Below are 56,247 nucleotides of genomic sequence, written 5' to 3'. Positions count from 1 at the left end.
TCGATCTCCTCGGCGAACAGTTCCTGGATGCCGTCGGGGTCCTGCCTGCCGAGGCGCTCCACGAACTTCTCGGCCACGGTCCGCGAGGTCTGAGTATCAGTTGCCATCGTCCTTGTCCTTTGTCTTTTCGTACGCATGAGGTGTGCCGGTCGGGCCTCAGCCCTGGAACAGGAAGTGCTTGCCGCTCAGCGGCTCGCCGAGTTGCATGAGCGCCCCGCCTCCGCGCAGCACAACAAGGTCGACGGGCGCGCCCTCGGCGGCGAAGCGGCGGGCGATCGCCAGGCCGATGCCGCTGGAGGCGCCGGTGACGAGGGCGGTCTTGTCGTCCAGCTCTCCCATGAGACTCTCCAATTCCTTGATGTAACCATTTTTGTTACATCGATGAGCGTGGGATGCGATCCTCCTCGATCAGGGGTCGACGATCCGAGGTCAGGCGGCTTTCAAGACGTCCCGCAGCACGTCCTCCAGCGTGGTCTTGGCCAGCTCCCTGCGCAGGGCGGCCTCCACACCGTCGTACACGGCGGTCATTGCCGGCCCGATGCCGTGGCCCACGACGCACTCGGGGTCCGGTGTCGCGCGATGCAGGGCGAAGACCGGTCCCGGTTCGATCGCTTGGTAGACATCGAGCAGGGTGATCGCCGCCAGGTCCCGCGCGAGCATCCAGCCCGCCCCTGCCCCCCGGCGCGATTCGGCCAGGCTGGCCTTGCTCAGCTCGGCCAGCAGGCGGCGGATCACCACCGGGTTGGTGTTGACGCTCGTCGCGATCTGCTCGGAGGTGGCGACCTCGTGGCCACGGCGCTGATACAGCCCGATCCATGTCAGGGCGTGCGCCGCGATGGTCAGTCTGCTGTTGGCACTCACGTCGGACTCCACCCCCCTCGGCTCTAGTCGTAACAATAATAGTTTCAACTACATGCGGCAAGTCCTGTGGGGCTGGCCGGACCGGCCTCGTCAGCCCGCCTGGCGCGTGTACCTGGGCTTGTTCGCCCACGGCGGGACGGGCTCCCGGCTCGGTTCCTGCCCGGTGCCGTCGAGCACGCCGCTGCGGCGGAAGGCGGCCCGGTAGGTCTGCGGGGTCGTGCCGGTGACGCGCTTGAACCGTTCTCGGAAGGCGGTTGCGGATCCGAAACCGGCCTGTACGGCGATGCGTTCGATGGGATGGTCGCTGTTCTCGAGCAGGTACTGGGCGTGTCGGACGCGTGCGCGGAGCAGCCACTGCAGCGGGGTCGTGCCGGTCTGTTCACGGAAGCGGCGGCTGAAGGTGCGGGTGCTCATGGCGCAGCGGGCAGCCATGGCCTCCAGAGTGAGATCCTCACCGAGGTGGTCCTGGATCCAGGCCAGAGTCGGTTCCAGAAGTGAGCCGCGAGGCAGCGGCGGAGGCTCGTGGACGATGTACTGGGCCTGGCCGCCCTCACGTTCCAAGGGGGTGACGGCCAGTCGGGCCGCGTCCGCCGCGACGGCCGAGCCCAGGTCGCGGCGGACCAGGTGCAGGCACAGGTCCATGCCGGCGGAGGCCCCGGCAGAGGTGAGCAGTTGGCCGTTGTCCACGTAGAGCACGTCCGGGCGCACTTCGATTTTCGGGTACTGCCGGGCGAGCTGATCGGCAGCGATCCAGTGGGTGGTCGCCGCCAGGCCGTCCAGCAGGCCCGTGGCGGCCAGGGTGAAGGCGCCGCCGCAGATCGAGGCGATGCGCGCGCCATGGGCGGCGGCGTCGCGCAGCGCCTGAAGAGCCTCGGCCGGGGGCGGGCCCGCGTGCTCCTCCCGGCCGGGCACGATGATCGTGTCGGCGCCGGCAAGGCCGTCCAGCCCCCAGGGCGCACGGATGGTGAATGTTTCGGTCGGCACCTCCGGCCGGGTACCGCAGACACGCACCCGGTAGGGGCGACGCCCGTCCGGCAGGCGCACGCGCCCGAACACCTCGACCGGGATGGCCATGTCGAAGGCCACCGTCTGATCCAGCGCAAGAATCGCAACCGTGTGCATCCGCGCAGACTACGCCCACTTCCAGCCACAACACATCGCACAGGCCTGACGGTTGTGTGTCAGGAAAGCGCTGTTCAGCGAAGTGGCGAGAACTCGTTGAGTGGTGTCATTCAAGCCCATGGTTGAGGTCTGTCGTGCCGCCTAGCGTGAGTGCGGCAGTCAAGGACCGAGGGAAATGAGAGTCGCCGATGCTGGCCCAGTTCGTCCTCTTCGATGGTTTCGACCCGTTGGACGTCATCGCTCCGTTCGAGGTCTTCAGCGCCGCCCGGACCTTCACAGATCGGGTGACCGTCGAACTGGTCTGTGCGGAAGGAAGCAGGCAGGTGCCGAGCGGAATCCCCGGCGTCGCGTTGCCGGCCTCCGCCCGTCTGGCTCCGGATCGCGCGGACCTGGTCGTGGTGCCGGGCGCGGCCGGCAGGCTCCCCGGGCAGCGCGCGGACGACTCCGCCGAGGAACAGATTCCCGCGATCCTCGGCCGTGCGCTGACCACGGAGCTCCCGAAGTTGCTGGCCGACGCGCTGGCCGCAGAGGGCACCACGGTGGCCACGGTCTGCGGCGGGTCACTGGTGCTGTCGATGGCCGGGCTTCTGCAAGGCCGCCACGCCACCACCCATCACCAGGGTCTGGACCTGCTCGGCGCGGGCGGGGTGCACGTCGCCCCGGGCCGTGTCGTCGACGATGGCGACCTGGTCACCGCTGGCGGCGTCACCTCCGGCCTCGATCTGGGCCTGTATCTGCTGGACCGGGAGGTCGGGCCGAAGGTCGCGCTCGCGGTGGAGCAGCTGTTCGCCTATGAGCGCCGCGGCATTGTCTGGCGCGACCAGGGGCCCGCGCCGGTGTCCGCCGCCGGCGGCGCGGAGCAGCCGCGGTGACCAAGCTCCTGCTCATCCTGCACGTGCTCGCGGCGATCATCGCCGTCGGCCCGGTGACCGTGGCGGGCAGCATGTTTCCCGCCGCGGCCCGCCGTGCCGCCGGCACCCCCGACCGGCAGGAGGCGATCGCCACGGTACGGGTACTGCACCGCGTCTGCCGGGTCTACGCCGCACTCGGCCTGGCCGTTCCCGTCCTCGGCTTCGCCACCGCGAGCGAGCTGCACGTCCTGGGCAGCCCCTGGCTGATCACCTCGATCGCGCTGACCGGTGCCGCCGCACTGGTGCTGGCGCTACTGGTTCTGCCGACCCAGGAACGCCTCCTCGCCCACCTGGCCGCATCCGCGCCGGGGACGGCGGCCGTCGAGCGCGCGCAGACCGCGCGCCTGGCCATGCTGACCGGCGTCTTCAACCTGCTCTGGGCGACGGTCACCGTCCTGATGATCCTCCGCCCCGGCTCCACCACTGGAGTGTGACCCATGACCGCCGACTCCGCACCCGCGCCACGGCTCGCACGCAGGCCGCTGCGCGCTTCAGCCATCATCGAACTGGTCAGCCTCGCCGTGCTGTTGGTCAACATGGCCACCGGGAACGCCCAGCAGATCGCCGCGCTGTTCGGCCCCCTACACGGGGTCGCCTGGCTCTTCGGCATCCTGGCCACCTGGCGCGACCCACAGCGCAGCACCGGCGCCGCGCTGCGCGCCGTCATCCCCGGCATCGGGGGCCTGCTCGCACTCCGCGCCCTGGAGCGCGCCGGAACACAGCCCGCTCCGGACGCCGTGGCGGGGGCACGATGAGAGCCCGCCTGCCCGCGCTCGCGGCCACAGCGGCGCCCACCCTGGCGTTCGTGGCCGCCTACGGTGCCGACGGGCTGCGGACCGCCCTCGTGGCGACCACGGCGGCCGGAGTACTGGTTCTCGGCTGTGGCCGGCGAGCCCGCCGATACCTCCAGCATGCGGCGGTGGGCGCGCTGCTGGCGGTGACCTGCGCGGCCGTGGCAGTCGGTACCGGGCAGGCGCGGGGCTTCTTCCTGCTGCCCATGCTGCTGCCCGCGGCAGCGTCGGCGGCCTGCCTTCTGTCGGTGCTGGCAGGCCGCCCCCTGGCCGGCATGGTGGCGAACCGGGTCGTGGGCGGCCCACCGCACTGGCGTGCGCACCGGCCCCTGCACCGTTTCTATCGTTGGACGACGCTGCTCATCGCCCTGGTGTCCCTGGCGAGTCTGGCGGCGCAGGCCGCCCTCTACAGCCGTGCGCAGATCGCCTGGCTCGGTGTCCTTCACATCGTCATGGGAGCGCTCTGGCCCGGGATCACCGCCGCCACGCTGGCTCTGTCGCGTGTGGCCGTGGCCCGCCACCGGGAGTCTGCCGCCACGTGCAGGTCAGACCTCCAGGAAATCGCAAGCTGAACTGCTCCACAGGCCAGTTTCTGCGCAAGGCGCTCCATGGCCTGGTGGTCGTGGACCGGACCGTGCCGGCAGGGCCCGAGGAGCCGGCCTCGCCATACGGCAGGCAGGACCATGCGCAGCCACAGGAACGACGTGAGGTCGTGCCCTCGACGAGACCCCGCTACGGCCGACCCTCGTCTTCCTCCGTCGCACGCTCCTGTGCCGCAAGGAGCCGCAGGGCCCTGTCGTCCTTGCTGCCGGGCTGTGGGAAGTACACATACAGCACGTGCCCCTCGGGGCCGGCGAGTGCGAACGTCTCGAAGTCGAGGGAGAGGACGCCGACGTCCTCGACCGCGAGCCGTTTCTGGCCCGCCACGCGGTCGTACACGTCGTGCGAGTCCCACAGGGTGCGGAACGTCTCGCTGCGTTCCCGCATGCTCGCCACGAATCTATCGAGTTCTGCGGGCCGGCCTGCTGCGGTGGTGCGCAGACCGGCGACGGCCTGGATGGCGATGTCCTCCCAGTCGAGGTACACGATTCGGGCGCGCGGGTCGAGGAAGGTGAACTCGATCAGGTTGTGCCCCGGGCTCCACGCCGGGTTGACCCGGGCCGCGAGGGCGGTGCCGGCCAGTACGTCGCGACGGGGACCGACGACGAAGGCGGGCAGGTCGACCCACCGTTCCAGCAACACCATCACTCCCGGCCGCACTGCGTCGACCGTGGCCGGGCCGCTGCCACCCGCCGGCGCAAGTGACGGCGCCACCATGGACCAGAGGTAACTCCGCTCGGTGTCGTCCAGGCGCAGCACGCGGGCCAGCGCTTCGAGGATCTCGCGGGAGGGGTGCCGGTCGCGGCCCTGCTCGATGCGGGTGTAGTAGGAGGGACTCACGCCCGCGAGCAGAGCCAACTCCTCACGGCGCAGTCCCTTGACCCGGCGCCGTGTGTGGCTGACAACACCGGCGGAGGAGGCATCGATCCGCTCCCGGCGGCTGCGCAGGAAGGAGCCGAGGCGGTTGTCGTCCTGGTCATCGTCACGAGCCATCCAGCCGGATTCTACCGGCGCCGGATGCCGCCCCGTGCCGTCCCGCTCACGGCCGACGCCACCGAACCTGACCCTCCCAGAGCCACCCTCAAGGGGGCGTGGCACGCGCGCCGAAGCCCTGTTGCACTCAAGACATGACGAACGGAGCCATTGCAGTACCCAATGAACCGACCCGCGCCATCGGCGCCACCGAGGGGACGCCGGTGTGGCTGATCACCGGATGTTCGAGCGGCCTGGGACGGGCCCTGGCCGAGCACGCCCTCAAACGCGGCGACCGGGTCGCGGTCACCGCCCGCGACGCGGCGAGCGTGACCGGCCTCGCCGCCGCCTACGGGGACCGCGCGCTCGCCCTCCGGCTGGACGTCACCGACTTCGAGTCGGTGACCGCGGCCGTCGAGGCGTGCGAGAAGGAGTTCGGGCGCATCGACGTCCTGGTCAACAACGCCGGCTACGGCTACCTCGCCGCCATCGAGGAAGGCGAGGACGCCGCTGTCCGGGACCTGTACGACACCAACGTGCACGGCGTGGTCACCGTCCTGAAGGCGGTACTGCCCGGCATGCGGGCCCGTCGTTCGGGGCGGATCGTGAACATCTCCTCGTTCGGCGGTCTCGCGGCTTTCGCCGCGACCGGCTACTACCACGCCACCAAGTTCGCCCTCGAAGGGCTGTGCGAGTCGCTGGCCGCGGAAGTCGCCCCCCTCGGCATCGCGGTCACCATCGCCGAGCCTGGCGGCCTGCGCACCCAGTGGGCCGGAACCTCGATGCGACAGTCAAAGACGCGCCTGCCGGACTACGAGGAGACCGCGGGCAAGCGCCGGTCCTCCACCCTTGCGGTCTCCGGCCGCCAACCCGGCGACCCCGTCCGCGCCGCAGCCGCGATCGCCGCCGTCGTGGATGCCGAGAAGCCGCCGCTGCGACTCCTGCTCGGCTCGGACGCACTCGCCGGCGCCCGCGCTCGCCTGGACCGGATGCGAGGCGAGATCGATGCCAACGAGACACTCACCACAAGCGCGGACCTGGAGCAGGCATGAAGGCCGACAGCGAGACCAAGGGTGAGAACACCGCCGGGCCCAAGGGAGCATTCGTGGTGATCGGGGCCGGCCCCGGGCTGGGCGCCGCGGCAGCGCGCCGGTTCGGCCGCGAAGGGCATCCGGTCGGGCTGATCGCACGCGATGCCGAGCGCCTGGAGCGGATGGCGGCCGACCTGACCTCCAAGCTCCCGGCGACGGTTGCAGCCCCGGCCACCGCGACGGCGGACGTGACCGAACCTGATGAGCTGGCCGCCGCGCTCGGCATGCTACGCAAGCGGCTCGGCCCCATCGAGGTGGTGCTGTTCAGCCCCCGGCCGAGTCTGGAGTGGATCAAACCAGTACTGGACACCGGGCCGCAGGACGTCGCGAACGCGCTGGCCCTCAGCGTCGTCGCCGCCACGGCGGCGGTCCATACGGTGGCCGCGGACATGCGCCGCCGTGGCCGTGGCACGCTGTTGTTCACCACCGGCGGCGCTGCTGTCGAACCGCACCGCGACCGCGCGGTGTCCGGGATCGCCTACGCGGCCGAATCGGCCTACGTCCGCATGCTCCACGACGCGCTCGGCAACGAGGGGGTATACGCCGCACAGCTCACGGTAGTTGGACCCATCGGCCCTGGCGCCCGCCACGAACCGGACGCGGTGGCCGACAGGCTGTGGCAGCTGCACACCCGGCGCGACCAGCCGCTGCTCGTCCTGCGCTGACGAGGAGCGAACGCTGTCCGCCGTGCCGAGCGACGCCGCACGGCCCGGCATCAGCCTGACTCTGCCGAGGATCATCGAGGTAAGCAGCTGACGGCCCATCACTGGCGAAGCGCCGTTATTCGGAAGCTGCATTCCCCACCCTGGTCCACGGCCACCGAACCTTCGGTGCCAACGACGGCACCCCGCGGCGGGATATCGACCCCTGGAAGCGGATCGAGGATTGGCGGCGCGCCATCACCTACCTGGAATTGCGACCCGAAGCCGACGCCGATCAAGGGGCTGGCCGTTCGGTCGAGATGCCCGAACGGTCGCCCGGCAGGACGGTCTGGGCGCTTGCCTGCCATGGGCCGCCCAGACCGGGAGGAGCGCTGTGCTGCGCTCGGGCACTACGGGATGGTGCTCAGGCGCCGGCAGCTCGGCGGGTTGCAATGACGACAGGGTGGTCCGGCATGTCGGCCCAGGCGATCTCGAAGTAGTTGCCTTCTGGGTCGCAGAGGTAGGACGAACGTCCGGCGAAGAACTCGGCGTCGACGGGTTCCTTGGTGACGCGGGCGCCGGCGGCACGCATCTGCTCGGTGAGCCGGTCAACCTCGTCCGCGCTGTCGACCTGCACGCCGATGGTGAACCGGATGCCTCCGGCGCCCGGTTCGGGTTCGGTGTTCCCGTCGTGGGCGAGCTGTGCGAGGGGGAACAGGGCCAAGACGATGCCGCGAAGTTCGAAGGCCACGAATTCGCCGTCGTCCATGATCTGCGGCCAGCCGAGCGTGCGGTAGAAGTCCCGCAGCGCGGGGAGGTCACGCGCACCAAGAGTGATCAGGTTCGCCAGTGGTGGGGATGCGTTCATGGCGTCGAGTATTCGCTGGGGGTTCGACTCGGAGCGCGCCTCGATCCGGTTGCGGCCGAACAGAGCCCGCGATGCCGCAATTTTGAGATTGTACGGATCTGCCCGGTCGGTACCGCCGAGCCGATCGACGGCGAAGACGTGGCTTTCCCGGAGCGCCTCCTGGCCCAACGAGGCCCGACGCGCCGCCCGCGCAGAGAGCGACCGCCACATCGTGAACAACGCGGCCTTCGTCTTCCCCCCAGCCAGCGCCACCTTCAAGTCGTGGGAGTCCGCGTCGGCCTCGGCCGCCGACGGGACGTGGCAACCCGGTGGGGCTGCGGCCGCCCGTCCGTCTCTAACACTGGGGCCCGTCTTCAAACGGATGCCCGGAGCCGGCCCGGGCACGGTCGTACTCGCGCAGCAACGCGTCTATCGGGAGCATGAGTTCGCCTCGTCTGTGGTCAGGGACGCTGTCACCGCTCGCTCGGCGGCGGCGAGGGCGCCCTCGATGTGCCCGGCGTACCGGGTGGCTGTCTCGGTCGACGCCCAGTGCAGCCTGCCGTCCAGAGCGGGCTGCTGATAGAGGGGGTGCCCGAACAGGGAGTAGTCGCCCAGGCGGTGCACGGCGGGCGGAGTGGTCCACCGCTCGCCGCTCCAGTTCTGTATGTGGAGCGTGTCGGGACGGGCGGCGGCAGGACCGAAGAGCTGCGCCAGCTGGGCAGTCACCGCCTGTTCGAATCCGGGGCCCACGATCTGGGCCGCGGCGAAGCCGAACAGCGCGGGAGGCTGCCCGTCGGGACCCGACATGTCGTGCAGCTCCTGCAGTGGGCCGGTGCTGCTGGCCGCCGCCCCCGCGAGTCCCGCGTCCCGCCAGAAAGCGGCCGGGTAGCGGGCGACGACCTTGGCGACCGCCCCCATCCACACCGGGGTCGCCCGGGCGAGGCGGACCAGTTCCGGCGGCAGCCGCGAGTCGAAGTCGATGCGCGCGAGGGCGAGAGCGGGAGGCAGGGCCACCACGACCTGCTCGGCGTGCAGCACCGCGCCCGGCGTACGGACGTCGACACCGCCGGTGGCGTGAGGGCGGATCGCGGTGACGGGACTGTCCAGCCGTACGACGCCGGCGGGAAGTCCGGTCGCGAAGGCGCCGGCGAGGGCTTCGGCCCCCGGTGCGAAGCGGTGCGCGGGGGCGTCGATCAGGTTGCCGGGCAGCCGTCGTACGCCGGTGGCGTCCTGCACCAGCGTGTCTCCGGCCAGGTGCTGCTCGAAGGTGTCGATGCCGAACCGCGCTACGAGATCCTCGACGCGCCGCTCCCCGCCCCAGAACCAGGTGGCCCCCAGGTCGAGGACCCCGGGTGGAGCGTGCGTGCTGAGCAGACGCCCGCCGACGCGGCTGCGGGCTTCCAGGCACACGGTGTCGCGGCCGGCGGCGATCAGGGCGGCGGTCGCGGCAAGACCGGCGATCCCGGCACCGACCACGACGACGTCGTGATCGTCATGCTGGAGCATCTGCGGCTCCCTCTCTGCTTCTGTGGCGCCGGTCAGGCGCCGGGAACGAGGACCATCCGGAAGCGGGCCCTGCCCTCCTGCTGCGTGTCCAGCGCCTGCTGTGCCCGCTCCAGCGGGACGGTCTGCACCTGGGGGCGGATGCCGTTGGCGACCGCGAAGCGCATGGCCTGTTCGGTGTCGGCGGGGCTGCCGGTCAGATGACCGGTGACACTGCGCGCGCCCATGACGAGCTTGGCCAGGGGGAGTTGGAGGGGAGATCCGTCGAAGCCGACGACGGTGAGCCGCCCGTGCGGGGCGAGCCCGTCCACCAGCTCGGCCAGCGGCTTGCTGCTGGAGGCCGTGGACAGGATCACCCGTGCCCCGCCCAGCTTCCCGAGTTCGGCACCGGGCTCCTCCCGCTCGGTGTCGATGTAGTGTCGCGCGCCCAGCTCCTCGGCGAGCCCTCGCTTCTCCTCGCCCCGGCCGATCGCCACCGTCTCGAACCCCATGGCCGCGGCGAACTGCACCGCCAGATGTCCCAGACCGCCGATCCCCAGGACGGCGACCAGGTGGCCCGGCCCGGCGCCGGAGTGCCGCAGGGCGTTGAAGGTGGTGACGGCGGCGCAGCCGAAGGGCGCGGCCTGCGCCGCGGACAGGCCCTCGGGAATCCGGGCGAGGGCGGCGGCGGGAACCGTGAGGGTGCTCGACCAGCCACCGGGATACGACAGGCCCGGGATCCTCCGCTGCGGACAGTGGACGACATCCCCGGTACGGCAGGCGGAGCAGTGCCCGCAACTGCCGCCGAACCAGCCGACGGCCACCCGTTCCCCCACCTCCCACCCCTGCACCTGGGGGCCCATTTCGACGATCACGCCGGCGGCCTCGTGGCCCGGAGTGACGGGGAAGCCGGTCGCCGGAGCGGGATTGCGGACCGTACCGATGTCGGCGCCGCAGATACCGGTCGCCTCGACGTCGATCCGCACCTCGCCGAAACCGGGTGCCCTCTCCTGCACCGGAACGACCCGTACCGCGGCCCCGGCCCCGGCCACTTGCGCGGCCTTGTGAACATGGTTGGCGTCCAGGGACACGAAAACCTCTCCTTGGAAATCAAAACGACGCGGATATCCCACGGAATATCTCGCGCGTGGCTCCTTGTGCACCGTAGGGCGTCCCCGACGAGCCCGGTAGAGGATCATGGTGAATGGGGGTATAAAGAGCGGCTATAGCCATGAGGGGGTAGCACCATGAACATCGAGGGGCTGCGCTATGCCCGGGCCGTCTCGACGACGAAGTCGTTCAGCGCGGCCGCCCGGGCCTACGGCGTCACCCAGCCCGCCCTGTCCAACGGCATCGCGCGGCTGGAGCGGGAACTCGGCGTCACGCTGTTCGAACGCTCGCCGCGCGGGGTGCGGCCGACAGCGGACGGCACGCGGGTCCTGCCCATGATCGACCAAGCCCTCGACGCCCTGGACGCCATCGTCGCGGAGGCCCGGCGGCTGGCCCAGCCGGCGTCCGACATGATCCGCATGGGCGTCTCTCCGCTGATCGGGGCCGCCCTCGTCGCCCGGGCCTTCGACGCAGCCCGCCACCTGGACCGCCCGCGCGATCTGGTCCTGCGCGAGGCGGATCTCACCCACCTGCGTGAGGACCTCAAGGCAGGGCTCCTGGACATCCTCCTGGTGCCGGCCGTGCAGGCCATGCCCACGTTCCGGCATCGCGTCATCGCCCGCGAACCGGTCGTGGTGATCGACCCGGCCGACTCCCGGACCGAGGGCCCGGTCGAGCTGCGGGCCGCGGCCGACGCCGCCTACATCCTCGTACCGGACAGCTGCGGACTGACCACCTTCACCACGGAACTCTTCCGCAGCCACGACCTGCCCCTGCGCACCTACCCCGGCGAGGCCTCCAACTACCGTGTCCTGGACGAGTGGGCGCGCATGGGTGTGGGCGCCGCGCTGCTGCCCCAGTCCAAGATCACACACGACCACGGCGGCTCCCGTCCCCTCGTCCGAGCCGGTGCCCCCGTGGAGATCGCCTACGAGGCCGTCTGGGACAACGACACCCCGCTCGCGGCCGACCTGGAGGACTTCGTAGCGGCTCTTACCCCACATCCCGAAGAGAGCCAGGCCGATTGACGCAGATTATGGCTCCTGGGCTCTGCCGGCACCTCTACCGGGCTCGCCCGCAGGAATCCGCACCGCGTATATGACGCATCCCCAACTCATTCCGGAAACCGTCTTCGAACTGTTTCCGGTTGAGCCGACCGGCGGCGGAGACGAGTCGCAGCCGCAGGCGTTTGGGCTCCCAGCGCGGGCCCCTCCAACTACTCGATCTACTCGATCGTGAAGCCTGAGAACCCGTCGTCCCTGAGATCGTTGCCGCCGTTGGTGCGGAACGCTGGCCTCCCGTCTCCTGCGGGCTTAACCTGCGGCCATGTGGGGGCAGGGATCTTCATGGAACAAGAACAAGACGTCTCTCGCAGTGCAACGTCGCAGGCTCGACCGGCAAGTGCGTCGTTCGCGGCGACAGCTGCCGCCCTCCCCGATGGAGCCCCGGTCTGCCCGTCGCCGGATGAGGCTGGGGCTGGGGATCGTGGGCGCGGCGTGGGCGACGGTCGTCCTCGCGGATGCGGGGCTGATCCGAACCCATGTGTTGAAGGAGACGGACACCGGGATCGCCACCGGGGCCGGATTCGTCGCTGGAGTGCTGGCATACATGATCTGGTTCGGGGATGCGGGCACGCCGCACGTCTCCACCGCCGAGGGGAGACGGCTCGTGTCTGCCCGCACGCTCACCGGGGTACGCACGATTGAGCTGGACGCTCTGGCCGGTGTCCGCCGGTTCGCTGCGATCGGCCGATACGGCGGCACGATCGATGAGTTGCGCCTGCGGGACAGCCACGGGCTGCGTCTGACGATCGGCCGTGACACGCGGGCGGAGGACGCCATACGCCGCGCCGTCGTGAGGGCGGACGCGTCCGGCGCATCGGTCAAGGTGACCAGGCATGCCCGTAGCCGCCTGGGCTTGGATCCGAGCTCATCCGTTCCCCGCTTCGTGCACTTGTTCTTCGGCGTGTGGGTCATGCTTGCGGCGCTCCTGCTCCCCGCGCTGGGCAGCTACACCATCGCCTGTTTCTTGGCGGGAACCAGCGCGTGGGTTTCGCCGTCAGGTCATTGACCACAACGCACGCCGTCGTCCTCGCTGCGTGATCGTATGGTGTGCGCGACTTCAGCCGACGCTGGGGCCCGGGAGCTGTTCACGGATGGTCTCAAGATCGGACCTCGTGCGCCCGTGCGCGCGGATCCAGGAGTGGTCCTGAAGGCCAGCCCGCCGAACCAACCGGCATGGAGTCGCGTACCGGCCTCACCGCCGCCGATCCGTCAGCGGCACAGCCATCCTCCGGCTCCACCGGACGGCCCGTCCACGAGTCGGTGAACCAGCGTGCGTTCCACGGTTCGGGGCGGCAGCGGAAGCCGATGGCGGCAAGCAACCCGCCTGCGGACCTTGTCGATCACAGCGAAGAGCACCTCGATGTCCACACAGTCCATCGCGGCCGGACCCGGCACCGCGGTCCACTCGTCGGAACAAGGGCATGCCCCATCTGTCCCGTCTCAAGTGATCTGGTCCGAAGCCGTGGTTGTGACCTGGGGCGACCAGAACGGTTGAGACAGCTGGGTGGACGAGAATCTCAGTTGTTCCGGACCCTGTCGTATGAATACTGGCTGTCGTGTCAGTTGATCCGGTCTGCTTCCGGTGTTTCGAGTTGGACCAGGGGAAGGCCTGCGATCATGACCATGCACGATGACGAAGTGGACGTGACCACCGACATCGTTGCGACCTTGATCCAAGAACAGTTCCCTCAGTGGAGCGGCAAGGCGATCCGACTGCTGTCGTCGACGGGGACGGTCAACGCCATCTTCCGCATCGGCAACGACCTCGCTGCGCGTTTCCCACTGCGTCTGGCCGATGCCACCGAGGCGCTGGCGGTTCTGGAACAGGAAGCCCAGGCGAGCGCGGAGCTGGCACAGGTGTCCCGGTTCCCCGCCCCGGAACCCGTCGCCTTGGGACAGCCCGGGGCGGGTTACCCCATGCCGTGGTCGGTCCAGACATGGCTGCCGGGAACGATCGCCTCCGATGCCGACCCGAGTGGGTCGGACGCTTTTGCCGAGGACCTTGCGGCCTTCATCTCAACCCTGCGGAACGCCGAGACGCGGGGGCGGACATTCAGCGGCGAGAATCGTGGCGGCGTTCTCGCTCACCACGACAGTTGGATGGCGAAATGCTTCGAAGAGAGCAAGGGGCTGCTCGACGTGCCCCGGCTGCGCCAGGTGTGGAGCCGTTTTCGCGCGTTGCCACGCACGAGCGCCGATGTGATGAGCCATGGTGACTTGATTCCCGGCAATGTACTGGTCGTGGGAGACCGGCTCAGCGGCGTACTCGACACCGGCGGCTTCGGCCCGGCCGACCCCGCGCTGGACCTGGTCAGTGCGTGGCACCTGCTGCAGCCGGGCCCGCGGGAAGTGCTCCGGCGGACACTGGGCTGTGACGACCTGGAGTGGGAGCGGGGCAAGGCATGGGCGTTCGAACAGGCGGTGGGTCTTGTCTGGTACTACGTCGAGAGCAATCCGACGATGAGCAGAATGGGGCGCCGGACACTCGACCGCATTCTGGAGTCGACGAAGTGATGCCCCCGATCGTGGGCCGTGACAGAGATGATCGCTTGCCGCACACCGGCGGTGATCACCCGCGGCCGCACCCGTTCCCGGACCAGCCCCGACCAGCCAGATCAGGATCAGGGCCCGAGCACCGACTCTGGAGTCGAATCGACTGATGGACATGTCCTCCCGAGAGATCCGCATGCCCCTCAACGAGGTCGTCGCAGTGCTGCAGGACCTGAACGAGTTCGTCGTCTCCCTCGACCGGCTCGGATCCCGCCAGGCATCCGGAACCGCCGACGAGTACACCGTCGGCAGATTCATCGCAGACTGGGATGTCGCTCGGCGACTGGCCCGCGCCCGACGCGTCATCAGCGTCGCGCTGGATGCGCAGCTGAGCGAGGAAGACAACGCCGACATCGACACCCTGTGCGACCAGGGCCGCTTCTACGGCACGGACCGCTCCGTCAGTCCCTCCACCGACCAGATCCGCTGATCATGAAGCAGTCTGCGAGGGGTGCGGTTCGCCGTCACCAGCCGCCGCCGCGTTCCGCGTCTCGCCGGGGCCGCGATCGCCGGGTTCCGCCGCCGGGCATTCAGCATGCGTGGAGGGACATGCGGCGCAATCGTGCATGGACATGGTGGTTGCCGGTGAAAATAGAATGCTGAGCCCTGCGGGAGCGGCGGGCCGCGACCGGTCCGTGAGGGGGAGCCGACCGCAGGACAGGGGCGAGTTCGTACCAGCGTTTCGAGATCGTCAGGGCGGCATGCGCGGCGAGCCGGGGGACCGGTGGACCCATGGGTAGTTCGGGGGGCGTTCATGGATCCGGCGGAGCCCGCACCGGAGTTGATTCACACGACCCGTGATTTCGCGCGGGAATTCACCCGGTTACGTACGCGGGCCGGCCTCAGCATGCGCGCGCTGGCGCGGGCAGCGGACGTGCCCTCCAGCACCATCGGCGACTATTCGTCGGGCCGTTCGCTTCCGTTGCCCGGAGACATGGAGAAACTGCGCGCGCTCCTGGTCAAGCTGGGGGTCACGCAGGAGGCCGACCTCAAGGCATGGACGGATGCCGCCCTGCGCGCCCGGGCCCCCGTGGGCCGTCAGCGCCGCTCGGCGCCCATGCCCTACCGGGGACTGGCGAGCTTCGGCGTGGAGGACGCGCGATGGTTCCACGGCCGCGACGAGGTGACGGCGGAACTGCTGGCCGCGGTCTCCGAAGCACAGCGCGGCGACCTTCCCGTCATCCTGGTCGGCGCCTCGGGGTCGGGGAAGAGTTCACTGCTGCACGCGGGCCTTCTGGCCGCACTCGCGGGGCCGTTGCTCACCTGCTCGCCGGGCGACCGGCCGCTGGCGGGACTGGCCGACCGGATCGCGCAGGCCACCGGCCGCCCGGCGCTCGACCCGGACCTGCTGCGCGAGCGGCCGGAAGCCGTCGCCGAGGAAGTGGCCGGCCTCGGCGAGACGGCCCTGACCGTCGCGGTGGACCAGTTGGAGGAGATCTTCACCCTCTGCCCCGACGAGGAGGAGCGCAGCGCGTTTCTCCTCACCCTCGCGGCGCTGGCCGCCGCGGACACCGGCTCGGGGAGCCGGGTGCTGGTCGTCCTCGCCCTGCGGGCCGACTTCTACACCCAGGCGCTTTCCCATCCGTTCCTCGCCGCCGCCCTGCGCAGCCGGCAGGTCGTCGTACGTCCGATGACGACCGGCGAACTGCGCCAGGCGATCACCGGACCCGCCCGGGAGGCCTCCATCGAGGTCGACGACGGTCTGGTACCGCTCCTGCTGGCCGACCTCCAGCCGGGCGGTGCCGGTGCCGCCGCCCACGACCCCGGAGCGCTGCCGCTGCTCTCGCACGTCCTGCTCACCACGGCCGAGCGCTCCGGCGGCAAGCGTCTGACCGTTCCGGACTACCTGGCGAGCGGCGGCATCCAGCACGCCCTCGGGAACTCCGCGGAGAGCGTGTACCGCGCTCTGGGGGACTCACGGCAGGAAGCCGCACGCCGGCTCTTCCTGCGTCTGGTCCATCTCGGCCGGGACACGGCCGACACCCGCCGCCGTGTCCGGTGGGCGGAACTGGCCGACGCCGAGGGCACGGTGCCGACCGACATGGACGAGGCGCTCGCGTCCTTCGTGGCGGAGCGGCTGCTGACCGTCGACTCCACGTCGGTCGAGATCACGCACGAGGCGCTGCTGGGCGGCTGGCCGCGCTTGGGGCAGTGGGTGGAGGCCAACCGGGCCCGGATGCTCCAGCACCGGCGCCTGACCGACAGTGCCTTCAGCTGGCAGGAAGCGGGCCGGGACGCGGCTGCCCTGTCGCGGGGCGGCCAGCTGGCGCTCTTCCGCGAACTGGCCGGCGACGCCGGCTACGGCGCTCCGCTCAGCACGCTGGAACACGAGTTCCTCGACGCCTCGACGGCGGAGGAAGAACGGGTGCGCGCCGCGGACCGCCGTACGGTACGGCGGCTGCGGCGCCTGTCGGTGGCCCTGGTGATCGCGCTCGTGGCCACCCTCGCGCTCGGCGGTGTCGCGGTCCGGCAGCGATCACAGGCGAACAGCCAGCGCGACCAGGCGCTCTCCCGGCAGATCGCGTCCCGGGGGGAGCTGCTGCGTCGGCAGGACGTGTCGCTGGCGGCCGGACTGGGCGTGGAGGCCTATCGGATCAGCCCGACCACCGAAGCGCGCGCCCTGCTGCTGGAGACATCGGACACCCCGACGGCCGTACGCCTGGACCGCGCGCACGGTGTCATCCAGGCGGTGCCCGTCAGCTCCCGCCACGTCCTGGCCTCGGCCGCCGCCGACGGGACCGTCCGGCTGTGGGACGTCAGGGGGGTCCGGCCGCGGCTGCTGAAGCTGATCCGGCTCGCTGCCCGGACCGCCCTGTACGCGGCGGCCTTCAGCCCGGACGGCAGGCAGCTGGCCGTGGCAGGACAGGACGGTCGGGTACGGCGCTGGGACGTCACCGACGCCGCTCACCCGGTGCCGCTGGGTGCGACCTCGGGCGGCGCCGGCACGGTCTACACGCTCGCCTACAGCCCCGACGGGCGGACCCTGGCCGCCGGCGCGAGCGACGGCTACCTGCACAGGTGGCAGGTCGGCGCCGATGGCGCACTCACCGCCCTGCGCCCGCTCACCGGTGCCTCGGCGGCCGTCCAGACGGTGGCCTTCGCCTCCGACGGCCGCACAGTGGCCGCCGGGAGCGCGGACGGCCGCACCTACCTGTGGCAGCCTCGCCTGTCGACCGCTCCTGCATGGACCAGCAAGGTCACCGGCACCCCGGAGACCGTCTTCTCCGTGTGCATCAGCCCCGACGGCTCCCTCCTCGCTGCCGGGAGCAAGGACGGGTCCGTGCGGCTGTGGCACCTCGGCCGGCACGCGCTGCCGGACCGATCCCTCCCCTCGCCTCCGCCGGCGACCAGCTGGGTCAACGCCCTCGCGTTCAGCCCGGACGGGAACCTCCTCGCGGTGGGCAGCAGCGACACCTCCGCCCGGCTGTGGGACGTCAAGGCCGCCCAGGTCACTGCCGTCCTGCCGCACCCCGGCCCGGTCGCCGCGCTGGCCTGGGACGGCACGCAGACCCTGGTCACCGGTGCGGGCGACGGAGCGGCCCGGCTGTGGCGGCTGCCAGTGCCCTATCTGCCGGGCAGCGGGGTGGTCGCCAGCGTCGCCTACCGTCCGGACGGGCGAGTGCTCGCGGTCGGCAGCGGGGTGCTCCAGCTGTGGGACACGACCAGGCACCGGCCGCTCGGACCGGCGGTGAAAGGCCCCACCCCCGCCAACGCGATCGCCTTCAGCCCCGACGGCAACACCCTGGCCGCCGGGTACGACGACGGCACGATCCGGCTGTGGAACGTCCGTGACCCGCGCAGGCCGGTCCCGGTCGGCAGCCCGGTCAAGGGCGGGGGAGGGCAGGTGATCGAGTCACTGGCGTTCCGTCCGGACGGCGGCCTGCTCGCCTCCGGCGGTGACGACCACACCGTGAGGCTCTGGCGGACAGCGCCAGGGCAGACCCCGACGCTCGAAGCCGGCCTGCACGGTCCGCAGAACTACGTCTTCTCGGTGGCCTTCAGCCCCGACGGGCGCACACTGGCGGCCGGCAGCACCGACCGGACCGTACGACTGTGGGACATCGCGCCCACCGGCCGCGCGACACCACTGGGCCGACCGCTCACCGGCGCCGACGACACCGTGTACGCGGTGGCCTTCAGCCCGGACGGGCACACCCTGGCGGCCGGAAGCGCCGACCGGACGGTCCGGCTGTACGACGTACGCCATCGCTCGGCGCCGCGCCCCCGAGGCGTGCTGGAAGGCCCGGTGGGATACGTCTACACGCTCGCCTTCGGCCCGGACGGCCACACCCTGGCGGGCGGCGCCACCGGCGAGGTCTGGCTGTGGGACGTGTCCGACCCGGCGGCGGCCCGGTTGCGCGGCACCCTCGGCAATCCGTCCGGCCACGTCTACTCCGCCGCCTTCAGCCCGGACGGCGGGGAACTCGCGGCCGGCGGCGCGGACGGCTACGTCCACCTGTGGTCGACCTCCCCCGACGCGGAGGCCGCCCGGCTGTGTGCCGCACAAGCGGCAGCGGTCGACCAGGACGAATGGCGGCGCAACGTCTCCTCCACCCGCGGCTACCGCGCCCCATGCCCCGGACGGCCCTGACCGGGCCGTCCGGAGAATCCGCTCCCACCTGCCCGGACATACCGGCCCGCCCGATGGCGAAAAGTCCGGACGGATCCGGACAGCCCCGGACGCAGACAACGCGCGGAAGGCGCCGCTAGGTTCCGGCCAAGCAGGAGCAGGCGACGACAGGCGCCGCCACCGCATGCGGCATGGCGCCCGACGCCCGACGCAGGGGGAACCCATGGACCACCGCACCACCCGGCGCACCCGCGCCCGCTGCGCCGTACCCGGCCCGGGAGGCCACCGCGCGGGGACGCTCGCCGGATTCACCCGCGATCCGCTGGCCTATCTCGCGGCGCTGCGACAGACCTACGGCCCCGTGTGCCGGCTGCCCGTACCGGGCAAACGCATCGTGCTGGTCGCCGACCCGGCGGGCGTGCACGCGGCGCTGACCGACCGGACCGGGGCGTTCGTGAAGGGCAGGCCCGAGGACGGGTCCCGCTCCGCGTACGACACGCTGCCCCTGCGGCTGCTCGGGGACGGCATGCTGACCAGTTCCGGCGCGACGCACCGGGACCAACTGCGGCGCATCGCACCGGGGCTGGGCCCGCACCGGATGCCGGCGCTGGAGGGCATCTTCGTCGAGGAGGCCGAGGCACTCGCCCGGCGCTGGGCCGCGGAACCGGGCGTCCGGGACGTGCAGCAGGACCTGGCTCGGCTGGCCCTGGCGGTGATCTGCCGCACGCTGTTCGGGTGGACCATGCGCGAGGAGGAAGAACTCCTCCTGACCCGGGCCCTGGCGGCCGGGACCCGCTGGAGCATCCGCCCTTTCGTGCCGGGCGCCCGGGTGCTGGACCACCTTCCGGTGCCGCGGACCGTCGGCTGGCGACGGGTACGGAGAGACGTCCGAGGGGTCTTCGACGAACTCAGCGCACGTCCGGCCGGCTGCCCTGGCGGCACCGTGCTCTTCGACTCGATCCGGGCCGGGCGGCACTGTCCCACCCGGGGCAGTCGGGCCGAGCTGGTGGTCGACGAGACGCTGACGCTGCTCGTGGCCGGGCACGAGACGACCGCCAACGGCCTGTTCTGGTGCCTGGAGCTGCTGGCCCGGCACCCCGAGGCGCAGGCCCGGGTCCAAGCGGAGATACGCGCCGCCGCGCGCGGCGGACATCCCGTCGGGCTGCGTGACCTGCCCGAGCTGCCGTACACCGGCGCGGTCTTCCGCGAGGCCCTGCGCCTGTACCCGCCGGTGTGGCTGACGTCGAGGACACTCACCCGCGCCGCGGTCCTGGCCGGCTGTCGGCTGTCCGAAGGCACGGTCGTCCTGGTGAGCCCGTGGGTCACCCACCGCGACCCCGGTGTGTGGTCCTCGCCCGCGGCCTTCCTGCCCGAGCGCTGGCTCGACCGCACGGGACGCCTGACCGACAGGGCCGCCTATCCGGCCGACGGCACCCGCCACCGCCGCTACCTCCCCTTCGGCGCCGGTCCCAGACGCTGCGCCGGCCAGGTCTTCGCCGAGACCGAGAGCGTCATCGTCCTCGCCGCGCTCCTGCGCGACCAGGTTCTGGAGCCCGTCGCCGGACACCGCGCCACCCCCTGGCCGGCCTACACGCTGCGCCCCTGCCCGCAGGCCAGGCTGCGCGTGCGTGCCGTACCCGGCCACCGACGCCGCCCCGCACGCCTCGCACCGGAGGGCCGGTCATGAAACCGATGCCCGTCACGAGGGCGTGGAGCTGTCTGACCGTGGCCGCGCTCCTGACCACCGTGGGCGCCTGCGGCACCGTTCAGCCGTCGGACTCCGGGGCGACGACGCCCGCGACCACGCGCCCGGCCACGACAACCCCGGCCACCCCGGCCACCCACACCCCCACCCCCACGCCGGTCGCACCGACCCCGACCGACCTCCCCACGCGGATGGAGCAGGAGGGCTACCGCGGCGCGAACACCTTCACCGATCCGCACCACCCCGGCACATCCCGACGGGGGCCTCGGGTCCAGCCGATGACGTTCGCGCCGGTCATCTGCCGGGTTCTGGCGCAGGAGACCCTCACCGCCAACCCCGACGGGTACTGGTATCTGCTGGGCGGCACATGGCACGGAAAGTACTGGGCGGTGGCCAACACCTTCTGGAACGGTGACGTACCGGGGCACAAGCCCTACACCCACAACACCGACAAGTCCGTTCCACTGTGCCGGAGTTCCTCGTGAGGGCGCGGCACGACCGGAGCGTGCTCGCCGTACTGGCGGTCTTCGCGTTCCTGCTGACCGGCTGCTCGGACAGCCCCTCGCGGACGCACCCCGCCCGGTCCGCGGCGGCGCGGCCCGGCACGTCCACGGCGTCGGCCCCGTCGCCGAGGTCGGCACTGCTCACCCCGGGTGACCTCCACGGGCCGTGGTCCGGCCAGTCGACGCCGCTGCGACTCGGCTACGACGTGCGCGGGTGCCCCGCCGTCACCGAGGCGACCGAGCCGGCCATGCGGTCCGGTGAGACCTACGCCGAGACCAACCTCCAGGCCTCACCGACCGGCCCGTTCCTCGACGAGGCGCTGACCCTGGGCCCCGCGCGGGGCGCGCGCTCCGACGCCGCCCGGCTGAGCGCGAAGCTGGTCGGCTGCCGGCACCTGACGCTGGGCCACGGAGCGCGCAGCATCTCCCTCGACCTCGTCCCGGTCGCCTTCGTCCATGGCGCCGTCGCCTCGCGCATGGACGGGCAGTACTCCGGGCTGCCCGTCACCGGCTACGTCATCTACGGCCTTGTCACCGGGCGCGCCGCCATGGCGCTGCTCTACCTGGGCTTCACCGCTGTCTCGTCCGACACCGTGTACGAGATCTACCGCACCGCCTCGGCCAAGGCCCGGGCCACCCTGAAATGAGGACCACGCACTCATGGAACTGCAAGCGCGGGACGAGACACCCGGCATCGTGATCACCCTGTCGGCCGCCGCACCCGGTGAGGAACTGCGCCGCCTGCACGTGGCCCTGCTCGAAGACGAACGGCTGAGCGACGTCACACCGCTGCACAAGCCTCTTCTCCCGGGCCGCATGGGGCCCGAACTGTGGGGCCTGCACCTGTCCTCGCTGCGTCCGGACGACGTGGCGGCGCTGCTCTACGCCGTCGCCACGTGGCTGCGCCACCGAACCGGCGACATCAAGGTGACCTTCGAACAGAACAAGGACGGCAGGAAGATCACCGTGGACGCCACGCGCGTCAGGAAGGACGACCGGCGCGAACTGCGGGAGACCTTGCGGACTCTGGCCGGGGACCTCCTCGCCCCGCCCGACGGTACGGCGCCGGCCGCCGGCCCCGGCGGGCAGACCGCGGACACACCACACCACGAGCCGGCCCGCACCGCCCCGGAGCGGACGGGTGCCGAGAACGCGTCCCGGGCTCCCGGGGAAGGGTGAGGGATGCCGCCCCGGCACGGCCTGCTCTCCGACGAGGCGACCCGCGTCCTCCTGGTGGGCGCCGCCCACTACGCGTCGGAGGACTGGCCCGACCTGGAGCCGGTACGGCGCAGCACCGAAGCGCTGGCCGACCTGCTGCGGAGCCGCTGCGGCCTGGACGAGCGCCGGCTCCACGTCCTCCACGATCCCGCCGGCGCGCAGGAGTTGTCCGACGCGGTGTGGGCCGCCGCCGACGGCGCCGCCGCACTCCTGCTCATCTTCATCGGCCACGCCACGGCGACCATGGGCGGCACCTACCTCCGTGATCTGCAGCTCGGCACGAACAGTCTGGTCGCTCCGACGGCACGGCAGGCCTCGCGTGACGAGGCGCTGCCGTTCTCCGAAGCGTGCCGGGTCATCGAGAGCGTCGGCGTCAGACGGGTACTGACGATCCTGGACTGCTGCTATTCCCGCAGCGCGCGGCACCCGCTCCAGCAGTGGCCCGGTGAGGTGTCCGTCGGCCTGCTGGCGTCGGCGGACTCCGACGAGCTCGCTCTCGCCGAGAACGACGACCGGTACACCCGCTTCACGGGCGTCCTCATCGACATCCTGGAGAAGGGGATTCCCGGCCGCGGACCCAGCCTGACCGTCGCAGACGTGGCCGAAGCGCTCCAGGCCAGGCTGCATGAACCCCCGCGCGCCTACGAACTGCCCAACCGGGAACTGTGGCAGACGCCCTTCGCGGACAACGCCGCCTGGGACGCAGGACAGCACACCAGCCGGTTCGGGTCGGCGGACACATCCGCCGAGCCGAACCCGCCCTGGCCGGACCTCTTCCCCTACGCGAAGTCCCAGCGCCGGTACTTCTTCGGCCGCGACAGCGCCCTGGAGGAGTTGACCGCCGCCGTACGCGCGGCCGACGGCACGTGCCCGTTGCTCCTGACCGGCCCCTCGGGCATCGGCAAGACATCGCTGCTGCGCGCGGGCCTTCTGCCGAGTGCCGAGAGCGGCGACCTGCTCCCCGGCTCCGGCGCCTGGCCGGTGGTGGAGGTGAGGCCGGGGACGTCCCCCATGAAGGCGCTCCACAGCGCGCTGACGAGACAGACGGGCGGGCGCAACGACTGGCCCAAGGACGTGCCACGCACGGCCGACGAGGCCTTGGCGCTCATACGGAGCCTGACCGCGGATCCGCACGAGGAGGCCGGCACCGATGTTCCCGGCGGTGCCGCCTCCCCGCCCCGGCGGGTCCTTCTGATCGTCGACCCGCTGGAGGAGGTCCTGCAGCAGGGTGTCGCGGAGCCGGACCGCGATGCCTTCTTCCGGACCCTGCTGGCGGCGTCGCGACCGGACGGCACATACCCCGCCGCGGCCGTGGTGGTCGCCGGAGTCCGTGACGACTTCCGCAACGCGGTGCGGGAGGCGTTCGGGGCGGCACCGGCAGCGGAGGTGGCGCTGAAGCCGATGACCCCGAAGGACCTGCGCGAGGTCGTAGAGAAGTCCGCTCAGGCAGCGGGGGTCCGCGTCGACCCCGGGCTGACGAGCCTGGTCCTCAGGGACACCGGTGCCACCGCGGGCTCCCTCGCGGACCCGGGTGTCCTGCCCCTGCTCTCGCACGCGCTGGCCGCGAGCTGGATGCATACCGAGGGCGGCTGGCTGACCGCGCTGTCCTACGAAAAGGTCCGAGGCATCCGGGGCGCGATCTCGAAAACCGCCGACGACGCCTTCGGCGTGCTGAGCGAGACCGAACGGCGCGAGGCCCGGGCGATCCTGCTGTCCCTGGTCGCCGTCGACCGGGACCGTGAGACGTACATCAGACGCAGAGTGCCCAGCGAACTCCTGGTTCCCGACGACCCTTCCGGGGCCGACGCGAGGACCGCCCTGTCCGCACTGACCAGGGCCCGGCTCATCGTCGTGGACGGGGGCTTCTCCGAGATCAGCCACGAGTCGCTGTTCACCGCCTGGCCGGATCTGAAGCGATGGATCGAGGGCGCGCGCGGCCGCCTGCTGGAGCGGCAGGAGATCGACGAGGCCGCTCGGTACTGGGAGAACAACCACCGGTTGCCAGGGGAGTACCGGCTCACCGGCCGTTCGGCCGAGCGGCGCACGCGGTGGCCGGCCGACGGCGACGTCCGACTCGACCGGCGACAGCGAAACTTCCTGAAGGCCAGCCTCCAGGCCGCGCGCCGCCGCCGGCAGGTGCGCGTGGGAGCACTGAGCGTGATCTTCACCCTCCTGGTCACGAGCACCGTCTTCTTCGCCGTGGCCCGGCAGCAGTCGGAGCACCGGGCACAGGCCCAGAGGGCCGCACTGGCCCAGCAGTTGGTCACCGTCGCCGACTCCCTGCGTGCGGACGACCCCCGTACCGCGCTGCTGCTCGCGGTCTCCGGCGCGCGGGCCGGCGCGTCACGGCAGGCCGACACCGTCCTGCAGCGCATCTTCCAAGCGACCGCGTTCGACGGCGTCTTCACCGTACGGCCCGTCGCCGGCACCAAGGCCCCGGCCGTCGACAGCGTGAGCTACGGCGACGACGGTCACCAGCTGGCCGTCGGGACCGCCGCGGGCGGCACCGTGCTGATCGATCCCACTCGCAGGCCGATGCAGGAACTGGACTCGATCCCCTACGGGCACGGCGGAAAGGTCGAATCCGTCTCCTACGCACCGACCGCCGGACTGCTCGCCGAAGGCGGATCGGACGGCACCGTCCTGCTCGTCTCCACCACCGACCCGCGGCACCGTGTGGTGGCGACGCTCGACGCCGGCACCACGACGGTGAGTTCGGTGGCCTGGTCGCCCGACAGCCGGCTGGTTGCCGCCGCGACGCGGAACCGCGGCACACTCCTGTGGGACGTCTCCCGTCCGGCGCACCCCGTGCCGCTGGCCGCCCTGCCCTCGGCGGTCGGTGTCGACGCGGTGGCCTTCGCCCCCGCGGGAAACCTGGTGGCCACGGCCGGGGACGACGCCAGGGTGACGCTGTGGACACTGTCCCGCCCTGGCAGGCCGACACCCCGCCGTCTCTCCGCCGGCGTGACCAGTCCGCTGGACGCGCTCGCGTTCTCGCCGGACGGCACCATGGTCGCTTCGGGCGCCAAGGACGGAAGCGCCCAGCTGTGGACCGCGGGCGGTCGGGGACGCTGGCGGCGAGTGTCGCTCAACGGCCACACCGCTGCCGTCCTGGCCGTCGCCTTCTCACCCGACAGCGGGATGCTGGCCTCCGCGTCGGCCGACGGCAGCACGGCGCTGTGGCACCTGGACGGTGAGGGGGCGGCGAGTCAGTCGAGCACCCTGCTCGACGGGCCGAGCGCCGTGACGTCGGTAGCCTTCTCGCCGGACGGCCACACGCTGGCGACCGGCTCGAACGACGGGGACGTCGTCCGGTGGGACCTGTACCGCCACCAGAACGCCGTAGCACTACCTGTCCACGTCCGCTCTCCCCGCCCTGCCGAAGCCGTGACGGCCTCGGCGCCGGGCACCACGGTGGCCGTCACGCACGACGACGGCACCGTGGACCTGATCGGCCTGGGCCCCCCGACCGCGGCCGCGTCATGGCGCACGTTGAAGATCAGCCCGGGCGACCCGGTCACCGCCGCCGCCTTCGGGCCGGAGGACGCCGTGCTGGCCACCGGCGCCGCCTCCGGCCGGGTCACCGTGTCGGACCTGGATCCGCGGCATCCGCACGCGGTCTCTCACTGGCAGGCCGGGGCCGCCCCCGTCCGCGCTCTGGCCGCCACCCCACGTACCACCGGGGGCACCTCGCTGCTGGCCGTCGCGGACGCCACCTCGCTCACCGTGTGGAACATCGGCGACGCGGCTCATCCCGGTCTTCTGTCCGTTCTTCCTGCGGCGCGGTCGCCGATCTCGGCACTGGCCTTCTCCGCGGACGGACGGCAGTTGGCGGTCGGAGACGACAAGGGCGACACCACGGTGTGGAACCTCGCATCGCCCGAGCACCCCCTCTCGAAAGGCTCCTTCACCCTCCCAGGGCAGGCCGCCGTCCTGAGCACGGCGACCTCCGCGGACGGCAGACGTCTGGCGGTGGCCGCCAGCGACGGAAAGACCTATCTGCTCACCGTGGGCGCCGCCACACGCCCGCATCTGGAGGCGACCCTGCCGAACGCGACCACAGCGGTCGGGTTCGTCCCGGGCACCCACATGCTCATCTGCCTCACCAGGGACGGCGCCCCCGTCGTGTGGGACGTGTCCGTCCCGAAGGACGCCACGCCCCTGTTCACCGTCCACGGCGGTACCGGAGACACCAGATCGCTGACCGTCACCTCCGACGGCGGCACGCTCGTTTCCGTCGGCGCCCAGGGCGGCATCAGGGCCTGGCGCCTGTCGGACCTGATCCCCCACACCCGACTCGGCCTGCACGCCTGCCTCCTGACCGGCGGATCCCTCACCCGCGCCCAGTGGACCCGCTACGCCCCCGGCCTGCCCTACGACGCGGTCTGCTCGTGAACGCCACGGGCCCACCTACCCGGCGAGTCGGTCCTCCGTGACGCGGATGATCGTCTTTCCCGGGGTGCGCTTTTCGGGGGCGAAGGCGGAGGGTGCTTCGGCGAGCGGCCGCACAGCACCGACGAACGGCTTGAGCCGGCCGTCTCTCAGCCGCGTGGCGAGATCGGCGAGCCGGGCGCGGTCGGGTTCGACGACGAAGAAGACCGCCCGCCCGTCCTCCGGCTGGACCCTGGGCGGCCCGACGATGCTCACCAACGTGCCGCCGGCCCGGACCAGGGCGGCCGAGCGGTCGAGGATGTCGCCGCCGATCACGTCGAACACCACGTCGACGTCGCCGGCGTCCTCCAGCTCGTCGGTCTGCAGGTCGATGAAGGCGTCGACGCCGACGGCACGTGCCCGGTCCCGGCCGGAGGCCCGGCCGGTGCCGATGACGCGGGCGCCGGCTTCGCGGGCGAGCTGTACCGCGATCGAGCCGACGTCGCCCGCGGCACCATGGATCAGGACGGTCTGGCCTGTGGTGAGGCGGCCGTGGTCGAACAGGCCCTGCCAGGCGGTCAGCCCGGAGATCGGCAGCGCGGCGGCCATGGTGTGGTCGATGTCCGCCGGCAGCGGGGCGAGGTTGCGGGCCTCCACCGCGGTGTACTCGGCGAGCGTGCCGTTACGGGTCCAGTCGGCCAGGCCGAACACCCGCTGTCCGACGCTCAGGCCGGTGGTGCCGTACCCCAGCTCCACGACGACACCGGACAGCTCGTGCCCGGGCACGCTCGGCGTCCGGTCGCGGCCGGCACGATCGGTCCACGTGGCGGGCCAGTCCAGCTCACCGCGGGTGAACCCGGCGGCGTGCACCCGCACGATGACGTCGTTCTCGGCCGCATGAGGGTGGGGCATGTCCGTCAGGGACATCCCGGCCAGACCGGCGTCACGGTCTCGCACAGTGATGGCTTGCATGTACGTCCTTACTGCGGAGGGCGAACTGCGGAGGGGCGATCCGATCGCACAGCCCGCTCGCGCGCAGGGCTCACGGCTGCAGGTGTATGTATGCCGTGCCGCATGACCGATCTCACCTGCTCCGGCGCCTTCCTTCGTGGCCACGGCAGGCTGAACGCATGTCCGGCGACTGCCACAGCCCTGGTGGTGAGGACCAGCACGGTGCTGAGCGGAGCGATGCCCCGCAGGTTCGAACGGATCTCCCGGCTCGACGTGGTCAGGCTCCCCCAGTACAGAAGCACCGGCACCGAAGGCGATCAGGGCGAGCGGTACGACGCTCTCGGGGATGCCGGCGCGGTCGGTCAGCAGCGGGGTGAGGTGGCTGTACGTCGCCAGGACACCGCCCATGATCAGCATCGCGGCAGTCGGCGCCAGCGACAGCCGCCCCTGCCGCAGGGCGCGGACCTCGGCCCGGACGGAGACCTCGGCGCTGTCCGCGGGCGGGAAGAGAGCGGCCGATGAGGACGGTGGCGAGTCCGGAGAGGATGGCCAGGGCCCGGAACGGACAGGGCCAGCCGGTGAACTGGCCCCCGAACGAGCCGACGGGCACCCCGATGACGTTGGCGAGGGGCAGGCCGCCGATCATGACACCGATGGCGCGGGTCGCGTTCTGAGGGTCCTGCGGCGGAGGCGGCGACGACTCCACCGACGGACCAGAACGCCCCGTTGGCCAGAGCGGTGACGACGCGGGCGGCGAGGACGACCGTGAAAGACGTGCTCAGAGCAGCGACAACGTGACCGGCGCAGAAGCGGTGAGAGCCAGGATCAGCGTCTTGCGCTGGGGCAGGCGCGGGGTAGCCATGGCCATGGCCGACGAGCCGACGATCATACCGATGGCGAAGGCGGTGATCAGCAGACCGGCGTGGGAGATACCGACACCCGTCGGCGGCTGCCCGCAGGGCCGTGGGAGGGCGGCGGGGTCAGGAAGGTCGGGCGACGAAGCCACGGGGCCTGTACGCCCGCGTCGGCCGGCTCGGCCACGACGCCGTCGAATCAGCGGCCGTCCGCGGGCGGGCATCTGCTGCCCGGCCTGCAGCGATGTGGGGCCTGGACGGTCAGGGCTTGAGGAGGGTCTTGATCGCGCGGCGTTCGTCCATCGCCTGGTAGCCCTCGGCGACCTGGTCCAGGGGCAGCGTGAGGTCGAAGACCTTGCCCGGGTTGATCCGGCCGGACAGGACGCGGTCGATCAGGTCGGGCAGGTAGCGGCGGACGGGGGCGGGGCCACCGCGCAGGCCGACGTGGGAGAAGAACAGCTCCACGCCGTCGACCGCCACCTCGTGCGGGACGCCGACGAAGCCGACGTTGCCGCCGGGGCGGGCCGAGTGCAGGGCCTGCCGCATGGACTCGGCGGTGCCGACGCACTCCAGCACGCTGTCGGCGCCGATGCCGCCGGTCAGCTCCTTGATCCGGGCGACGCCGTCCTCACCGCGCTCGCTGACGATGTCGGTCGCACCGAACTCGGCGGCCAGCTTCTGCCGGGACTCGTGGCGGCTCATCGCGATGATCCGCTCGGCGCCGAGCTCCTTCGCTGCGATGACCCCGCACAGACCGACCGCCCCGTCACCGACCACGACGGCCGTCGAGCCCGGCTTGACCTCGGCGGCGAGGGCCGCGTACCAGCCGGTGCCCATCACGTCGGAGACGGCGAGCAGGCCGGGCACCGCCTCGGCGGCGGGGTGCTCGCCGGTGGCGACCAGGGTGCCGTGGGCGTTGGGGATGCGCACGTAGTCGGCCTGGCAGGTGCTCATGAACTCCCGGTGCAGACAGCTGGACTGCCAGCCGTTACGGCAGTTCGCACAGGTGTTGTCCGAGGTGGCGAAGGAGCCGACCACGAACTGGCCCGGCTTGACGTTGGTGACCTCTGCGCCGACCTCCTCGACGATGCCGACGTACTCGTGCCCCATCGGGTGCGGGTCGCCGATGGGTTCCAGGCCGCGGTAGGGCCACAGGTCCGAGCCGCACACACAGGTGGCGACCGTCCGGATGATTGCGTCGGTGGGCCGGCTGATCTCCGGGTCGTCCAGGGTCTCGAAGCGCACGTCGCCGGGGGCGTGGATGACTGCTCCGCGCATGGTGGTTCTTCCTTCACTGCGAGAGACTGCGTACCGCAGCCTGGGTCGAAGTGGCTGCTCACGGTCGAGCCTCACACGGGAGGGCGAGCGCCAACAGCGGAGGAATCCATCCGGGGAAAGGAACATCCTGGGTACAAATCCCTCCCCCGGGACGCCCTCACCGCCAATACCGACCGAGACCAGCACCTGACCGTGTGGACCGCGGCCCCCGGCTCGCCCACGCACGACCGGCTTCGGATCCTTGCCTCCTGGGCCGCAGATCACAGCCTGTCCCCATCACCGCCGTCAGCCTGACGTCATCTGCAGTGGAGACGAGGTGGCATCGCGGCGCTGTGCGACGGACTTGACCAACCGTCATGGCTGCGGCCGCCCCCTCCTGCGCTCAGCCCGACTGTCTGGCGGCGGCGCTCCATCACTGCGGTCCACCGCCCGGGACCTGTACGGTTCCACCACGCCTGGGGCCCGCCGACCTTCCGGTCGGCGGGCCCTGTTGTCAACGGTGTGGTGGGCTCTGTGCGGCTTCTGTGGTGTCAGTTGATGCGGACGATCTTCCAGAGCTGGTCGTCGACGTTGAGACTGCTCCACTGGATGACGGCTCCGCCGTCGGCGGTGGAGGACTGGGCGACGCCGGCGACGAGGCCGCTGTTCACGTTCTGGAGTTTGAAGTAGCCGTTGCCCGCGTCGGTCAGAGTCCACTTCTGGGAGGCGGCGCCGGACGAGGTGTTCTGGACGACGGCGGCGCCTGCGGTGGTGGAGGAGTTGCTGATGTCCAGGTTGAGGTTGCTGTTGACGTTCCTGATGTTCCAGGCGCCGCCCGCGGCGGACTGGAAAGTGAACAGCTGGCAGGAGCAGGCGGAGTTGTGCCACTGCTCGGTCGCGGTTCCGACGGCCGTCGAGGCGCCCGGGATGTCGAGGTACTTGCCGCTGTTCTTGTTGACGAACACGTACTGGCCGGTGGTCAGGGTCGGCAGGGCGGTCTGGGTGAGGTTCCAGCGCTGGCAGGCGCAGCCGGTGTCGCCCCACTGGTCGGCGATCGTGCCGGCGGTGGCGGAGGCGTTCGGGATCTCCAGGTGCTTGCCGGTGACGCGGTCGGTGAGGGTGTAGCCGCCGGCGGGGTGGGGGGCCACGGCCCACTCGTGGTCGAGGGTGCCGTTGTCGTCCCACTGCAGGACCTTGGCGCCGTCGGCGGTGGACTGGTTCTCGATGCCGAGGACCTTGCCGCTGGCGACGTTGAAGATCTTGAAGTAGCCGGAGGACTGCTGGACGAACCGCCACTGCTGGTCGGTGGCGTTGTCGGTGTTCTGCTGGGTGGCGTAGGTGCCGTTGGCGGTGGCGCCGCCCGCGATGGTGAGGTTCAGGCCGCTGCCCGCGTTGGAGACGGTGTAGGTGGCGCCGTCGGAGATACCGCCGCCGAGGTCGATGGTGCCGTAGGAGACGGGGTTGAGGCTGGATCCGTTGTAGCCGCCGCTGAGCACCAGCAGGCTGTGGCCGTCGGACAGGGGGAGCAGGCCGCGGCTGTACCCGCCCGGGACGGTGGACTGGATCCGGGTCCAGGCGTTCGCGGCGCCGTTCTGGGTGTTGAGGAACAGGTCGGTGCTGCTCTGGGCACTGACCACGAGGGTGCCGTTGGCGCCGCCGGTGGGCAGCCAGGTGACGAACGGGTTGCAGCAGGGCACGTTGCCGTCGGTGGTCCGCAGCGGAATGCCGGTGACACTGCCGAACGCCTCCGGGTCGGCGGAGATCTTGTAGTAGACGGCGAAGTTGCCTTCCGGGGCGCCGCCGTACTCGTAGGTCAGCACGTAGTTGCCGTTGGGCAGCTTCGCGACCGTCGCCATGCCGGGGCGGTTGCTGTAGGTGGGCATCGCCACGTCATCGACGACCGGACCCCAGTTGACGCCGTCCGTGCTGACCTGGTGCACCAGCTTCTGACCGTGGTTGGGGTCGCGTTGGTCGGAGTAGTAGACGATGAGGTGGCTGCCGTTGACGAGGAAGAAGGGCTCCCACACCGGGGTGAAGCCGTTGCTGGCGGTGGCCTGGCCGCCGGTGGCGATGTTGGTGACGAAGGTCCAGGTCAGACCGTGGTCCGTGCTGGCGTACATGTCGATCTTGGTTGCGGACCGGTCGCCGGGCACGGAGTCGCCCGCGATCAGGAGGGTTCCCGCGGGGAAGTTGCCGATCGCGGTGGGCAGTTCGAAGAGCTGGGGCTCCCAGCGCATGCCCCAGCCGTTCTGCGTGTCGGCGACATCCGAGATGTGGGTCCAGGAGTTGCCGTTGTCGGTGCTGCGGTAGACGGGAAAGACCGGGGTCCCGGAGGTGTACTGCTCGAAGGTGGCGAGGACGGTGCCGTTGGCCGAGCCGCTGTGCTGCAGTTGTATCGCCCGTGGGTAGAGCGAACCGGGGGCGGGCGCGTTCGACGGCGGGGTGTACATGGTCTGCGAGGGACGGGAGAGTGCATGCGCCCTTGCCGCGGCGGGGAGTACGACCGTGCCGATCGCTGCGATCAGGGTCAGCAGCAGGAGAAGAAGGGGGACGGGGCGTGAATGCGGAGCGGCGCCTGATCTGACGCCTGTCTGTACATGGGACATGTGCGGCTCTCGGGGGAGGGGAAGGGAAGGGCGTTTCGGTTCCCGCCGTCCCCGGGACCGGGTCCGGGAGGACGGCGGAGTTCGGTGAATGTCACGCCGGCGCGCGACCGGGCGGAAGGGCCGTTCGGCACGCGTGAACGATGCGCTCGCGGCACGACATGGCTAGGGCGGATCTGGATGCCCCGGCGGCGTACCCGGGGCACAGGTCAGGTGGTACGAGGTTGCGTCAGCCCCGCAGCGAGGGCGGAGGCGCGGTCGAGCCGCGCACCACGAGCTCGACCGGTGGGTCGCTCGCCGGCGCCGGTTCGGAGTCGGGCTGCTCGATGGCGTGGACGAGCAGACGGATGCCTTCTGCGGCCGCGGCCTCGAACGGCTGGCGCGCGGTGGTCAGGGGAGGAGAGACATACGCGAAGACGGGATTGCCGTCGAAACCCACGACGCTGATGTCCTCCGGTACCCGGCGTCCGGCCTCTCGCAGGGCGTGGATCAGACCGATGGCCATCTCGTCGCCCGCGGCGAACACCGCGGTCACGGTCCGGTCCGAGGCGAGCGCACGGCCCGCGGCGTAACCGGAGGCCGCCGACCAGTCGCCGTTCAGCAGCGGAGGTTCGTGTGCACCGCGGGCCGCCAGCGCCGCCCGCCATCCCTCGATGCGGTCCGTGGTGGCGTACCACCGCCGGGGGCCGGAGAGGTGATGGACGGTCGCGTGTCCCAGGTCCAGCAGGTGCTCGGTGGCGGCGCGCGCCAGTTCGTGGGCGCCCACGCTCACCGACAGCGTCCGGCTGGCGGTGAAGGCAGGCGCGGGGGGTGCTCCGATGAACAGGACCGGCACGTTGACGCGGACCGAGACCTCGCCCTTCACGAAGGGCTCGGAGACGATGACGCCGTCCACGCCCTGTTCGAGCAGTGACTCCAGGGCACCGGCGATGCTCTCGGGGCCGCCGTCGGGGGTGTTGACGACCCGGAGCGCGTAACCCGCGTCCCGCACTGCCTGCTCGATGTGTACGAGGAGGGAGGCGGTCCCGTAACCGGCGGTACCGAGGGCGACGACACCGATGGAGCGGGTGCGTCCGGAGGCCAGCGCCCTGGCGGCGTGATTCAGGCGGTAGCCCAGTGCTTCGGCGGCATCGAGAACGCGTCGGCGGGCCTCGTCGGACACGTACGGCTCGTTGTTGAGGACTCGTGAGACCGTCTTGCGCGAGACGCCGGCCAGTTGGGCCACATCCGCGCTGCGCGGCAGGGGCGAGTCCGTGCCGCGCTCCGCTTCTCGTGCCATGCAGTCTCCCAGGGGCCGTGCCTGTGTCGAACAAGGTCGGGCGATATGACCGCGCGGTCTGATCGCGCGGTCATATCTACGCACCCACAGGCCCGGCGTCAAGAGTTTTCGCAACGGCACATGTGCCTCGCATTGGTGTCCGGTGCCGCGATCGTCACCGCTCGACTGCTGAGCGGAGCGGGTCGCGAGGGCGGGGGAGGACGGCGTGTGTAGGGGATTCAAGCGCGCCACACATCCCTCCCTCCCTCCCTCCCTCACTCCCTCCCTCCCTCCCTCCCTCCCTCCCTCCCTCCCTCCCTCACTCCCTCCCTGCTCCTGGTGCGGTCAGTAAGCGGCGAAAATCTCGTACGTCCGCCGCCCCAGCAGCAGGGCGTCGGTCCCTTCGTACGCGGCGTCGGGCTGTGCCGGTGACTTCTGTTTCGGTCTCCGCCCGTCGGCCTGAGCCGATGCGGCCGAAGTCGATGCCCCGCGATTCGTCACGGTGTGGCCACGAGACGGCGCGCGGTCGACCGGGGCGCGGCCTACGGGGGGTAACTTGCCGCAGTGACCACACAATCGAACACTCCTGACCCGAAGGTCAGCCGCCAGGTGCGGCAGCAGGCCGGGATCGCCCCGAGCGGTCCCGGTGGCGGCACCCTCTTCACCGAACCGGTGCTGGTCGTGAACCAGAAGGCCAAACTCATAGAGCTGACCAACGAGTACAAGGTCATGGACCAGCACGGCAACCAGCTCGGGTCCGTGGTCGAGGTCGGGCAGAGCACGCTGCGCAAGGTCGTACGCTTCATCAGCGACTGGGACCAGTACTTCACTCACAGGCTGGAGATCCGGGACGCCCAGGGGCAGCCGGTGCTGCAACTGACTCGTCCCGCGAAGATATTCAAGTCGCGGGTGATCGTTGCCCGTCCAGACGGAGAACTGCTGGGCGAGTTGGTCCAGCAGAACGTCTTCGGAAAGATCAGCTTCGCCATCAACGCGGGTGGGATCCAGATCGGCGCCATCAAGGGAGAGAACTGGCGCGCCTGGAACTTCGCCGTCGTCGACCAGGCGGGCACCGAGGTTGCCCGCATCACCAAGACCTGGGAGGGCCTCGCCAAGACCATGTTCACCACGGCGGACAACTACGTTCTCCAGATCCACCACCAACTCCCCGAGCCGTTGCGGAGCCTGGTCGTCGCCACGGCGCTGACGGTGGACACGGCTCTGAAGCAGGACGCCCGCGGGCTGGGCTGACGACGAGCCGCGTGGGAGCGGCGCAAGGTGCACACGTCGGGGCAGCGGAGCCTGCCCCGACTGGATCGACACGGCATCACATTGCTCTGCCTCGTGGTCGTACCTGTCGAGCTCCGACGGACGGCCGCCCCAAGCCCTGTGGCCCTGAAGGGCGTTGACAGGGAGACGGGTCGCGCCTGACCAGATGCTCGCCCACCCCCGTCATCAGGCGATGCAGTCAGTTCTGGCCTCGCCTGTCGTCGATCACGTAATTCCCCAGGTCGTGGGTCGTTGCGTTGCGTGATGGGGAGCGAGTCCGCCGGCTCGTGGCCGGGCCATCGTGCCGCTGCTGCCTGGGACTGGCTTGAGAAACTGTCCGAGGTTGGGACCGGCTCTTCGGTGAGGGACGGGACATTCGAGATGCATCGCGACGATCAGTCAGCGAGTCTTCCGACCGCGCTGTCGCCGGAGCGCGTCGCTGAGATCAACGAGGTCATCGACCGGATCACATGCTGGTCGAGGGGCCGTGATGACATCGTCGGCCTGCTCTTGGTGGGATCTTGCGCCCGCAATGCCGCGCGACCGGACTCCGACATCGACATCGTCCTGCTCACCACGGACCAGTCCCGATATCTGCTTGAGGATGCCTGGGCCGTGGAACTGGGGCTGGGCGAAGTGATCCGCACCCAGCCGTGGGGACCGATCACTGAGCGACGCTGTTCCACGGCCTCCGGCCTGGAAGTCGAGCTGGGCATCGGCTCCCCGGCCTGGGCGAAGACAGACCCCGTTGATCCGGGGACGCATCGGGTCGTCACCGACGGCGCCCGGGTGTTGCACGACCCGGCAGGCATCCTCGGTGATCTTCTCGCCGCCTGTTAATTGCTCGGCTGGTTGCCGGTGGGGCCATTGGGCCGCTTGTCGGGTCGACAGCTGGGGCCGTTCACGATGACCTGGTGGCTGGCGTTGATCAGTCGATCCAGCAGCGACTCGGCGACAACCGGGTTGATGAGTTCGCGCATGCGTTTCTCCCAGGCGCGGTCCGCCAGGTACTTTCGGGTCGTCTTGCGGTCCACCCCGAGCGAGGCGGACACCTGGCTCTTGGCGCGGCCCGCGTACCAGCGCACGTAGATCTCGACGATCTCGACCACGGTGAACGTTCTCCTTGCCATCCGGTGTGCCCGTCGACCTCTCGCGACTGCGAGAGGTCCAGACCCTCAACTCGGCACCGGCATGCCCATGGGGAAAACGAACCGATTCGCAAGGAGCAGCTAACAGTGGCTCAAACCGCATGAAACAGGGAACATCGCATAGAGCTCGTAACAGGATCACGGGTGGGCCTTCTTGAGGCGCCGCCAGCAGATGAGGCCGCATGCCAGGGAGACGAAGGCGTCGTGGAGTTCGAGGCGTCGTTGCCATCGGATGGCGAGGCGTCTGAACTGGTGGAGGGGGCGAAGGCCTGCTCGACGACGTAGTGGAGTTTGTGAAGCTCCGCGTGCCTGTTACCGGTTGGCCACGAGGAAGTCTTCCAGGATCTCGACAAACCGCGCCGGCTGCTCCTCGGCCGGGTAATGGCCGCAGTCGTCGAGGACGACCTCCGTGACGTCGTCGGCCGCCAGCCGCATCGTCTGGGCGGCATTGGCGCCGCTCCACAGCGCGCCGCCGACGGCGAGCACCGGCAGTGTCAGCCGGGTCCTGCTGCGCTGCTCGTTCTGCGCGATCGTCTCGTCCAGCGCCCGGTAGTACGCGAAGCTCGCCCGCAGCGCGCGAGGATCCGCGGTGATCGCGTCGACGTAGACGTCCACGGCGTACGCGGGGATCGCGGTCCGCGTGGCGGCCTTGGTGGCGAACTGCCAGCCGAAGAAGAGCCGCTCCCGTCCCCGGACCAGTTCCTCGTTGAGGTCGGTGAGCCGGTTGAAGCCGAACTGCCAGAGCTTCAGGCTGACCGCGGCCGGGCCGAAGAACGGCGGGGACGGCGTGAGACCGGGGATCACTGCTTCGAGGATGGCGAGCCGGCCCACCCGCTCGGGGTGATCGGCGGCGAGGGCGTATCCGGTCCACGTACCGATGTCGTGGCCGACCACGTCGAACCGGTCGTGCCCAAGCGTGGCCATCAACGCGACCAGATCGGCGGCCAGCGTGCCGGCGTCGTACCCGTCGTCGGGCTTGTCGGAGAGCCCGGCCCCGCGCGAGTCGACGGCGACGACGGTGTGCTCACGGGCGAGCGCCGGCATCACCTCCCGCCAGGCGTACCAGGTCTGGGGCCACCCGCCGACCAGCAGCAGCGCCGGGCCGTCCCCACCGGTGACCGCGTGCAGCCGCAGCCCGTTCACCTCCACGAACCGGCTGGTGAAAACGTCCAGGAACCCGTCAGGCAGCCGCAGCGAACTCAAGCTTGTCATGCCGACGACCATACCCATCTTTGAACGATCGGTACAAGATGTGTAGGCTGACCGACCATGGCAGGCCGCAAGCAATTCGACGTGGACGAGGCGCTACGACGCGCGATGCACGTCTTCTGGCGCTGGGGTTATTCGGAGGCCTCGATCGATCGCCTGACCGAAGGCACGGGCCTGGGCCGGGGCTCGCTCTACGGCACCTTCGGCGACAAGAGTGCCCTCTTCCGGAAGAGCCTCCTACGGTACGCGCAGACCTACCACCCGCTGTACGAGCAGGCACTGTCCGGTCCTCACCCGAGCCCGAGCGCCGTTGTGGCCGCCTTCCTGCAGGTCGCCCTGAACCGTATCGCCGACCCGACGGTCCCCGATGGCTGCCTGCTCACGGTGTCGGCGACGCAGTTCCCCGCGCTTGACGCGGAGGGCCGGGCGATGGTCCGCGCCATGATGGACGGTTTGCGGGCGAGGCTGGAGGAGGCGTTGCTGGCGACGGGGGCCGGTGAGCAGGAAGCGGCAGAGCTGGCGTTGTGCACGCTGGCGACGAACAAATCCCTGGCGGTGCTGAGCCGCGCCGGCTTCTCGGGCGAGGACCTGGCAACCGTCGCGGCAGCCGCCGCCAAGAATGCCAAGGCTCTGCCGAACCGACCGGCCGAACCGTCGGGGCCGCGATAGGCGGGAACGACTCCGTCGCCAATGGATCTGCAGAGACCTTGGGGCAGCCGGCGGCTCGGCAGGACGTGACTCGGCCCAGCCCTCATGGGGGCTGAGCCTACCCGGGCGCCGAAATCGTCTCACCGGGGGAAGAGGCTGAACCTGAGCCGCCTCGGTCTTCGGTCTCTTGGAGCTCGTAACAGGATCATGGGTGGGCCTTGTTGTGGCGTCGCCAGCAGATGAGGCTGCATGCCAGGGAGACGAAGGCGTCGTGGAGGATCGGCATGATCCGGCGTGTGCGCGGTTCACGGCGGACTGTCCGGGAGTCGTACGCCCTGTCGCCCAGGTCGGACTCGGAGCGCCGGCGGGGACGGCCCGGAAGGACGGCCACCGGCGGGATGCCGTCGACTAGGGCGAGCACAACCACTGCCACAATCACGAGAGATCGCAGCGGGGCCGCCCGCGTCTCGCGGGACCTTGGTGCGGCGCTGGACCGTGGGGAACGTTGACTCGATGGGGTTCGTGGTCCGCATGTGAAGTCGGCCGGTCGTCACGGGACATCGAGGTCGAGCTCAACAACTCGCCCCACCCAGGGAAACACGATCGAGTAACTGATAGTCATCTTTTTCACCCCGCCTTCGGCTATCCTCCGAAGGATTCCCCAGGGCTGTGCAAGGCCCGCCGGAGCTGGCTTCGCCCCAGCGCCGGGCGACAACTCGCCGGGCGGAGTCCCGTGTTCTCCTCCCCGTACCCCGATCGTGCCCGACGACCTTCCCGGATTCTCGAAGGAGCATGAATTGCGTGTGAATGTGCGTGGTCGACGGCACTCGCAACTGACGGGGTTTCGCGCAGTAGCAACAATTGCGGTGTCCGCGGCCCTCGTCGTGCCCCTCGCTGCGACCCCGTCGAGTGCGAACACGGTCCACGAGAGTGCGGCGGTCCGCGAGAGCGCCGCCGCCCGCCCTCGGACGCTCTCGGCGGTCCGACAGGACGGCACTGCGGAGACACGCGCTCACCTGCGGGAGCTGGCGCGGAAGTTGGTGGAAGAAGGAGTGCCTGGGGTGATCGTGCGGGTGGACGACGGTCACGGCAGGCCCATCGAGATCTCCGAGCAGGCCGCCTGGACGAAGAAGGACCATCGGCTCAGGGCGGACGACGAGGTGCGAGAAGCGTCCAACACCAAGACGGTGATGGCCACCCTCGTCCTGCAACTGGTCGCTGAGCACAGACTCTCCCTCACCGACTCGGTCGACAAGTGGCTGCCCGGCCAGGTGCGCAACGGCAGAGCGATCACCCTGCGCATGCTGCTCAACCACACCAGTGGGTTGTTCGACTACACCGATGACCCCGCCCTCGCACCGGCCCTCACTGGCCGGGACTCCCACGTATGGACGTCGACGGAAATCCTGAGCCTGGTGAGCAGACACCCGGCACTGTTCGAGCCCGGCACCGAGTGGTCGTACAGCAACACCAACTACATCGCGATCGGCGCCGTCCTGGAGAAGGCCACCGGTAAGAACCTCGCGGCGCTGGTGCGGGACCGGATCGCCAGACCCCTGGGGCTCCGGCACACCTTCTACGCCACCGGCTCCGCCTGGCACGACCGGCACGCGCACGGCTACGAACCTGACGCCGCCCACATGCCACCGGACGTCCCCGACGAGTTCAGGACCTACGCCGGACCGCAGCACGACGACCACGTGGACGTCACCGGCGACTACGTCACGGCCGACGGAGCGGATGCCGCGATCGTGTCCACCGCCGGTGACTGGTCCCGTTTCTACGGCGCGCTGATGTCGGGCCGCCTGCTGCCCGCCGCCCAACTGGCCGAGATGCGCACCACCGTGCCGGAGAGCGGGCCGGGGGACCCGGACGAGCTCGGCTACGGGTTGGGCATCGAGACGGCGAAGACCTCCTGTGGCACGGTCTGGGACCACGTCGGCGTCGTCCCGGGCTACGCGACCTACAACGTCACCGACTCCACCGGCCATCGCACGGCCGCCTTCTTCTTTGCCACGTCCACTCTCACCAAGCAGGCGCACCAGACCGGCGCGGCCCTGATGGACGCGGTCAACTGCGCCATATTCGACTGACCTGCACGTTCGCCTGGTTGCCGGACACGTCGCGGGTGTTCAGCATGCCCCAGACCTGGTTGTCGCCGCTGTGGCTGTTGTGGCACTCGCCCTGCCGGACAGGGGTGCCACCGCCGTCGGCGCCGGTGCCGCTCACCTCGGCACACTGATCGGTGTACTGGTTGTACAGCACCCAGTGCCGGCAGACGTTGCCGCCTGCGCGCCGGACATTCATGCGAGCGGGACCAACGCGGCGATTCCCGCGAGGACGAGCAGGCGGGGGAGCTTGTGCGAAGCCATCTGATTCTCCTGGAGTGCGTCTGAACGCGGTGATCGTTCCCGTGCCTCCGAATCCTCCGTCGGCGTGCGTCCCTGGATCAGTGCCTGGCGACAGATGACGAAATCCCGGACCAAGGGGCCGCTGACCTGCGCCGTCGCCGTCCCGGGCGACGGTTCACCGGTACGGCGGCCCGGAAAGTGCCGCGTCGACGCATGACGCCTCGACGCACGGTCCTCCCCGATCTCCCTCGAACCCGAACCTTGCTCAGGCGACCGTGCGGATCAGTTTCTTGTTGGTGAACTCCTCGATGCCGAGTCGGCCGAGTTCCCGGCCGAAGCCGGAGCGCTTCACGCCCCCGAAGGGCAGTTCGGCACCCTCGGCGCCGACACCGTTGACGAAGACCATGCCGGCCTCGATGCGGTCGGCGACCCGGGCGGCCTGCTCGGGGTCGGTGGTGAAGACGTAGGAACCGAGGCCGTAGGGGGTGTCGTTGGCGATCCGTACGGCGTCGTCCTCGTCGGTGGCCGGGAAGACCATCGCGACCGGTCCGAACAGTTCCTGGCGGGCCGCCGTGTGCTCGGTGGTCAGGCCGGTGAGCACGCCCGCCGGGAAGAAGGCGCCCTGCCGCTTCGTGGAGCCGTGCAGGGTGGCGCCCTCCGCCACCGCTTCGGCGACCTGCCGCGCCAGGGTCTCCGCTGCGGCCGCCGAGGAGAGCGGTGCGCCGGTGGCGGAGTCGAGCAGCCGGGCCGTGAACTTCTCCACGAACGCGTCGTACAGGTCAGCCACGACCACGAACCGTTTGGCGGCGTTGCACGCCTGGCCGGTGTTGTCGAGGCGGGCGGCGACCGCGGCCTCGACGACCGCGTCCAGGTCGTCGGTGGACAGCAGCACGAACGGGTCCGAGCCGCCCAGTTCCAGGACGACCTTCTTCAGGTGCCGTCCGGCGATCTCGGCGACGGCGGCCCCGGCCCGCTCGGAGCCGGTGAGGGAGACGCCGTGCACCCGGGGGTCGGCGATCACGCCGGCGATCTGCTCGTTGGTGGCGTACACGTTGACGTACGCGCCCGCCGGGAAGCCCGCCTCGGCGAACAGCCGCTCCAGCAGCGCCGCCGTACCGGGACACTGCGGGGCGTGCTTGAGGACGATGGTGTTGCCGACGGCCAGGTTGGGGGCCGCGAACCTGGCGACCTGGTAGGCCGGGAAGTTCCACGGCATGATGCCGAGCAGCACGCCCACCGGACCGCGCCGTACGACCGCGGTGCCGGGGCCGGAGGTGACGTCGAGGGGTTCGTCGGCGAGGAACTCCTCGGCGTGGTCGGCGTAGTAGTGGTAGATGTCGACGCAGAACCCGATCTCGCCCTCGGCCTCGGCGAGCGGCTTGCCCATCTCCCGTACGATGCTCGCGGCGAGTTCGGCGCCGTGCTCGGCGTGCAGGTCGCCCAGGCGGCGCAGCAGCGCGGCGCGTTCGGCCACGGAGCCGGACCGGCCCCAGCCGCCGGCGGCGTGTGCGGCGTCGACGGCCGCGGCGATCTCGGCGTCGGTGGCGGTCGGGTAGGTCTCGACGACCTCGCCGGTGGTCGGGTCGGTGACGGCGTACATGGTGCCTCCAGGCGGCATGGGGATCAAGGGGAAACCGGTCAGGTTCGGGGAAGGCCGGCCAGGTTTTGAGGGCGGTTCGCACCCTGGTGTCGGACCCGAGGTCGTGGGGCGCCCGGGCGCCCTCGCTGCGCGGGTGCGTCCGGCCGACCGGTTCGTCCGGGGGAGGCCGGCCGCAGGGATGCGACGGCATCAGGAGGCCGTCACTTCTTCAGCGCGGGGCGAGCTCGGTTAAGCGCCGAGCTGCTGCCGGCCGCCTCGAAACCGCAGCCGCACCATTGCTGCCACGGTGGCGACGAGACCGGTACGGCCCGGTCGCACCGGGCCGTCGGCCGGACTCGACCGGCCGCTCGGCGGGGCGGCCGGCGCCACCACGGCGACGGCGAGGAACGCGAAGCAGGACCTGTGCTGCGAGGGTGTCGAACAGCAGGTACAGCCGGCTCGCGCCGCGGCAGGCGGCCGTGGTCGGCCGGCGCGACCGCCGAGGCGAGGCAGATCCGGCCCGGCCGAGGACCGGCGAGCAGCTGCCGGAACAGGGCGACGACCACCGCCGACCTCCACGTGAGGCCCGCGAGGACGAAGCCCGGCGGGGCGGCGGCTTGGGTGCCGGCGGCCGGGGAGGTGGCCGCGAAACCGGTCGCGAGACCGATCGCGAGGACGGCCCACGCGGACAGGGTCCGTCTACGCCCCGGCCGGTACCCGTGGGCGGCAAGCTCACCGGCATCGGTGGGGGAGTCGTACACGTGGGTCTCCTGACGGTGCTGCGCCGGTGACTCGGCCCACGGCGAGGGCCGATACCGGACGGACATCGGCCGCTGAGATCCCTGCATCCCAGCACCGCTGTGAGCTGGGGCTTCCGGCCGATCCCGCATATTGGTCGCGTAACCAATTGCTTTATTGGTTGCCCACTCAATAGCATTCGGCGTATGACGTCAAGAGCGACGGGCAAGCGCGTCCGCAAGGCGCCCGGTGAACGCCGCAGCGAGATCGTCGCTGCGGCGGCGCGGATCGGGCTCACCGAGGGCCTGGAGTGCGTCACCCTGCGCCGGGTCGCCGACGAGCTGGGCGTCCAGCCCGGACTCGTGGGCCACTACTTCCCGGCCGCGGACGAGCTGGTCGCCGAGGCGTTCACCCATGCCACGATGAGGGAACTCGACAGCCTGCTGCCGCCGGAACAGGACGGCCCTCTGTACGCCTTCCGGAGGTTCTTCGGCCTCACGTCGAGCGCCGAGTTCGACGACGTCAGCAAGCTCTGGCTCAACGCTCGGCACCTGTCGCGCTACCGTCCGGTGCTGCGCGAGCACGTCATGAAGCAGGAACTGCGGTGGTGCCGGCGCCTGGAGGAGCTCATCGCCGCCGGGACGGCGGCCGGACTCTTCGCCTGCACGGATCCCTGGGGCGCCGCCGCCCGTATCCTCGTCGCGATCGACGGCGCCAGCGCATACGTCAACACCACCGCCGACCACCGCAGGACGCGCACGGCGGATATGCCGCGCACCGTGGCCGAGAACGAACTGGGCCTGCGAAGCGGCATGTTGCTCACCGACTGAGCTTTCCCGCTCCACGGGCGGCTGCCCGCCCTTGCGGCCGCTGATCCGGACACCGGGCGAACTCTCCGGCGCCCGCCTCACCGAGCGCCCTCTGCGGTACGGGACTTGCCGGTGTCGCCCTCGGCGCGCCGCGTCCTGCCTGTGGTGACGCCGGCCTGTCGACCGCTTCCGTGGGCGGAGGCCGGGCGATCGCCGCGGACGCGGTCTCGTTCCTCTTGGCGGCCGCCGTGCTGCGCCCGGATGTTGCCGGACGTGCTGCAGGCAGATCCTGGCCCCGGTGATCGCCACGGCGCCATCGGTGCTGAAGGCTTCGGCAACCAAGCGCTGCTGACCTGCGGTGCGTGGCCGTCCCGGTTGTGGAGCGGTGCCCCGCCCGGCGGTCAGGTCCCGAGGGGGACGGCGATCCTGCCTGGAAAGCGTGGGTTCTGTGCCTCGTCGAGCATGGCGGCGGCGACCGTCTCCCGGCTGATGCGGGCCGGGAAGAACCGCTTGGGGGTCTCGTTCAGTCCGACGGTACGGCGCGTCGCACTCGCGGGGCCGTTCGTAAAGGGGCCGGAGTGGAAGACGGTGCCTTGGGCGGCCAGTACGGCGGCGTCGGCGGTGACCTTGTCGGTCAGTTCCGCGCCCAGCGCCTTGAGCAGGGTGCGGGTGGCGATGCCGGCGGCCTGCGCGGACGGGCCCGTGCCGTAGGCGCCGAGCCAGACGATCCCGCCCGGGTGCGCGTCCAGCACCGCGCGGGAACCGGCGGTGAGGGCCCCGGGCTTGTCTCCCTTGGCCACTCCCAGGCCGGACAGGACGACCTCGCTGTCGCGCAGTGCTTCCGCGATGCTCGCCGGATCGTGTGCGTCGGCGGCCACGCGGGTCAGTCGGGGTGAGTCGGGCACGGTGATGCGAGCCGGGGTGCGGGCGACCGCGGTGACGGTGTGCCCGCGTTCGAGGGCCTGACGGGTCAGGGCGAGCCCGACGGCGCCCGAGGCGGCCAGAACAGTCACGTGCATGGCATTCTCCAGGTTCCGGTTCTCGATGGTGTCGGTGGCCGCGCGCCTGGTCAGGCGACCGTGGCCAGGACCCGGACGGCCGGGGTGTGCAGCGCCGGAGCGGTGGCCAGGATGGTGTCGGCGCCCGGGCTCCACGGGGTGCCGTCGATGCGGGTGACCCTGCCGCCGGCCTCGGTGATCATCAGGGCGCCGGCGGCGACGCCGGGCAGGACGGGCTCGTACTGCCAGAAGACGTCGTTGTGTCCGGCGGCCACCAGCAGCATCGGGAACGTGGAGGGCACGCTGGCGCGCACCAGCAGGGCGTTGTCGAGCATCGCCGTGACCGACTGCCCGATGCGGCGGTAGGTGCCTTCCTGGTCGGCCTCGGCCTGCCCGGTCACCACGATCGCGGCGTCCAGGTCGGTCTTCGCCGAGACCTGCAGCGGGACGCCGTTGAGGTGGGCGCCCGCGCCGCGCAGCGCGGTGTAGGTGAGGTCGCCGACGGGCTGACGCACGACAGCCAGCACGGTCCGCCCGTCGCGCACCAGTGCCACGGTCACCGCCCACTCGGGCAGTCCGTGCACATGGTTGACGTTGCCCTCGACCTCGTCGACCACCCACCATTCGCCCGGCGGCAGCTCGGCGGTCTCGTACTCGTCCGTCAGCCAGCGTGCCTCGGGGCGCAGCGCGGTCAGTCCCGGGCGCAGGATGGCGAGCGAGACCTGCCCGTCGGCCGTGCCCACCTGGAACATGTCCCGGCGCCCGGCCGGACGGGCCTGCGTCGAGTACCTCGCCTCCAGGGCGCGGCCGGCCTCGGTGGCGATCTGGACCACGGCGTCGAGCAGCTTCCGGTCCTGGGCCGGCGCGATCGGGGTCGCGGAGGCGCCGGTCGCCGTAGCGGGGGTGGTGTGAATGGTCGTCATGATGCAGCCCTTTCGGCGCAGTTGAGGCCTGTCGGCCTCTCACGACGTAACGCTACGAGCGCCTTCACATGATTTCCAGTGCACTCTTGTAAGGTCATCCGTTACCGTGACGCATGTGGATCTGAACCTGCTTGTGGCCCTGGACGCCCTCCTGGAGGAGAACAGCGTCGCGGCGGCCGCCGAACGGCTGCATCTGACCCCGCCTGCCATGAGCCGCACCCTGGCCCGTATCCGCAAGGCCACCGGCGACGACATCCTCGTGCGCACCGGCCGTACGATGACCCCGACCCCGCACGCGCTCGCGCTGCGCGAGGAGACCCGGGACCTGGTCGCCCGCGCCACCGCGGTACTCACGCCCGTGACCGCGCTCGACCTCGCGACACTGGAACGCGGCTTCACCCTGCGCTGCCACGACGCGCTCGTGTCGGCGCTCGCCCCGCTCCTGACCGTGGCCCTCGCCGAGGCCGCACCGAACGTCTCGGTCAGGTTTCTCGCCGAACCCTCCGTCGATGTCGCCGACCTCGCGCGCGGACAGACCGATCTGGAGGTCGGGGCCGCGGCGCCCGCGCGGCCCGAGATCGCGGCCACCCGGGTCGCCACGGACCGGATGGTGGCCGTGATGCGCGCGGACCACCCGCTGGTCACCGGCCCCCTCACCCCCGAGCGCTTCGCCGGGGCCGAGCACGTCACCGTCTCCCGCCGCGGACGCCTCACCGGCCCCGTCGACGACGCCCTCGCAGGACTCGGCCTGCGCCGCCGCGTCCGCGCCGCCCTGCCCACCACCGCAGCGGCACTCGAACTCGTCGCCGGCACCACCATGCTCACCACGGTCGCCGAACAGGTATGCCGACCGGCCTGGACCAGCCTGGGACTCCGCGCCCGCCCGCTGCCCCTCGACCTGCCCCCCGTCCCGGTCATCGTCGCCTGGCACCACCGCTACGACACCGACCCCGCCCACACCTGGCTCCGTACCGAACTCCTGACCGCCCTGCGCACCATCCTCGGCGCACCGGCCCCGCTGGTGGGCGGCGCCTGAAGCCGGCCGGAGACCCATGGCGGTGCGGCGGTGTTCAGGGCCCAGGGGCAGCGGTCGCAGATGCCCGTCGAGGAGAGCCGCCGGAATCATCGCGTCGAGGGCGAGCGACGGACCGAGCACGATCTGTCCGTTCGCGGCAGCGGCCCTGCCCAGCGCATCGGGGGTGACGGCCCAGCCGGCCGGCTTCGGCCGGGACCGGTTCCAGCCGGCGTCGCGGAAGAAGTCCTCCATGCCCGAGGGGGTGGCGATGGCGAGCATGTCCACGTTGTCGGAGATGAAGCGGTACGCGTGCGGGATACCGCGCGGCAGGAACGCGACGCCGCCGGCGGCGAGTTCGAACCGGTGGTCCCCGATCCAGACGCGTCCGCTGCCGCTCAGCATGACGAAGATCTCGTCCTCGGCGGGGTGCACATGCACGGGGGACGCGGTGGGAGTCGGCACGGTCGACCGGAACACGCTCAGGGCGCCGCCGGTACTTTGCGCGTGCCCCGGTCCGGCCGTCGGCGGCAGCACCACCCTGGCCGTCGTCGGCGCCCATGTCCTCGCCGGAGCTGGCACGGGCGGGCGGCGCCCACGGGCGTACCTTTTCCGCCTACGAGCGCGTGATGGCGGCGCACGGGGACGGCAGCCGCGCGGTCGCGCCGAGCGCGGCGAAGACCCTGACCCCCACATCCCGCCTCGGAGCGTGGGGACTGGCGCAGGGCGCCCGCCTGATCTCCGCCCTGCCCGCGGGCCCCAGCCGCGCCTTCGTTCGCCTCACCACCAAGAGCGCACGCCTTTACAACTCCGTGAGCAGGGCCGGGGCGGCCTGGCGGCCGCCCCCGAAGGCGGTCCGTGGCGTGCTTCAAAAGCCCGATCCGAGTGAGCTGTCAGTCGGTGGCGAGGATGTCGGAGAGACTCACAGCGGGGCGACCGAGCATGTCTGTCAACGTGCGCTGCTGGCGCTCGGTCAAGGAGGCTACGAAGATCACTGCATCAGCGTTGACCTGGTCACAGGCCTGAGCCACCTCGCGGACTTTCCCGTACCTCAGCAGAGTCCGCGAGGAGTAGGGCAGATTCATCTTCTGGACGCCTCCGTCCGAGACGCCTCGCCGTTGCACAATCTGCGCGACAACTCGTGCGCCGCGCGCTCCCAGCTCCGTGGCTGCCGACGCCATCAGCGTTTCGAAGTCCTTCTGCTTCGCAGAGAAGTAGCCAACCAGGACTACATCAGCGCCTACGGCCGTGAGTCGGAATGCCCGGCGCTGGACCGGCTCCGACGGCACGCGGCGCGCCAGGCGCCGGTCGCGCCTTCGCAACTGGTGCATGCGCCACAGGCTAGATGCGTGGCTGCCTGGAGGGATACCGGGTTTCTCTGATCGAGCCTGGCGAGCAAGGTCAGAGCCACTCGTTGACAACGGCGATCGTGACGGCCCGGCAGAAGGCGGCCACCATCGGTGGCATCGTCATCGACACCCGCGCCCGCCTCGGCTACACCGCGCCGATCGGGACGACGGACCACCGCCTCACTACGCCGGTCCTGCGTCGGCGACGCCGATGGCCACCCGCAGGGCGCGGACCCAAGTTCCTCCGACCACCTGTTCCGGGACGCGACGATGGCGGCGTGCGGCAGAATGACGCCAACCGATGTGCCAAAGCGCAGCAGTGACCGCAAGTGCTCGATTCCATGCGGTCCTTGGGCGTGTGAGGAGAGGAAGACGTGAGCGAGAACCAGAGCGCCGATACCGCAGTGCAGCGACTCGATACCGGGACGGCGCACAACGCTCGCGTGTGGAACTACTGGCAGGGCGGCAAGGACAACTACGAGGTCGACCAGCAGGTGGGCGATCACGTGGCCGGAATGATCCCCGTCATCCGCGACATCGCGCGCGCCGACCGGGAGTTCCTTGGCCGCGCCGTGCGCTGTCTGGCAGAGGAGCACGGCATCCGCCAGTTCCTGGACATCGGCACCGGCCTGCCGGCCCTGGAGAACACCCACGAGATCGCCCAGCGGATCGCCCCCGAGTCGCGGATCGTGTACGTCGACAATGACCCCATCGTGCTCGCGCACGCCCGCGCCCTGCTGACCAGTGCCCCGGAAGGCGCCACCGACTACATCGACGCCGATGTGCACGACCCGGACACCATTCTGCGCATCTCCGGACGGACACTCGACTTCACCAAGCCCACCGCACTCATGCTGCTCGGCATCCTCAACTTCGTCCTCGACGGTGACCAGGCGCGGGCCCTCGCACGTCGGCTCGTGGAGGCGCTGCCCCCCGGCAGCTTCCTCGTACTGACCCACCCCACCACGGAGCCCGAACTCGGCGGCGACCTCCAGCTTGAGGCGATGGAGTTCTGGAACGCCAACGCCAAACCGCCGGTCACCGCCCGCAGCAGCGAGGAGGTCGCCCAGTACTTCGACGGGCTCACGCTCCTGGAGCCCGGGCTCGTGTCCTGCTCTCTGTGGCGGCCGGAGCCCGGCGAAGAGCCCACGGTCGTGCCCCAGCTGGGAGCCGTGGCGCTGAAGCCGTGATCTCTCGCTTCACCTCGCTGCCGCACACACTCACCGGCAGGGCCCGCCCCCGTTGCTGACGGCGGCCTCGCTGCGTATCACCACACCCTGCTCGACCGCATCCGCCGGGGCGGGGCAGCTCAGGCTGTCTGACCCGGCAGCCGGTCGCAGACCTCCGCGGCCCGTCCTGGTCCCTTCGGCTGCCGTCCGAGGGAACCAGTGCTGGATTCTTTCACCGGGTATATGTCCTGGTGGCGGGGTGGTTCGGGTTCTCGGGGGCGGGTGCCGGAGGGTGGTGTTGCGGGCACGGCCGAGCCGTGACGAGGACGAGCAGCGGGTGGCGCATCGGCTGGCGCAAGCACGCAGGGCGCCTCGTCATCTGGCGATGCGGACTCGGACGGTCGAGCTGAGCTGGTCCGGCGAGCGGGTTCCTGCGATCGCGGATGAGTTGAGGCGCAGCCCCAAGACGGTCCGCCGCTGGTTGCACGGCTTCAACAGCTCGGGCTTGGACGGCTTGAAGGATCTGGGCGGGCAGGGCCGCAGGCGTCGGATCCGAAGCCGAATGCTCCGGAGTCATCGGCCTGATCAAACAGCCGCCACCGGGTCGGCTGACGGTGCAGGCGGACGGTGAGTCGGCCGCGGCGGATGAGTCCGGGCCAGTGAATGGACCCTCGACGCGCCGGCTGCCGAGGCACAGCGGCTGGGCATCGAAGTCGGCCGCCGTCAGGTGCGCCGGATCCTGCTGGCCGGGAGTGCCACCCCAGGATCCGGCACGTCGTCCTTCCCGTCGGCGCCTGCTGGTTCAACCTGCACGAGGGCTGGTGGCGCATCTTCCGAAAGGCCGCACTCGCCGGGCAGTCCTTCGCCGGGCCGTCCGAGATCGAGCAAGCCACCGACCAGGCAACAGCCCAGCTCAACGCCCGGGCCCGGCCCTGGATATGGGGAAGATCCGCACCTTCAACCCGCTCCCTGCGACGCCGCTTTGTGTACATCGTTTGAGGAATCCAGCACTACGGAAGTCCCGTAAGGGATCTTCCGACGCGTTGGGGCTCACCGGTTGTGGGGATGTTGTCCTGTCTCACTCAACCGAATCGGTTTCCCAGCGAACCGAGTCGTTCGGTCATCTGTCTCGGCGAACCGAGTCGCGCCGGTCCCGCAGCCAGTCGTCGATGACCGAAAAGTCCTCATCAGCCAGGCCGATCATGGAATCGACTCGGTAGAGAAGGGCGTGCCCTCGATGGTGGGTTGCGACCCATACGCGATCCAGATCGGTGATCGAGTCGTCGACCCAGATGAACGGGCGCCCTGCCGCAGCTTGAACGAGGTCCCGGGTCTTCCAGTTCAGTGCGCCGGCCTCGTACTCCTCCGGCACATCTGGCAAGTCGGCCACCGGAAGTTCCGGCAGTCCGAGCAGAGGGGCTATCACGTCGTTGGCGTCTTCCATCCATGCGGTGGCCCACGTCAGAACGCAGGGCAGCGCCAGCAGCCGCGGGCCGTGCCTATGGTTGATCTTCGCCAGCTGAGGATTCGAAACGTCCTGCCAGTCCTGCCAACCCTGAGGAGTCGATGGGAGCTGTGCCCCGCCGTAGGGCAGGAGCGTTCCATCGACATCCAGGAAGAGCAGCGGGCGCTCTGCCAGATCGGTCATGGCCGCACGTTATCGGTTCTTCGCCGGAGCCAGCAGATACGTTTCTGTCCCGTATTACTGACCTCGGCTCATTAGGGTGACGCCGGGTCGTCGAGGGTCAGGCCGGTGCCCGCTATGAAGCCGTCGAGAGTGCCGGGCCGGTACTGAAGTCGTTTGAGCCGGCTGCGGACGAGGGCCTCGAGCCGGTCGAGGGCGACCACGGCGAGGTTGGCCAGGCTGCGCTTGACGTGCGCCCACACCCACTCGACGGGGTTGAGGTCGGGCGAGTAGGCGGGCAGCAGGAACACCGTCAGCCATGCACGCTCGGCGATCAGCTCACGCATGGCGTGGGAGACATGAGTGTTCAAGCGGTCCCACACCAGCACGATCGGCGCTTTGACGAGTTGGTGAGTTCCGTCGATCAGCGCGATGAAGTCGCGTTCTCCCATGCTGCGGCGGCTGCCTTTGCCCGAGGCGTGGGTGCGCAAACGGTGGCACAGCCGGGTCCGGGAGCCGGGCCGCATGGCGATCAGTCCGGCCACGGTGAGCCGTCCCGAACGTCTTCCGCTCACCGTCACCTGCGGAGTCACTCCGCGTCGGCCCCAGGTGCGTCCTTTGGGCGGCCGGCGGGTGAAGCCTGCCTCGTCCTCGAAGCAGATGTAGCCTCCGCGGGCCGCGCGGGCTCTTTTACCTCGTCCCAGGTCGCCTCCTTCCAGACGGTGACGGCCTGCTCATCACGCTCGGCGACCCGCCGCGTGGGGACCTGCGGGCTGAAGCCGAGCCGGTGCATCAGCCTTGTCGCGCCGGAGACGCTGTAGGAGACGTGGAACTTCCTGCCGATCAGAGTGGCCACCCTCGCCGCGGTCCACACCTGGTCCTCCACCCAGCCGTGCGCGGCAGGGCCCTCATCGAGGTACGCGGCCAGCTTCTTTAGACAGCGCGGGGACAGTCGGCATCGCGATCCGCTCGGGCCACGGGAAGCCAGCGCCCGCGCGCCGCCGTCCCGCCACAACTGGTGCCACTGGTAAGCCGACTTCGGGCTCACCCGCAGGCGTCGTGCGACCTCCAGCGGCTTGATCTTCTGTTCGAACAGCTCGGCCCCACTGAGCGACCACCTGCTTCACACACCCCGGGAACCACATCATCGGAGACGGTGGCCCAGATCTCTGGGGCCAAGGGCGGATGGTCGGACACTGTCGGCGTCTGCTGTTGTCGGTGGGATAAGGGATACAGCCGGTGGGCTTTCCGTCTCACGAAACATGGTCAGCTGCAACTGGACTGCTGACGTGCCTAGGACTGACGGCGTGCGAAGAGAACCGCACCTGGAACACTCTCGTCGGGGTCGATCAGCATGTGGGCCTCAACGGTGAACCCGGCATCGCGTAGCCAGGCCGCCACTTGCTCAGGCTGGCGGCGGTGAACGTGGACGTTCATCGGGTGGCCGCCGTAGCCCTGCGTCTTCAGCCTCGACCCGTCGCCGACGTGAAAGCCGAGCAGCAGCGGTCCGCCGGCATGCAACACGCGCCGGAAGTGGCCGAAGACCGTGGGCACTGCTTCGTCGGGGACGTGAATCAACGACCAAAATGCGAGCAGGCCGACCACTGAAGCCTCGGCGAGGTCGAGGTCGGTCATCGAGCCCACCTCGAACCGCAGGCGGGGGTGGTCACGCCGAGCCACGTCGATCATCACGGATGAAAGGTCTATGCCGAAAGCGTCCACACCCAGCTCGTGCAGCTGAGCGGTGACGTGACCAGGTCCGCAGCCCACGTCCGCCACCGGCCCACCGCCGACAGCGTGCACCAAATCGGCGAACAGCGCCAGAGCCGCCCGAAGGTACGGCGCCCCGGCCAGAGCCGCGCGTACTTGGTCGGTGTAGCTGACCGCGACCGTGTCGTAGGAGGTCCGGGTGTCTGCCAACCAGTGGTCCGCGGTCATGGCTCGACAGAGTAGTGCAGTGATCAGGATGACGAACCAGATCAACTGAGATCAACGACGAATCAGACCAGGTCACTTGAGACGGATACCGGATCCTGCTTGGGTACCCTCGGTCCCGTTTCCGCAGGCACCCCTTGGACCACACCACCAGGAGGAACCAGTGTCGTACCCGCGACTGCTCACTCCCGAGGAGAAGCTCGCCGACGCGAAGAAGCTGTTGAGCCTCCCGCGTATCGTCGTGATCTGCGGCTCCACCCGCTTCATGACCGAGATGAACGAGGCCGATCTGCGGGAGACCAAAGCCGGAAAGATTGTCGTCAAACCGGGCTGCGACATGAAGTCGCCGCACGAACTTTGGTCCGATCCTGTCGAGGCTGAGGCGCTGAAGGTTCGACTCGACGATCTGCACCGGGCGAAGATCCGGCTCGCTGATGAGGTGCTCGTAGTCGGCGACTACATCGGAGACAGCACCCGAGCCGAAATCGCCTACGCCCGGTCGCTGGGCAAGCCCGTGCAATTCACGCACCCCGAAGTCGACCCTGACGCCTGACCGCCCGCTGCCACCTCGACAACCAGGGCCGGCAGCCCGCCGCCTGACCGTCTCGCGGTGGCTTCGGCCGCCGCACCCCCCCAACGCTCCGCAGGCATCCCTTGGAATTGATCATCTAGGCCTGCCCGGCGAGGGGATGCCTTCACGTCTCGGCGCGGCGGAACTTACGGTTTGTGGGTTACCCAGAGCAGTTCCGCCGGCCAGCGGTGTGCCCAGTCGGGTGGGTCGGTTTCGTTGTAGCCGTTGGGTGTGCCGAGTTCGGGCCGCGGTTCGATGAGGTCGTCGATGATGAGACCCGCGCCGCGCAGGACCTTGACCCAGTCGCCGTAGGTGAGCTGATAGCTGGTCGCGCCGTCGTCTTCGGCGATGGTGTTCAGCCCGAAGTAGTCCTGCTGCAGCGTCGTGGTCACGCGGCTGGCGGCTTCGTCGTAGCAAGCTTCGAACCATGGGCTGGCGACGTTGAACACCAGGCGTCCGCCTCGGCCCAAGACGCGTGCGGCCTGCGGGACGGCCAGGTGCGGGGGCGCCCAGCTGAGCCCACCGAAGTCGCAGAACACCAGGTCGAAGCTGTCGGCGGCGAAGGGGAGTTGTTCGGCGGCGCCTTGCACTAGCGGGTAGCGGGCCGCTCCCATCGCGCGGGCCGCTGCGGCGAGTTGGGCTTCGGACAGGTCGAGCCCGACCACGGTGGCGCCCTCGGCGGCCAGCGCTCTGGACCACTGGCCGGCGCCGCAGCCGAGTTCGAGGACGCGCTTGCCGGTGACGTCGCCCAGGGCGTGCAGGTGCGCGTCGGGGATGGAGTACATGCCCCACAGCCGGGGTGTGGCGCCGATTTGCGGGTCGTGCTTGTGCTGGTAGGCGCTGCTGATCTGGTTCCAGAGCCGCCGGTTGGCGGGGATGCTGTCCACGTGCAGACTCCAGCACTGCCTGCCGGGGCGGTCAACACGATTAGGGGCGTCCGCCGGGCCCAGCCAGTGGTCGGGTGCTCCCGGACACCCCCGCCTTCACCAAGCCGCACTCCGCGCCGTTCGACGACGACGGTCGACAGCGTGGGGGAGGAGCAGGTGCTGTGGGTCCTGGAGACGGCCGAGCGGATCTTCCTGTCCGTGACCGGCTGCACGAACCACGACCGCGGCCTGTCCGAGGAAATCCTCCCTGTCGTCCTCAAGGGGGTCAGCGCCTAACAACACGACGGCTACGTGGCCCGGTTGGCGGCCTCCGCCGAGGACAAGCGTGAACCTCTCGCGTACCTGTATGCCCTGTAGGGGCCGGGAGGACGGTTCGAAGACCGGGATCTGTGCTACCTGATCCATCAGCCCGCGAGCCTCGTGGTCTGCGAGCGAGTGGACACCGTTCCGCGATGGCTCGACTCGGTGTGGAACGACGAGATCGATGCCGAGCTCGTTCTGGACCGCTTCACCAAGTACTGGCGCTTCGGGATCTGAACACCCGCAGGAGACGGCTCCCTCGACCGGCACCTCTCGGACGGGGGGCCTCGTGGGGAGGACATGAAGATCCGGGACCTGCACGGCCTCCTCAGCCGGGCGCCCAGGAGAAGCGACCTGGCGCAGGAACGGGATCCGGCTGGTGTACGACGGCCAGGCCGTCTGTCTCCACGGCCGACGATCCGGGCACGGTGCTCGCCACAGCCCCCGTCACCGGGTTCACGACAGGACCGTGGGAGGCGACGGCGTATTCAGCGAGCCTGGCCTGAGCGACCTCGACGCGCAGTGCCTCCAGCGCGTGGCCGGACGCGTTCCTGGCACCGGCTGCGTGGTGTCCGCCCACTACGATCCCGGCCGCGACCGGCCCGAGGGCGGGGCCGAGCAGGCCGGTCTGCGTCTGGTCGACGCCGATGATCCGGGAGATCCGACGGCGTGGCTGGTGAACGAGCGGTTGGCCTGCCGCCCGTGCGCGGCCTGCACCAGCCGCATCCCCGATCTTCCCGACCATCGTGTCCCGAGCGCGTGGACGCCCCGGCGGACATGGGCGACCAGAGGCCGCGGCCGGCACCAGCGGTCCCAGGTCGCCGTCGGCCAGGGTCCCCATCCCGCTGGGAGTGGGGGCTGTCCCGACTGCGACCCGCGCAGGACTGCACGCTGGTGATCTCCCGCCCGCGTCTGACCGCCCGCCTACGACGACGGAGCACGAGAGGCCCCGGCTCTCACACGAAGCTGCCAGCCGCTGGGGTGAGCACGATCTTCTTGCCGCCGGCCCGTCCGGTGACCACCCGGGTGAACGCGGCAGGTCCCTGGCTCAACGGCAGAGGTTCCGGTGCGAGTTCCAGGGTTCCCGCGGCGGCCTGCTCCGCCAGCCGGGCAAGCTGCGTGGCGTTGGGCTCAAGGTAGAGGTCCCAACTCGTGATGCCTCGTTCCTCCGCAGGCGCGTCCGAGGTCAGGGAGCACAGTCGGCCGCCGTCCCGCACCAAGGGCAGGGCGGCGTTCGCCGTGCCGGGGGCGACGATGAGGGCGGCGTCGAACCCGCCGCGTACCTTGGCCGACCAGTTCGGGTCGTGGTAGTCGACGACTTCCCTCGCTCCCAGCCCGAGCAGGCGCTCTGCGGCGGCAGGAGACGCGGTCGCGGTCACCTCGATGCCCTCGGCAGCGGCGAGTTGGACGGCCAGGGCTCCGGTGGCCCCGCCCCCGTTGGTGATCAGGAGCCGCTGTCCGCGGCCGAGGTCCAGCTTCTCCAGGGACTGCAAGGCGGTGAGTCCGTTGACCGGCAGCGCCGCCGCGTGCACGGCATCCAGCCCGGGTGGGCAGACTGCCGCGTGATCCGCGTTGATCAGAACGCGTTCGGCCCAGAAGCCGCTTCCCCCGGGCAGCGGGGCCTCGTGTGCGAGCACCCGGTCGCCTACGGCAAACCCGGTGACACCCGCGCCGGCGGCCAGCACCTTGCCCGCGCCCTCCACTCCCAGCGCCGCCGGGGGGCGCAGCCCCACGTCCCAGCCGGCGCCGTTCAGCAGTTCGTCCCACGGGCCGACCCCGGCCGCCTCAACCGCCACCAGGATCTGACCGGGCCCGGGAGATGGCGGTTCGGGCAACTCCAGCAGGGCGGCATCCTTCTCGGCCCCGGACACTCCGCACGCCTTCACAGCAGATCTTTGTCCTCTCACTCAGTCCGGCCGACCGGGAGGTACGGCCCGGAACCCCCAGACGGGCACCAGTGTCGACCTCGGGATCCCTCGCAGAGGTCCCTCGGGGTCTCAGGCGCACTGGTGTCGAGCCCATGCAGGCTAGTGGCCCGGGCAAGTGGTCTATTGAAGAGCGATTATGTGGGCCAATCGTGGAGTGGCTCCGCACCTGCTCGGTGCGCCCAACGCACGGTGAGTGACCTTCCCGGAGGACCGTGCCGGGCTGAACAGCCTGCCGTCCCCGGAACCAGGCGAGCCTCTAACGGTCCGAAATCGGGTGGTCGGCGGTTTGCGCGGCCCATGAGGCGAGGATGCGCAGACGGTCGTGGCTGGGTGTGCCGGGCTCGGCGGTCAGGGTGATGAGCTGCTGGTCGGGGTCGTCGGTGGAGGTGAGGAAGGACCAGTCGAGGGTGAGCGGGCCGGCAACCGGATGGTTCAGCGTTTTCGTGCCCGATCCCTGCGTGGCGACGC

The 56,247-nt window shown here is 70.5% G+C and carries 52 protein-coding genes and 4 pseudogenes (2 of these 56 cut by a window edge); 28 read left to right on the top strand and 28 right to left on the bottom strand.

Annotation, left to right across the window (positions count from 1 at the left end; genetic code table 11):
- The 4 genes and pseudogenes from OHB00_RS02660 to OHB00_RS02645 form a co-directional block, all read right to left on the bottom strand.
- Positions 1–107 carry the 5' portion of a nuclear transport factor 2 family protein gene (locus OHB00_RS02660; RefSeq protein WP_406430783.1) on the bottom strand. Its footprint begins 310 nt before the window's first position, so the window shows 107 of its 417 coding nt (coding positions 1–107); the start codon lies at positions 105–107; its stop codon lies beyond the left edge, outside the window.
- Between the two features lie 127 nt (positions 108–234).
- Positions 235–339: pseudogene (locus tag OHB00_RS02655) on the bottom strand (SDR family NAD(P)-dependent oxidoreductase); the annotation flags it as partial.
- Positions 340–429: 90 nt separating this feature from the next.
- Entirely contained in the window at positions 430–861 is a 432-nt protein-coding gene (locus tag OHB00_RS02650) for an Rrf2 family transcriptional regulator (protein ID WP_406430781.1), read from the bottom strand.
- Positions 862–951: 90 nt separating this feature from the next.
- Positions 952–1,983, bottom strand: coding sequence for a GlxA family transcriptional regulator (locus OHB00_RS02645; protein WP_406430779.1), 1,032 nt, complete (start codon positions 1,981–1,983; stop codon positions 952–954).
- 188 nt (positions 1,984–2,171) lie between these two features.
- Between OHB00_RS02645 and OHB00_RS02640 the strand changes: the two genes are divergently transcribed.
- From OHB00_RS02640 to OHB00_RS02625, 4 genes are read left to right on the top strand one after another with little or no spacing between them, the layout of a single operon-like run.
- Entirely contained in the window at positions 2,172–2,855 is a 684-nt protein-coding gene (locus OHB00_RS02640) for a DJ-1/PfpI family protein (protein ID WP_406430777.1), read from the top strand.
- A complete protein-coding gene (locus OHB00_RS02635; protein ID WP_406430775.1) occupies positions 2,852–3,328 on the top strand; it encodes a hypothetical protein in 477 nt (158 codons plus the stop codon). The genes OHB00_RS02640 and OHB00_RS02635 overlap by 4 nt, the downstream gene beginning before the upstream one ends.
- 3 nt (positions 3,329–3,331) lie before the next feature.
- Positions 3,332–3,649, top strand: coding sequence for a hypothetical protein (locus OHB00_RS02630; protein ID WP_406430773.1), 318 nt, complete (start codon positions 3,332–3,334; stop codon positions 3,647–3,649).
- A complete protein-coding gene (locus OHB00_RS02625) occupies positions 3,646–4,257 on the top strand; it encodes a DUF3159 domain-containing protein (protein ID WP_406430771.1) in 612 nt (203 codons plus the stop codon). Before OHB00_RS02630 ends, OHB00_RS02625 begins: the two co-directional genes overlap by 4 nt.
- 160 nt (positions 4,258–4,417) lie before the next feature.
- Here OHB00_RS02625 and OHB00_RS02620 read toward each other — a convergent pair whose 3' ends face one another.
- Positions 4,418–5,278 (bottom strand): helix-turn-helix transcriptional regulator, encoded by an 861-nt coding sequence (locus OHB00_RS02620; RefSeq protein WP_406430770.1) that lies wholly within the window; start codon positions 5,276–5,278, stop codon positions 4,418–4,420.
- Positions 5,279–5,412: 134 nt separating this feature from the next.
- On the opposite strand from OHB00_RS02620, the gene OHB00_RS02615 reads away from it, so the two are divergent.
- Complete coding sequence (locus tag OHB00_RS02615; protein ID WP_406430768.1) at positions 5,413–6,309, top strand: oxidoreductase; 897 nt, start codon at positions 5,413–5,415, stop codon at positions 6,307–6,309.
- Complete coding sequence (locus OHB00_RS02610; protein WP_406430766.1) at positions 6,306–7,013, top strand: SDR family NAD(P)-dependent oxidoreductase; 708 nt, start codon at positions 6,306–6,308, stop codon at positions 7,011–7,013. The genes OHB00_RS02615 and OHB00_RS02610 overlap by 4 nt, the downstream gene beginning before the upstream one ends.
- Before the next feature lie 400 nt (positions 7,014–7,413).
- Here the strand turns inward: OHB00_RS02610 and OHB00_RS02605 are convergent, their stop codons facing one another.
- The 3 genes from OHB00_RS02605 to OHB00_RS02595 form a co-directional block, all read right to left on the bottom strand.
- A complete protein-coding gene (locus OHB00_RS02605; protein ID WP_406445587.1) occupies positions 7,414–8,109 on the bottom strand; it encodes a VOC family protein in 696 nt (231 codons plus the stop codon).
- A gap of 156 nt (positions 8,110–8,265) precedes the next feature.
- On the bottom strand, positions 8,266–9,342 hold the full coding sequence (locus tag OHB00_RS02600) for a flavin monoamine oxidase family protein (protein ID WP_406430764.1): 1,077 nt from the start codon (positions 9,340–9,342) through the stop codon (positions 8,266–8,268).
- Between the two features lie 32 nt (positions 9,343–9,374).
- A complete protein-coding gene (locus OHB00_RS02595; protein ID WP_406430762.1) occupies positions 9,375–10,409 on the bottom strand; it encodes an alcohol dehydrogenase catalytic domain-containing protein in 1,035 nt (344 codons plus the stop codon).
- A 156-nt stretch (positions 10,410–10,565) separates the two neighbouring features.
- Between OHB00_RS02595 and OHB00_RS02590 the strand changes: the two genes are divergently transcribed.
- The 10 genes from OHB00_RS02590 to OHB00_RS02545 all read left to right on the top strand — a co-directional run bounded on the left by OHB00_RS02590 (position 10,566) and on the right by OHB00_RS02545 (position 26,433).
- Positions 10,566–11,456 carry a LysR family transcriptional regulator gene (locus OHB00_RS02590; protein WP_406430760.1) on the top strand — a complete coding sequence of 297 codons (891 nt, stop codon included), beginning with the start codon at positions 10,566–10,568 and terminating at the stop codon, positions 11,454–11,456.
- 436 nt (positions 11,457–11,892) lie between these two features.
- Positions 11,893–12,498 (top strand): hypothetical protein, encoded by a 606-nt coding sequence (locus OHB00_RS02585; RefSeq protein WP_406430758.1) that lies wholly within the window; start codon positions 11,893–11,895, stop codon positions 12,496–12,498.
- 611 nt (positions 12,499–13,109) lie between these two features.
- Positions 13,110–14,006 (top strand): aminoglycoside phosphotransferase family protein, encoded by an 897-nt coding sequence (locus OHB00_RS02580; protein WP_406430756.1) that lies wholly within the window; start codon positions 13,110–13,112, stop codon positions 14,004–14,006.
- A 151-nt stretch (positions 14,007–14,157) separates the two neighbouring features.
- Positions 14,158–14,472 carry a hypothetical protein gene (locus OHB00_RS02575; RefSeq protein ID WP_406430754.1) on the top strand — a complete coding sequence of 105 codons (315 nt, stop codon included), beginning with the start codon at positions 14,158–14,160 and terminating at the stop codon, positions 14,470–14,472.
- A gap of 324 nt (positions 14,473–14,796) precedes the next feature.
- A complete protein-coding gene (locus tag OHB00_RS02570; RefSeq protein WP_406430752.1) occupies positions 14,797–18,633 on the top strand; it encodes a helix-turn-helix domain-containing protein in 3,837 nt (1,278 codons plus the stop codon).
- 202 nt (positions 18,634–18,835) lie between these two features.
- Positions 18,836–20,299 carry a cytochrome P450 gene (locus OHB00_RS02565; RefSeq protein ID WP_406430750.1) on the top strand — a complete coding sequence of 488 codons (1,464 nt, stop codon included), beginning with the start codon at positions 18,836–18,838 and terminating at the stop codon, positions 20,297–20,299.
- A complete protein-coding gene (locus OHB00_RS02560) occupies positions 20,296–20,802 on the top strand; it encodes a hypothetical protein (RefSeq protein WP_406430748.1) in 507 nt (168 codons plus the stop codon). The genes OHB00_RS02565 and OHB00_RS02560 overlap by 4 nt, the downstream gene beginning before the upstream one ends.
- Positions 20,799–21,467, top strand: coding sequence for a hypothetical protein (locus OHB00_RS02555; RefSeq protein WP_406430746.1), 669 nt, complete (start codon positions 20,799–20,801; stop codon positions 21,465–21,467). Before OHB00_RS02560 ends, OHB00_RS02555 begins: the two co-directional genes overlap by 4 nt.
- A 13-nt stretch (positions 21,468–21,480) precedes the next feature.
- Complete coding sequence (locus OHB00_RS02550; RefSeq protein WP_406430744.1) at positions 21,481–21,999, top strand: hypothetical protein; 519 nt, start codon at positions 21,481–21,483, stop codon at positions 21,997–21,999.
- A gap of 3 nt (positions 22,000–22,002) precedes the next feature.
- Positions 22,003–26,433 carry a hypothetical protein gene (locus tag OHB00_RS02545; protein WP_406430742.1) on the top strand — a complete coding sequence of 1,477 codons (4,431 nt, stop codon included), beginning with the start codon at positions 22,003–22,005 and terminating at the stop codon, positions 26,431–26,433.
- A gap of 15 nt (positions 26,434–26,448) precedes the next feature.
- Here the strand turns inward: OHB00_RS02545 and OHB00_RS02540 are convergent, their stop codons facing one another.
- The 3 genes from OHB00_RS02540 to OHB00_RS02530 form a co-directional block, all read right to left on the bottom strand.
- On the bottom strand, positions 26,449–27,381 hold the full coding sequence (locus OHB00_RS02540; RefSeq protein WP_406430740.1) for an NADP-dependent oxidoreductase: 933 nt from the start codon (positions 27,379–27,381) through the stop codon (positions 26,449–26,451).
- A gap of 757 nt (positions 27,382–28,138) precedes the next feature.
- A complete protein-coding gene (locus OHB00_RS02535) occupies positions 28,139–28,366 on the bottom strand; it encodes a hypothetical protein (RefSeq protein WP_406430738.1) in 228 nt (75 codons plus the stop codon).
- A 109-nt stretch (positions 28,367–28,475) separates the two neighbouring features.
- On the bottom strand, positions 28,476–29,492 hold the full coding sequence (locus tag OHB00_RS02530; RefSeq protein ID WP_406430736.1) for a zinc-dependent alcohol dehydrogenase family protein: 1,017 nt from the start codon (positions 29,490–29,492) through the stop codon (positions 28,476–28,478).
- 123 nt (positions 29,493–29,615) lie between these two features.
- On the opposite strand from OHB00_RS02530, the pseudogene OHB00_RS02525 reads away from it, so the two are divergent.
- Positions 29,616–29,786: pseudogene (locus tag OHB00_RS02525) on the top strand (transcriptional regulator); the annotation flags it as partial.
- Between the two features lie 236 nt (positions 29,787–30,022).
- Here the strand turns inward: OHB00_RS02525 and OHB00_RS02520 are convergent.
- Together OHB00_RS02520 and OHB00_RS02515 are read right to left on the bottom strand one after the other, a co-directional pair.
- Positions 30,023–32,077, bottom strand: a complete 2,055-nt coding sequence (locus OHB00_RS02520; protein WP_406430734.1) for an RICIN domain-containing protein — start codon at positions 32,075–32,077, stop codon at positions 30,023–30,025.
- A gap of 226 nt (positions 32,078–32,303) precedes the next feature.
- Positions 32,304–33,353: a LacI family DNA-binding transcriptional regulator gene (locus OHB00_RS02515; protein WP_406430733.1), complete on the bottom strand. Its 1,050-nt coding sequence runs from the start codon at positions 33,351–33,353 to the stop codon at positions 32,304–32,306.
- Between the two features lie 543 nt (positions 33,354–33,896).
- On the opposite strand from OHB00_RS02515, the gene OHB00_RS02510 reads away from it, so the two are divergent.
- Positions 33,897–34,583 carry an LURP-one-related/scramblase family protein gene (locus OHB00_RS02510; RefSeq protein ID WP_406430731.1) on the top strand — a complete coding sequence of 229 codons (687 nt, stop codon included), beginning with the start codon at positions 33,897–33,899 and terminating at the stop codon, positions 34,581–34,583.
- A gap of 399 nt (positions 34,584–34,982) precedes the next feature.
- Entirely contained in the window at positions 34,983–35,441 is a 459-nt protein-coding gene (locus OHB00_RS02505) for a nucleotidyltransferase domain-containing protein (protein ID WP_406430729.1), read from the top strand.
- Here OHB00_RS02505 and OHB00_RS02500 read toward each other — a convergent pair.
- Both OHB00_RS02500 and OHB00_RS02495 read right to left on the bottom strand, forming a co-directional pair.
- Complete coding sequence (locus tag OHB00_RS02500; protein ID WP_406430727.1) at positions 35,438–35,710, bottom strand: hypothetical protein; 273 nt, start codon at positions 35,708–35,710, stop codon at positions 35,438–35,440. The two genes, OHB00_RS02505 and OHB00_RS02500, sit on opposite strands and share 4 nt — an antisense overlap.
- A 351-nt stretch (positions 35,711–36,061) precedes the next feature.
- Positions 36,062–36,961, bottom strand: coding sequence for an alpha/beta fold hydrolase (locus tag OHB00_RS02495; RefSeq protein WP_406430725.1), 900 nt, complete (start codon positions 36,959–36,961; stop codon positions 36,062–36,064).
- Positions 36,962–37,018: 57 nt separating this feature from the next.
- Here OHB00_RS02495 and OHB00_RS02490 point away from each other — a divergent pair, with 57 nt between their 5' ends.
- Together OHB00_RS02490 and OHB00_RS02485 are read left to right on the top strand one after the other, a co-directional pair.
- On the top strand, positions 37,019–37,627 hold the full coding sequence (locus OHB00_RS02490; protein WP_406430723.1) for a TetR/AcrR family transcriptional regulator: 609 nt from the start codon (positions 37,019–37,021) through the stop codon (positions 37,625–37,627).
- A gap of 1,040 nt (positions 37,628–38,667) precedes the next feature.
- A complete protein-coding gene (locus OHB00_RS02485) occupies positions 38,668–39,699 on the top strand; it encodes a serine hydrolase domain-containing protein (protein ID WP_406430721.1) in 1,032 nt (343 codons plus the stop codon).
- On the opposite strand, the gene OHB00_RS02480 is transcribed toward OHB00_RS02485, so the two are convergent.
- Together OHB00_RS02480 and OHB00_RS02475 are read right to left on the bottom strand one after the other, a co-directional pair.
- Complete coding sequence (locus OHB00_RS02480) at positions 39,677–39,913, bottom strand: hypothetical protein (RefSeq protein WP_406430719.1); 237 nt, start codon at positions 39,911–39,913, stop codon at positions 39,677–39,679. The two genes, OHB00_RS02485 and OHB00_RS02480, sit on opposite strands and share 23 nt — an antisense overlap.
- A gap of 309 nt (positions 39,914–40,222) precedes the next feature.
- Positions 40,223–41,557 carry an NAD-dependent succinate-semialdehyde dehydrogenase gene (locus OHB00_RS02475; RefSeq protein ID WP_406430717.1) on the bottom strand — a complete coding sequence of 445 codons (1,335 nt, stop codon included), beginning with the start codon at positions 41,555–41,557 and terminating at the stop codon, positions 40,223–40,225.
- 923 nt (positions 41,558–42,480) lie between these two features.
- On the opposite strand from OHB00_RS02475, the gene OHB00_RS02470 reads away from it, so the two are divergent.
- Positions 42,481–43,104, top strand: coding sequence for a TetR/AcrR family transcriptional regulator (locus OHB00_RS02470; RefSeq protein ID WP_406430715.1), 624 nt, complete (start codon positions 42,481–42,483; stop codon positions 43,102–43,104).
- A 380-nt stretch (positions 43,105–43,484) separates the two neighbouring features.
- Here OHB00_RS02470 and OHB00_RS02465 read toward each other — a convergent pair whose 3' ends face one another.
- A complete protein-coding gene (locus OHB00_RS02465) occupies positions 43,485–44,102 on the bottom strand; it encodes an NAD(P)-dependent oxidoreductase (protein WP_406430713.1) in 618 nt (205 codons plus the stop codon).
- A 50-nt stretch (positions 44,103–44,152) separates the two neighbouring features.
- A complete protein-coding gene (locus tag OHB00_RS02460) occupies positions 44,153–45,004 on the bottom strand; it encodes an inositol monophosphatase family protein (RefSeq protein WP_406430711.1) in 852 nt (283 codons plus the stop codon).
- Positions 45,005–45,119: 115 nt separating this feature from the next.
- Between OHB00_RS02460 and OHB00_RS02455 the strand changes: the two genes are divergently transcribed.
- Positions 45,120–46,040: a LysR family transcriptional regulator gene (locus tag OHB00_RS02455; RefSeq protein WP_406430709.1), complete on the top strand. Its 921-nt coding sequence runs from the start codon at positions 45,120–45,122 to the stop codon at positions 46,038–46,040.
- A gap of 267 nt (positions 46,041–46,307) precedes the next feature.
- Here OHB00_RS02455 and OHB00_RS02450 read toward each other — a convergent pair.
- A pseudogene (locus OHB00_RS02450) lies at positions 46,308–46,712 on the bottom strand (cupin domain-containing protein); the annotation flags it as partial.
- A 197-nt stretch (positions 46,713–46,909) separates the two neighbouring features.
- Positions 46,910–47,347, bottom strand: coding sequence for a hypothetical protein (locus OHB00_RS02445; RefSeq protein WP_406430707.1), 438 nt, complete (start codon positions 47,345–47,347; stop codon positions 46,910–46,912).
- A gap of 104 nt (positions 47,348–47,451) precedes the next feature.
- On the opposite strand from OHB00_RS02445, the pseudogene OHB00_RS02440 reads away from it, so the two are divergent.
- From OHB00_RS02440 to OHB00_RS02430, 3 genes and pseudogenes are all read left to right on the top strand, one after another.
- Positions 47,452–47,538: pseudogene (locus OHB00_RS02440) on the top strand (XRE family transcriptional regulator); the annotation flags it as partial.
- Positions 47,539–47,739: 201 nt separating this feature from the next.
- A complete protein-coding gene (locus tag OHB00_RS02435) occupies positions 47,740–48,555 on the top strand; it encodes an SAM-dependent methyltransferase (RefSeq protein ID WP_406430705.1) in 816 nt (271 codons plus the stop codon).
- 364 nt (positions 48,556–48,919) lie between these two features.
- Positions 48,920–49,165, top strand: coding sequence for a helix-turn-helix domain-containing protein (locus OHB00_RS02430; RefSeq protein WP_406445586.1), 246 nt, complete (start codon positions 48,920–48,922; stop codon positions 49,163–49,165).
- A gap of 489 nt (positions 49,166–49,654) precedes the next feature.
- Here the strand turns inward: OHB00_RS02430 and OHB00_RS02425 are convergent, their stop codons facing one another.
- From OHB00_RS02425 to OHB00_RS02410, 4 genes are all read right to left on the bottom strand, one after another.
- Positions 49,655–50,182, bottom strand: coding sequence for a hypothetical protein (locus OHB00_RS02425; protein ID WP_406430703.1), 528 nt, complete (start codon positions 50,180–50,182; stop codon positions 49,655–49,657).
- 71 nt (positions 50,183–50,253) lie between these two features.
- Entirely contained in the window at positions 50,254–50,820 is a 567-nt protein-coding gene (locus OHB00_RS02420; RefSeq protein WP_406445584.1) for a transposase, read from the bottom strand.
- On the bottom strand, positions 50,748–51,254 hold the full coding sequence (locus tag OHB00_RS02415) for a winged helix-turn-helix domain-containing protein (protein ID WP_406445582.1): 507 nt from the start codon (positions 51,252–51,254) through the stop codon (positions 50,748–50,750). Before OHB00_RS02415 ends, OHB00_RS02420 begins: the two co-directional genes overlap by 73 nt.
- Before the next feature lie 197 nt (positions 51,255–51,451).
- Complete coding sequence (locus OHB00_RS02410) at positions 51,452–52,096, bottom strand: class I SAM-dependent DNA methyltransferase (protein WP_406430701.1); 645 nt, start codon at positions 52,094–52,096, stop codon at positions 51,452–51,454.
- A gap of 160 nt (positions 52,097–52,256) precedes the next feature.
- Here OHB00_RS02410 and OHB00_RS02405 point away from each other — a divergent pair, with 160 nt between their 5' ends.
- Positions 52,257–52,646: a hypothetical protein gene (locus tag OHB00_RS02405; RefSeq protein ID WP_406430699.1), complete on the top strand. Its 390-nt coding sequence runs from the start codon at positions 52,257–52,259 to the stop codon at positions 52,644–52,646.
- Between the two features lie 164 nt (positions 52,647–52,810).
- Here OHB00_RS02405 and OHB00_RS02400 read toward each other — a convergent pair whose 3' ends face one another.
- On the bottom strand, positions 52,811–53,551 hold the full coding sequence (locus OHB00_RS02400) for a class I SAM-dependent methyltransferase (protein WP_406164848.1): 741 nt from the start codon (positions 53,549–53,551) through the stop codon (positions 52,811–52,813).
- A gap of 141 nt (positions 53,552–53,692) precedes the next feature.
- Between OHB00_RS02400 and OHB00_RS02395 the strand changes: the two genes are divergently transcribed.
- The gene (locus OHB00_RS02395) at positions 53,693–53,827 is read left to right on the top strand and encodes a hypothetical protein (RefSeq protein ID WP_406430697.1); all 135 of its coding nucleotides are present in this window, start codon (positions 53,693–53,695) and stop codon (positions 53,825–53,827) included.
- Positions 53,828–54,807: 980 nt separating this feature from the next.
- Here the strand turns inward: OHB00_RS02395 and OHB00_RS02390 are convergent.
- A complete protein-coding gene (locus tag OHB00_RS02390; protein ID WP_406430695.1) occupies positions 54,808–55,722 on the bottom strand; it encodes an NADP-dependent oxidoreductase in 915 nt (304 codons plus the stop codon).
- A gap of 313 nt (positions 55,723–56,035) precedes the next feature.
- Positions 56,036–56,247, bottom strand: the 3' portion of a protein-coding gene (locus OHB00_RS02385; protein WP_406430693.1) for a helix-turn-helix domain-containing protein. 658 nt of this gene lie beyond the right edge of the window; the window shows 212 of its 870 coding nt (coding positions 659–870); its start codon lies beyond the right edge, outside the window; it ends in the stop codon at positions 56,036–56,038.

This window comes from Streptomyces sp. NBC_00631, from assembly GCF_045206895.1.
In the GTDB taxonomy this organism is placed as follows: Bacteria; Actinomycetota; Actinomycetes; order Streptomycetales; family Streptomycetaceae; genus Streptomyces.
This window is presented reverse-complemented; position numbering and strand designations above follow the sequence as displayed.

Excerpts from the sequence above, each read along its gene's own strand:
- OHB00_RS02645 (WP_406430779.1), bottom strand. The coding sequence starts at position 1,983 with ATGCACACGGTTGCGATTCTTGCGCTGGATCAGACGGTGGCCTTCGAC.
- OHB00_RS02640 (WP_406430777.1), top strand. The coding sequence starts at position 2,172 with ATGCTGGCCCAGTTCGTCCTCTTCGATGGTTTCGACCCGTTGGACGTC.
- OHB00_RS02630 (WP_406430773.1), top strand. The coding sequence starts at position 3,332 with ATGACCGCCGACTCCGCACCCGCGCCACGGCTCGCACGCAGGCCGCTG.
- OHB00_RS02625 (WP_406430771.1), top strand. The coding sequence starts at position 3,646 with ATGAGAGCCCGCCTGCCCGCGCTCGCGGCCACAGCGGCGCCCACCCTG.
- OHB00_RS02620 (WP_406430770.1), bottom strand. The coding sequence starts at position 5,278 with ATGGCTCGTGACGATGACCAGGACGACAACCGCCTCGGCTCCTTCCTG.
- OHB00_RS02615 (WP_406430768.1), top strand. The coding sequence starts at position 5,413 with ATGACGAACGGAGCCATTGCAGTACCCAATGAACCGACCCGCGCCATC.
- OHB00_RS02610 (WP_406430766.1), top strand. The coding sequence starts at position 6,306 with ATGAAGGCCGACAGCGAGACCAAGGGTGAGAACACCGCCGGGCCCAAG.
- OHB00_RS02600 (WP_406430764.1), bottom strand. The coding sequence starts at position 9,342 with ATGCTCCAGCATGACGATCACGACGTCGTCGTGGTCGGTGCCGGGATC.
- OHB00_RS02590 (WP_406430760.1), top strand. The coding sequence starts at position 10,566 with ATGAACATCGAGGGGCTGCGCTATGCCCGGGCCGTCTCGACGACGAAG.
- OHB00_RS02585 (WP_406430758.1), top strand. The coding sequence starts at position 11,893 with ATGAGGCTGGGGCTGGGGATCGTGGGCGCGGCGTGGGCGACGGTCGTC.
- OHB00_RS02580 (WP_406430756.1), top strand. The coding sequence starts at position 13,110 with ATGACCATGCACGATGACGAAGTGGACGTGACCACCGACATCGTTGCG.
- OHB00_RS02575 (WP_406430754.1), top strand. The coding sequence starts at position 14,158 with ATGTCCTCCCGAGAGATCCGCATGCCCCTCAACGAGGTCGTCGCAGTG.
- OHB00_RS02570 (WP_406430752.1), top strand. The coding sequence starts at position 14,797 with ATGGATCCGGCGGAGCCCGCACCGGAGTTGATTCACACGACCCGTGAT.
- OHB00_RS02565 (WP_406430750.1), top strand. The coding sequence starts at position 18,836 with ATGGACCACCGCACCACCCGGCGCACCCGCGCCCGCTGCGCCGTACCC.
- OHB00_RS02560 (WP_406430748.1), top strand. The coding sequence starts at position 20,296 with ATGAAACCGATGCCCGTCACGAGGGCGTGGAGCTGTCTGACCGTGGCC.
- OHB00_RS02550 (WP_406430744.1), top strand. The coding sequence starts at position 21,481 with ATGGAACTGCAAGCGCGGGACGAGACACCCGGCATCGTGATCACCCTG.
- OHB00_RS02545 (WP_406430742.1), top strand. The coding sequence starts at position 22,003 with ATGCCGCCCCGGCACGGCCTGCTCTCCGACGAGGCGACCCGCGTCCTC.
- OHB00_RS02540 (WP_406430740.1), bottom strand. The coding sequence starts at position 27,381 with ATGCAAGCCATCACTGTGCGAGACCGTGACGCCGGTCTGGCCGGGATG.
- OHB00_RS02530 (WP_406430736.1), bottom strand. The coding sequence starts at position 29,492 with ATGCGCGGAGCAGTCATCCACGCCCCCGGCGACGTGCGCTTCGAGACC.
- OHB00_RS02520 (WP_406430734.1), bottom strand. The coding sequence starts at position 32,077 with ATGTCCCATGTACAGACAGGCGTCAGATCAGGCGCCGCTCCGCATTCA.
- OHB00_RS02515 (WP_406430733.1), bottom strand. The coding sequence starts at position 33,353 with ATGGCACGAGAAGCGGAGCGCGGCACGGACTCGCCCCTGCCGCGCAGC.
- OHB00_RS02505 (WP_406430729.1), top strand. The coding sequence starts at position 34,983 with ATGCATCGCGACGATCAGTCAGCGAGTCTTCCGACCGCGCTGTCGCCG.
- OHB00_RS02495 (WP_406430725.1), bottom strand. The coding sequence starts at position 36,961 with ATGACAAGCTTGAGTTCGCTGCGGCTGCCTGACGGGTTCCTGGACGTT.
- OHB00_RS02490 (WP_406430723.1), top strand. The coding sequence starts at position 37,019 with ATGGCAGGCCGCAAGCAATTCGACGTGGACGAGGCGCTACGACGCGCG.
- OHB00_RS02480 (WP_406430719.1), bottom strand. The coding sequence starts at position 39,913 with ATGAATGTCCGGCGCGCAGGCGGCAACGTCTGCCGGCACTGGGTGCTG.
- OHB00_RS02475 (WP_406430717.1), bottom strand. The coding sequence starts at position 41,557 with ATGTACGCCGTCACCGACCCGACCACCGGCGAGGTCGTCGAGACCTAC.
- OHB00_RS02470 (WP_406430715.1), top strand. The coding sequence starts at position 42,481 with ATGACGTCAAGAGCGACGGGCAAGCGCGTCCGCAAGGCGCCCGGTGAA.
- OHB00_RS02465 (WP_406430713.1), bottom strand. The coding sequence starts at position 44,102 with ATGCACGTGACTGTTCTGGCCGCCTCGGGCGCCGTCGGGCTCGCCCTG.
- OHB00_RS02460 (WP_406430711.1), bottom strand. The coding sequence starts at position 45,004 with ATGACGACCATTCACACCACCCCCGCTACGGCGACCGGCGCCTCCGCG.
- OHB00_RS02445 (WP_406430707.1), bottom strand. The coding sequence starts at position 47,347 with ATGCACCAGTTGCGAAGGCGCGACCGGCGCCTGGCGCGCCGCGTGCCG.
- OHB00_RS02430 (WP_406445586.1), top strand. The coding sequence starts at position 48,920 with ATGCGGACTCGGACGGTCGAGCTGAGCTGGTCCGGCGAGCGGGTTCCT.
- OHB00_RS02425 (WP_406430703.1), bottom strand. The coding sequence starts at position 50,182 with ATGACCGATCTGGCAGAGCGCCCGCTGCTCTTCCTGGATGTCGATGGA.
- OHB00_RS02410 (WP_406430701.1), bottom strand. The coding sequence starts at position 52,096 with ATGACCGCGGACCACTGGTTGGCAGACACCCGGACCTCCTACGACACG.